A 57,671-nucleotide genomic window follows, 5' to 3' on the forward strand; every position below is an offset into this window, starting at 1 on the left:
CTTGACTATGATTGATCAAAAGTTTAGCTTTATGGAACGCCAAATGCGTAATGCTATCTTAAATAAAGCTGAGGCAAAAAACAATTTTGATAAACTATCGAAAATACACAATAGTTATTGGGTAAATCAGGGAAAAGATGTTTTTGAATGGAATAATAGTTTTAAAAATAATTTTTTACCTCACTGCACTTTTATTTATAAAATTGTTAAAGAAAAGTTTTTTAAAGATGAAATACAATTTACCACCCTTGTCGAAATCGGAACTGGCAATGGTGATGTACTCAATTATTTAGAATCCAATTTTCCTGAAATTGATAAATTCATCGGTATTGACCTGAGTTCGGAGCAAATCAAAATAAACAAAGAAAAATACAAAGAAAATTTACGGCTGGAATTTATAGCTGCAGATGTTATAGAATGGGTAAAAAAAGAAGGCCATAAAAATACAATTTTTGCGACCTCAAACGGTGTATTTGAATATTTTACGGAACACCAACTACGAGAATTTATTAAATATACACACAGCTTGGGCAAAGTGCTTTTTATTATTATTGAACCTACTGTAATAAATCACAATTTTGACCTCAATCCGAATTCGATTGTGTATGGTATTGAAAAATCTTTTTCGCATAATTATTGCAAAATTTTTCACGATTTTGGATTTAAAATTTTTCACCATTCCAAAAAACAAATTTTAGGTATTGGTAGTAATTGTGAAATGAATTACATTTTGGCGGGAAATTAAAATGGTTATATTTATTTATTAAATTTTGATTACAAATCTCAAATTTCACTGCAGCCAATCTTCCGCTATTCCGCCTTTATAGGCATTTTTTTCTTCGCCTTACAAAAATATAAAAACCAAAAGCTGGCAATTGAACCTACCAATTACTCAAGTTATTCTTCTCGGCAATACTATGTCACCATATATTGTTTCCAATGGTTATATTTGTTAATCACTTTAAACAAAAAACATGAGTTCGATATATGACAAAGCAGATAATGAGACTATGATTGCCAGAATTAATTCACTTACGCCAGACAGCAAAGCGCTGTGGGGCAAGATGACGGTTGACCAAATGTGCAAGCATTGTAACGCCGCCATACAAGTTGCTTTTGGTAAACAGGATCTTAAAATCAGTTTCCCGATGCGACTTTTGGGCAGAATGCTAAAAAACAAGGCTTTTAATACTGACTTTGGAAAAAACAGTCCAACTGCAAAAGAATTTAAATTTGACGAATCGTATGATTTTGAAGCCAGCCGAAAAGAATTTGCCGAAAGTATTGCTCAATTTGCGCAGGGAACTCAAGTTATCAAAGTTATGGATCATCCCTTTTGGGGCAAAATGACATATGAAGATTGGAACAAATTGATGTGGAGGCATACAGATCATCATTTGAGACAGTTTGGCGTTTAGTTTACAAACCTTAGAAAAACAAATTCGTCTATGACTATAATTAGACATAAACATTTTTTTCTTTCGTATTCCGAAGAACACGAACAAGCAGAATGGACTGCCTATTATTTGACTGCTCAGAATCAAAATCAGCATCATTTTGAAAGACCATATTTTTCGCAAGATCCTTTGATTGATACAGATTCGGCGCATTGGAACAACTACAAAGACACTGGTTACGACAAAGGACATTTGGTGCCTGCCGCTGATATGAAATTCTCTGAAGAAGCCTACAACGAAACCTTTTTTACTTCGAATGTTGCACCTCAAAACAGGGCTTTCAACGCTGGCATCTGGAATCGTTTGGAGCAAAAAATTAGGTATTGGGCTGATAAATACACGGCTCTTTTTATAGTGACGGGAAGTATTTTGCATGATAATTTGGTCACTATTGGTACAGAAGAAGTTTCGGTTCCCGATTATTTTTTTAAAATTGTGGTTCGGGTTCAAGACAACGGTTTGGTTATGATTCCGTTTTTGGTTCCTAATGAAAAATCGGATGCGCCACTTTACACTTTTGCCACGACCATTGATGCCATTGAACAAATTACCGGAATTGATTTCAACGAAAAGCTATCTGAAAAAATAGCCGAAAAAATTGAAAAAGAGTTGAGTTATAAGGAATGGAGTTTTGGTTAGAAAAATTAACCGCAAAGTCCGCAAAGAATACCGCAATGTTCGCTAAGCTTTGCGGTATTCTTTGCGGACTTTGCGGTTAAAAAATTTGTACCTTTGCAGTTCCTAAAAAAGCAACATGAGAATTGATATTATCACCGTATTACCTGAATTATTAAGAAGTCCGTTTGAAGCTTCGATTATGAAACGCGCCATAGACAAAGGATTGGTAGAAGTTCATTTTCATAATTTACGGGATTATACGACCAACAAACAAAAAAGCGTTGACGATTATCCTTTTGGAGGTGGTGCCGGAATGGTGATGACCGTTCAACCTATAGATGCCTGCATCACTCACCTGAAAAGCGAAAGAACCTACGACGAAATCATCTATATGTCTCCTGATGGTGAAACGTTAAACCAGAAAATGGCCAACACAATGTCTATGTATCAAAACATTATCATTTTATGTGGACATTATAAAGGTGTTGATCAACGTGTTCGCGATCATTTTATCACCAAAGAAATTTCGATAGGAGATTATGTTTTATCGGGAGGAGAATTGGGTGCTTTGGTTTTATCCGACGCTTTAATTCGATTAATCCCAGGCGTATTGAGTGACGAAACCTCGGCATTGACAGATAGCTTTCAAGATGGATTACTTTCAGGTCCAATTTACACAAGACCTGCCGACTATAAAGGATGGAAAGTTCCCGATGTTTTATTGAGTGGCCATTTTGCCAAAATTGACAAATGGAGAGAAGACACGGCTTATGAACATACTAAGAATAGAAGACCGGATTTACTAAACGAATAGTTTAATGTGGTTTAAATTGTTTAAGGCTCAAATAACTTTAAACAATTTAAATATTTTTAAACATTTTTAAACATTTTTTTTTACATTTGCACCCAAATTTAGACCAACCTCTGGCGAAGTCCGCGAATGTTGCTCTTTTTAAAACCATAATAAAAAAACATCATGGCAGATTTAATGAAATTCGTTCAAGACGAATTTGTAACAAGAAAAGATTTCCCTGTATTCGGAGCTGGAGACACAATCACAGTTTACTACGAAATTAGAGAGGGTGAAAAAACAAGAACACAGTTTTTTAAAGGTGTTGTTATTCAAAGAAGAGGTTCTGCAAACACAGAAACTTTTACTATTCGTAAAATGTCAGGAGCAATTGGAGTTGAGCGTATCTTCCCAGTAAACTTGCCAGCTTTGCAAAAAATTGAAATCAACAAGAAAGGTGCTGTACGTAGAGCTAGAATTTTCTACTTCAGAGAACTTACTGGTAAAAAAGCTAAAATTAGAGATAAAAGAAGATAGTTTACTCTATTTCTTACTAATAAAAATGTCCCAACCGATGAAAATCGAGATTGGGATTTTTTTTTGATATTTTTTTAGGGCTAAAAATCATAATTTAGAAATCAAATGGCACTTAAAATATCAAATTATAAATATCACAGAATATGTATTTAAATTTATTTTTTTATATCCAAATAAAACCGCTATTACAACTTCATTTCATATCTTTGCCCGCCTTAACTCAAACGATGTAATTCTACAAAAGGCCTTAAATAAATTGTGATTTAGATTAAAAAAAATAAAAAAAATGACAACAAAAGCTAAAATTTTTTACACACTTACAGACGAGGCTCCTTTATTGGCAACCTACTCTTTTTTACCAATTGTCCAGGCATTTACTGCTACTTCGGATATCGAAATAGAAACCAGAGACATTTCGCTTGCCGGTAGAATCATTGCAAATTTTACTGAATTTTTAAAAGAAGATCAAAAAACAAAAAATGCTTTATTGGAATTAGGTCAATTGGCTACTACTCCTGAAGCAAACATCATAAAATTACCAAATGTATCAGCTTCAATTCCACAATTGAAAGCTGCCATTGCCGAATTGCAATCACACGGTTATGCTTTGCCTGATTTCCCGGAAGATCCACAAAGCGAAGAAGAAAAAGCTGTTAAAGCTAAATATTCTAAAATTTTAGGATCGGCAGTAAATCCAGTTTTACGCGAAGGAAACTCAGACCGTAGAGCTCCAAAAGCGGTAAAAAATTACGCTAAAGCCAATCCACACTCAATGGGTGCTTGGTCTGCTGATTCAAAAACTCATGTTGCATCTATGGAAAGTGGTGACTTTTACGGAAGTGAAAAATCAATCACATTGACAGATGCTACCGATGTAAAAATCGAATTCGTTGCCAAAGATGGTACTGCTACCATTCTTAAAGCAAGTACTCCTTTAAAATCTGGAGAAATCATTGACAGTTCTGTTTTACATCTCAATGCTTTAAAATCTTTTGTTGCCAAAACAATCAAAGAAGCCAAAGAACAAAACATTTTGCTTTCTGTTCACTTGAAAGCTACGATGATGAAAGTTTCTGACCCGCTTATTTTTGGCGCTATTGTAGAAGTATATTTTGCAGATGTATTCAAAAAATACGCTGCTTTATTTACAGAATTAAACATCAACACCAGTAATGGTTTGGGTGATGTTTATGCAAAAATCGCAGGGAACCCAATGCAAGCCGAAGTAGAAGCAGCAATTGCGCAAGCTATCGAGAACGGACCTGCTTTGGCCATGGTAAATTCAGATAAAGGAATTACCAATCTTCACGTCCCTTCAGATGTGATTGTAGATGCTTCAATGCCTGCAATGATCCGTACTTCTGGACAAATGTTCAACAAAGACGGAAAACAACAAGATACTGTAGCTATTATTCCAGACAGATGTTATGCTGGAGTTTATACCGCTACAATCGATTTTTGTAAAAAAAACGGTGCTTTTGTCCCTACTACTATGGGAAGTGTTCCAAACGTAGGATTGATGGCACAACAAGCAGAAGAATATGGTTCTCACGATAAAACATTCCAATTGAAAGCAGATGGTGTTGTTCGTGTAGTCGATACAAACGGAAACGTTTTGATGGAGCAAGATGTAGAAGCAAATGATATTTTCAGAATGTGTCAGGCGAAAGACGCTCCTATCCAAGACTGGGTAAAACTAGCGGTAAACAGAGCCCGTTTGTCTAACACTCCTGCCGTTTTTTGGTTGGATAACAACAGAGCACACGACAGAGAAATCATCGTAAAAGTTCAGAAATACTTAAAAGATTATGATACAACAGGTTTAGACATTCAAATCTTGAATCCTATTGAAGCTACCAACTTTACTTTGGAGCGCATCATCAAAGGATTGGATACCATCTCGGTAACCGGAAATGTATTGCGTGATTATTTGACTGATTTATTTCCAATTCTGGAAGTAGGAACTTCGGCCAAAATGCTTTCTATTGTTCCGTTGATGAATGGTGGAGGTTTATTCGAAACTGGTGCTGGTGGATCGGCACCAAAACACGTAGAGCAATTCATTCAAGAAGGATACTTGCGTTGGGATTCATTGGGAGAGTTTTTGGCTCTTGGAGCTTCATTAGAACATTTAGGACAAACTTTACGCAATTCAAAAGCAATTGTTTTGGCTGAAACTTTAGATACTGCTACAGAGAAATTCTTGGCTACTGATAAATCGCCTTCTCGTAAAGTGGGTGGAATTGACAACCGTGGATCTCATTTTTATTTGGCAATGTATTGGGCAGAGGCTTTGGCAGCTCAAGACAAAGACAGTGAATTGAAAGCTATCTTCACTCCTATCGCTGCTGATTTTTTCGCAAATGAATCTAAAATCAATGGCGAGTTAATTGGTTCGCAAGGTAAACATCAAAACATTGGCGGATATTACCAACCAAATCCAACGTTGACAGAAAAAGCAATGCGTCCAAGCGAAACTTTCAACAGTATTTTGGCTAAAATAGCATAATACAAATAGTTTACTCTATTTTATATATTCAAAGGACAACTGGAAACGGTTGTCTTTTTTTTATAACACCATTTAGATTTAAAAAGTAGCTTGATTAATTTTAATTTATTTTTTAAATCTAAATAGCATAAACTGGTAAAAAAGAAAGCGAAACAATAAGGAGAAGAGCTATATGTTGCTCAGGAAATATAACTACAAAAATCCTATTTGTAAATTAAACCATTTGCAAATAGGATTATCTAATGGCTAACTACAAAAAACCTAGCTTATGAAAACTACTTTACCACTACTTTTAGTTCTAACCACACTTTTTTTTATCTCTTGTTCACAAAACGATTCCGAACCAACAACTCCTCCTTATGTCGATGATGATTTAGCAGGTCCTATTTCGAGACCACAAAGCGGCTATGGCTCAGACGGAACGTATACCGTAGCCAAAATAGCATTCCCAAGCCCATTATATAGCGGAAAAAATGTTGAAATATTTTATCCAAAAGGGATAACCTCACCAAGACCTACTATTTTTTATTCCCATCCATTTGGCGGAGAAGATAGTGCTTACAATATTGGCCTATATGAATTTATTGCCAAAAAAGGGTATGTGGTTGTTTTTGCGCCCTATCCAACAATTGGAGTTACTGTAGACGAAAGATACAGTACTTTGTGGGAAAGTTTCAAGAAAGCAGTTGCCGATTATCCGAATATCATTGATACAAAAAAAGTGGGTTTTATGGGACATTCTTTTGGTGGCGGAGCTTCATTTGCATTGGCTCACAAAGGATTTATTGACGAAGGATGGGGTCAGGATGGCCGTTTTATTTTTGCTATGGCACAATGGTATACACACCAGATTACTCCAGAAAATTTGCAAAGCTTCCCTGCCAACACAAAACTGATTACCCAAGTCTATGACGATGATGTAACCAATGACCATCGATTGGCGATAGATATTTTTAAAAATATTAATATTGTGAACTCAGAGAAAGACTTCATCTTAATCAAAAAAAGTGTTCTTCCAACGTACACTTATACTGCCGAACACACTTTACCCAATACCCAAACAGCCTATGATGCTTATGATTATTATGGTGTTTACCGGCTTTTGGACGCTTTGATTGATTATAGTTTTAATGGAAGCGCTGCAGGCAAAAACGTAGCATTGGGAAATGGCTCAGCAGATCAAATTACAATGCCAAGTTATAACGGACAAGCATTGTCACCATTGGAAGTAACCGATAATCCTACACCAGCTTACCCGCAAAGCAAATACCAGTTTCAGTGCAGTTCGGTTAACAATCCGAGAATTATAAATTGTAATTAAAAATTAATCCGACCAAGCAAAACAATAGCCATTCTACTGAAAATAAAAAATCCAGCTGAATGGCTTTATGTTTTTCTGAAGTAATCCAACAAGCGTTATCCAATTACCCAAATCCGTTGTAGCAACTGTTAGCCATAGTATTTTCGAAATATTAATCAATCAAAATATTACCATTTGAGTCATACAAAAATACCCAACTTGCCTCATTAGTTGAAATTAACATATCATTAAGGTAATATATTTCAGTGTATTTTCTGAAATTATTTTTTGAGATTGAACGATAGAAATCGTCATCTATTAAATATAATCTTTTCCAAGGATTTATAGAGTTATCATAATCTCCAAATATTCGAACAATTTTTTCACCTTTATTTATCCCATATTCTTGCTGAAAAGATTCTGTTCTAGCTAAATTACCATTAGAATCATAATAAAATTTTTCTATAAAGCTTAAAAATTCATTTGGACCTGTTGCACCGTAAGCATTATCTGGAAGAGTAGTTTTTATCTCTACAAGTTTATTATTGGAATATTTGTAAAAGAGCGTTTTACAATAATGGTTATTGGTGATATACGTTATTTCTTTTTTCTCAATTTGCATTGAGTTATTTAAAGTAATATAAATAGTATTTTTAGGAATCGTAAATAAATTGGAGTCAGTGAAGTTTTCGATAGTAACTCTATTATTATCATATACTAATGAAGTATATATGTCAGAGAAAAAACGCAACCCTTTTGGGGGAACTTCCACAAACTCTCCTGTTCTTTTAATTAATCGTTTACTATTATCATATTCAAAATAAGTGTATGATTCCGTCGGTAATCCTAGCTGAAAACCCTGACTCATTTTAGTTATCAAAGGGTCATTATCTTGATTGTTTTCACTTTCTTCTTCATTGTTAGAACAAGAAAAAAGTAAAATTCCTAGAGTTAAAAATGTTAAAATGTGTTTCATTAGTTTCATTAGTTTCTGGTTAGTATTACGGCTAACATTCTGGCGCTTGGCATGGTTGGGGAATAAAGATGCGAGATTTTTTGGTTAAACACAAATTTTGATTTAGTTTATATTCGTTGTCATAGTTTTCAATTCTCTGAATGAATTGTTTATTTTCAAATTCATATTTGAAAATTGCATAATCAGTTTTACTTCTTCTATAATGTTCTATTTCAAAACCTGTAACTTTTCCAATTCTATTTATTCCATTTTTATTTAATTCTCCTTCTAAATAATTTTCCCTTTTTATACTTATTCCAATTATGATAATAATACTTATGACTACCATCGACATATAAATACTTTTTCAATTTTGAATTTTCAGCAATATTTAACCAAAGCATTGGAAAAAGGCTTATAGAAATCATCATCATTACATTTCCAATTGTATCATTATTTGATTTATAACTAAATGATTTACAAATCGCTAAATAATACCCAACAAATATCAGAATTGTTGCGATTATTGACACTATAATCTTATTCCTTATTGAAATTTTTATTAAACTCATAATTTAATTTTAAACGAACAAATTAATCAATTTCAGAATCAATGACACTATTCCAAGAATTACTAAAATTTTCCACCACTTTTTTACATTTTGGTAGTTTGCGTTTTCAGTTTTTTTTATGAATATTCCAAAACCAATCAATATTATTGGCGCTAATAAACTTTTTACAATTTCAAATTTCATATTCTTTATTTTTTGATTTTTTTTCGGGCAAAATTACTGCCAACGTTCCCGCGCTACAAGTAGTTTGGGACTAAATTAAGCCCTATTTTCGGATTTGCCAAATCTTCCCAAATACAAACCAATTTTTCCATTAAGCCAAATCCCCAAATTGCTTGTAGCGTGTGTTGGTGGCAGTTTTTATTTTTTAACGGGATATTTCCCAACTGATTTAATTCCATTTTCTGTAAACTTCAATATTTCTGTTGTTATTGGATATCCGGAATTTTTATATTCTTCAACAACAACTTCTCCAATTCTATTTGAGAAAAATTCAAAATCTTTTTCAGAGAAAATATAACAAAAATCTCGAACTGGAATTACAGCATAAAATGGAAAACCAAAATCTTTGTTTAATTTTTCTTTCATTTTAGGTGCAAATAGAAGTGAACCTTTTAGAGATGTTCTTTCAACTTCTATTACGCCTAACTTTCTATTTTCTATTATTTCAAAGTTTATTTTTGTTTCCGCTAAAAGTTTATCAGCATTAATATTTGCTTGTTTTGTTAATTCACTTTCTGATATTTTCCATCCTTTTATATCTTCTTTTGAAATCCAAGATAACTTTTCATTCTCGCTTACTACATAAACTTTACTAAATTCATCTGTTACTTTTTCATTTATAAAGTTTTTAAATTCAATGTCGTTTGGGAATAATTGAATATAAACTTTATTTTTAGAAATTTCCCAATTTGGAATTCTAGACCAATATGAAGTTATTAGATTAACTAAATCAGTAATATGACTTTCATCAGAATCTCTTTCGTAATTCCGTCGTACATTTTCTAAACTTATTTTCAAGTCATTACCGTCAATATTAATATGAACAAAATCCTCTTTGTCGATTGAATCAATTTTCAAACCACTTTTTCCAAGTTCAGTTTTAAATTTTTCAAAAACAAAATCTTTTTTTTGACCGTTACATCCAAAAAGTCCAAACATAAATATCAGAAGTATTATTATTTCAATTTTTCTCATTTTTTCAGGTAAAATTGCCACCAACTAGTATATATGCGCTATAAACCTTCGTGTATACACTGTTTTTTGGGGTGATAGGCGAAGGTTTACTTCGCTTTATTTTTTTTCAAATATAGAGAATAATAGTCACAACCCTACAAATTATACTTTTTGTAACGATTAAAATATTTCTATACTCTGCTCAGCAAAATAACACATCCTAATAACAACAATTAGTTGGCTCGCCTTCATTCCTGTTAGCCGAACCTAGCATAAAGCTACGCTACCAACGCATAAGGGTACGCTGCCTTAGCATAAAGCTATGTGAGCGTAGCATAAAGACAAGCACGCTTAGCATAAAGACAAGTAGACTTAGCATTAAGACAAGCAGACTTAGCATAAAGACAAGCAGGCTTAGTATAAAGACAAGAAGGCTTAGCATAAAGCTACGTGAGCGTAGCATAAAGACAAGTAAACTTAGCATAAAGACAAGTAGGCTTAGCATAAAGACAAGCTCTCTTAGCATAAAGCTAAGATATCATATGCACAATTAAGGATTGCTACTCAAAAAACAAGGCAAATTCTTTCAAATTATAATTTAATTGCTATTTTTGAAAAGAGAAGAGGACTATCATTTATACGCAACAACAAATTTTACTTTTTTTACAACAACTATAAAAACATAGGGTATGAAATCAATGGCGAAAAAATATCAAACTCAGGGTGCTGTTTCGTATCCGCATATTGGTCAGTTTTTAAGGCAGTATTTTGCCAACAATAACATCAACAGGGCCGATGTTTCGCGGCAATTGGGTGTTGCCGATAGTACCTCAACCCGCTATCTGGTGCAGGAATCACTGCAATTTGGGATCCTCTGGAAAATTTCGGTGGCCGTAAACCACAATCTCCTTGCCGACCTCGCTTCGCGATTGCCAATCGTCTTTGTGTCGCCGAGAGAAAAAGAGCTGGAAACCCAGTTGAAAGCAGCGCAGGAAGAACTAAACACGCTGAAGCTGGAGAACAAACTATACAAAGGCCTACTGCAGAAACAATAAAATACTGCCTAAAACATTGGCAATAGCAAGAAAGCCTTTTATTCTAACTTTCTTAACGATACATTAACATTTGTTATGTATGAATTGAACCTCAATTTAGGACATTTGTATTTTAAACCCAAAACTGATGATTTCGAAGAAAATTATTTGCCTTTTTATACTGTTTTCCTCCCTATATTCCGTTGCCCAAGATGCGGTTAGTAGCGAAAGTACCAAACAAAAATTTACGATTAGCGGTATTATTTCAGATACCAACAGCAATGAGACTTTGATTGGGGTCAATGTGTTGATTCCCGAATCAAAAACGGGGGTTATTACCAATGAGTACGGATTTTATTCGATCACGTTGCCCAAGGGTGTTTATAAAATCGAGATCACTTCGTTGGGTTTTCAGACTATTGAAGAGACCGTCGACTTAAACAAAAATATCAAAAAGAATTTTAAGCTTTCGGGTTCCGAAAATGTGCTGCAGGAGGTTATCATCAATTCCAACGACAGCAAAACCGAAAACCGAAAACCCGAAATGAGTGTCAACAAGCTTTCGGTATCCACCATCAAAAAAATGCCCGTTGTTCTTGGCGAAGTTGATATCATCAAATCAATATTGTTGCTGCCTGGGGTTACCAATGCTGGTGAAGCGGCTTCAGGATTCAATGTTCGAGGTGGTGGAGCAGATCAGAATTTGATTTTAATGGACGAAGCTTCTATCTTCAACTCCTCTCACGTTTTTGGTTTTTTTTCGATTTTTAATCCCGATGCCATCAAGGATTTAAAACTCTACAAAGGCGGTATTCCTGCCCGATATGGAGGAAGGGCTTCGTCGGTTTTGGATATATATCAAAAAGACGGAAACAGTAATGGCTTTCACATGAATGGAGGAATTGGTTTAATTACCAGCCGTCTTTTGGCCGAAGGGCCGATTGTAAAAGACAAAGGTTCGTTTCTTATAGCTGGGCGAGCATCTTATGCCCATTTATTCCTAAAACTATCCAAAGACCAAAAAGACAATGCAGCCTATTTTTATGATTTGAATGCCAAATTGAGTTACAAATTAGACCAGAACAACAGCTTATACATGTCTGGTTATTTTGGTAGAGATGTTTTTGTACTGAACAAAAGTTTTACCAATATTTACGGAAACACAACATTCAACACCCGTTGGAATCATTTATTTTCCGATAAATTATTCTCCAATTTATCGCTAATTTACAGTGATTACTATTATGGATTAGATCTTGATTTTGTAGGCTTTGAATGGGGTTCTGGCATTAAAAACTACAATATAAAATACGATTTCAAAAGCTACCTTTCTGATAAATTAAAATTAAATTATGGAGTGAATGGCATTTATTACGAGTTCAATCCCGGAACAATAAAACCTTCCCAACCCGATTCGGGCATTAATTACGATCAACTCGAGCGAAAATATGCGTTTGAGCCCGCCATTTATATCAATGCAGAGCAAAAAATATCGGACAGAATAGACATTAATTACGGATTGCGATACAGTTTGTTTTATAATGTAGGCGCATCGACCGTCAATTTGTATGCAAATGATAATCCTGTAGTTTTTAATTCCCAGTTTCAAATCTATGAAAAAGGAGTTCCGATAGGAACTAAATATTACAGCAAAAACGAAGTGATCAAAAGCTTTGATTACCTGGAACCCAGATTAAGTGTCAATTACCAACTCAACGAAAATCAGTCTTTCCAGGCGAGTTACAACCGCATGGTGCAATATTTACAATTAATTTCGAATACCTCGTCCCCTACACCATTGGATGTCTGGACACCGAGTGGCACTTATATCAAACCCCAAATAGCCGATCAGGTTGCGGTTGGTTATTTTAGAAAATTCAAAGAGGGAGCCTATTCTGCCGAAGTGAGCACCTACTACAAAGAAGTACAAAACAGATTGGATTATATAGACGGAGCCAATTTGATTGCAAATGACGCCATCGAACAAGTTTTACTGAACGGGCATTTGCGTTCGTATGGTTTAGAATTCATGTTCAAAAAAAATGAAGGAAACTTAACGGGCTGGATTGCATACACGCTCTCCAAATCAGAACAGCAAACTCCCGGAAGAACACCTCAGGAAACAGGAATAAATGACGGGCAATGGTACAACACGGTTTACGATAAAGTAAATAACCTGGCGGTAACAGGCTCGTATTATCTGAATCCAAAATGGACCTTTGGAGCCAATTTTATATACCAAACGGGGCAACCTACTACCTATCCGAACGGGCAATATGAATACCTTGGCATAAAAATCCCAATTTATGGTTTGCGAAATGAAAACCGACTCCCGTCATTCAATCACCTTGACATTTCGGCAACATTGACACCAAAACCCAATTACAACAAAAATTGGAGAGGCGAATGGGTTTTCAGTATTTACAATGTGTATAACCGAAAAAATGCAGCTTCTGTAAGCTTTAGAGAAAATCAGGATACCGGAGCCAACGAGGCGGTAAAGACCTCCATTTTTGGAATAGTTCCAGCAGTAAGCTATAATTTTAAATTTTAAAGAAACAGACTTGTCCATACAAGTAATTAAAACATATAAAAGATGAAAAAATTAATCACAATCCTACTTATTCTAACTTCTGTTGTATTTACTGGTTGCGAAGAGGTGATCAGTGTAGATGTCAACACAGCTCCACCCCGATTGGCTGTAGAAGCCGCTTTGAATTGGCAAAAAGGAACATCGGGAAACCAGCAAACCATAAAACTTACGACTACAACTGGATATTTTGAGAGTGTTATTCCCCCAGTTTCGGGAGCTGTAGTGTTTGTTACCAACAGTTCCAATACGGTTTTTAACTTTATAGAAAACCCAAACACCGGACTCTACATTTGTTCTAATTTTGTTCCGGTATTAAACGAAACATACAAACTCACTATAATTGTAGATGGCCAGACCTATACCGCAACCGAAACCATGTATTCAGTTGCACCCATCACCAAATTGGTCCAAAACGATCAAGGCGGTTTTACCGGAAAAGATATTGATGTAAAAGCCTATTTTAACGATCCTGCCAACGAAACAAACTATTATTTGTACCGTTATGATTATAAAGATGAAAAAAAATCAAATCTTTATGCCGATGAAGATACTTTTTTTAATGGCAATGAATTCTATAGTATTTCCCAAAATGATTCTATAAAAAAGGGTGAAAAAGTGGTGATTACCCATTACGGAATTTCAAAAAGTTATTACAATTACATCAGTATTGTAGTCAGTTTGGCAGGCCAAAGTGGTGGCGGACCATTCCAATCACCGCCATCAACCATCAGAGGAAACGTAGTCAATACAACAAATGCCGCCAACTATCCTTTGGGCTATTTTTCGGTAAGCGAAATTGATTCGAAAGAATACACTATTGAATAAGTGGTCAGAGGTCCGTTTTCAGTCGCAGTCAAAAAAACTTTATATCTTTACATGATAAATCTAAAATCTGCATTCTAAAATCCAAACTCTAAATGTCTTCACACCATATCGTACGCGATGACCAAGAACCCGCCTTAATAATTGCAAACGGCGCAGCTTGCCATCCAGAATTATTGGGCCAGCTACTCGAATGGTCTCCGTTGGTTATTGTACTGGATTCGGCAATGGAACGCGTCATGGAGTTGGACATTAAAGTCGATGTGTTATTGGGTGATTTTGACCGGGGTTTTGATCCCGAAAAATACCAGACCTTGCAATACCCACTAGAAATAATTCATACACCGGATCAAAATAAAACCGACTTAGAAAAAGCTTTTGATTATTTAATTGATCGAAAAATTCCTGCTGTAAATGTCGTTTGGGCAACAGGGCGACGTGCAGATCACACCATTACCAATCTTACCAACATTGTCCGGTACCGTAATTTAATCAAAATTGTCATTCTCGACGATCATTCCAAAATATTTTTATTACCCAATACATTCGAAAAATGGTATACTGCAGGAACTCCAATTTCGCTAATACCCATTGGAATTGTAAACGGAATCAGTTCTGAAAATCTAGTGTATCCATTAGAAAACGACACCCTAACCATGGGCTACAGGACAGGAAGCAGCAATGCTGTTGCCCATGACGGGATTGTTACCATCAATCACACCGATGGTGATTTATTGCTAATGGAATGTATCGATTAGCAAAAGCACTAACCTTCAAGGCAATAAAAACCAGATTAAATAATTTAAATTTTCAAGAAATCATCCCCCAAATTTATTGCTTTCTTAAATTCGAACCTTTTTTCTTTAATTCAAATTAGCTATTATTTTGTAAATCAAGTGTTTTGGCGTGGTTATTGTTATAAAGACAACAAAAATAGTTGCTGGCAGTTCTTGTTCCTTTACAAAAAAGGAATTACTATCTTTGCACCGAAATTTAGAAAATGAAATCAACAAAGGTTACCGAAAAAACAAATTTACATCCAAGAAATCTTCACCGATTTGGATATAACTTTGAACAATTAATAAAAAACCATCCTGATTTGGGAAATTTTGTTTTTATTAATGAACACAATATTGACTCGAGCGATAACAAACTGGCGAAGCATACAATCGATTTTAGCAATCCAGATGCTGTAAAAGCGCTCAATAAAGCATTATTAATTACCTACTACGGCATTCAAAATTGGGACATCCCAGCGGATTTTCTATGCCCCCCCATTCCGGGAAGAGCTGATTACATTCACAATTTAGCCGATTTATTGGCCTCAACAAATAACGGCACTATTCCCGAAGGTGAAACCGTACAAGGGTTAGACATTGGAGTTGGTGCCAATTGCATCTATCCGATTTTGGGAAATGCTATTTACGGATGGTCCTTTGTAGCAACTGATATTGATGAAAATGCGATTCAAAATTGCAAAAAAATAATCGAGCAAAATCCACAATTAATAGAAGCGGTAAGCCTTCAATTGCAGGTAAACCCGCGTTTTATTTTTAAAAATATTATAGAACCCGAAGACAAATTTACTTTTACGATCTGCAATCCTCCTTTTCATTCCTCTGCCGAAGAAGCAATGAAAAGTACGATTCGAAAAATAAACAATTTAGCACCCGAAAGTCTGAATGTTAAAACTGCAAAACCCGTGCTAAATTTTGGCGGTCAAAATGCAGAATTGTGGTGCGAAGGCGGCGAATTGGGTTTTATCAAACAGATGATTTACGAAAGTGCAAAGTATCCGATGCAATGTCTTTGGTTTACCACGTTAGTATCCAAACAATCCAATCTGAATACCATCTACAAAACCTTAAACAATGTAGCGGCCATCCACAAAACGATTGATATGGCTCAAGGCCAAAAAACAAGCCGTATTGTGGCCTGGACTTTTATGACCGAAGCACAACAAAAAGCATGGAAATTTAGTGAGTAAATAAATTGTCAACATCATGGATTTTTTTAAAGTAATTCGAAAAGTTATGAAAAACCATTTGCTTTTATTACTTTTAAAATCAATTCAACCCAATCGTTTACTATGCAGAAATCAGTATCACTCATTTTCCTCTTCTTGCTATTCATAAACTGCAGCACTTCCAAAGAAAAGAAAATTGACGAATACGTTTTTAAAACCAAAAAAGAAAAAACACTATATCTTACTTCCTATAACAAAGCATTGCAACTTTGGCAAGTCCCTTACAAGGAAGAAAATATTGCAACGAGCTTTGGTACTGCCCATATCATCATTAGCGGACCAAAAGACGCAAAACCAGTAGTACTGCTTCATGGCATGGATGCGAGCTCTACAATGTGGTTCCCAAACAGTGCAGCATTGTCAAAAAATCATCGCGTATATGCCATTGACTTCCTGATGGAAGCAGGCAAATCTGAACTAAAAGGAAAGTCACTCACCAGCGATGAAATCGTAAATTGGTACGAAGAAATCTTCAACTATTATAATTTAAAAAATTTTGATATCATCGGAGCCTCCAGGGGTGGATGGTTTGCCACATTACTGACCATTCAAAAAAACAAAAACATAAACAAACTGGTGTTGATAAGTCCGGCGCAAACATTTAATAATGTAGATCAAAAAGGAAAAGCATCGACGGCCATGTTCCTGAAATTTTTTCCAAACAAAAAGAAATTAAACAAAACATTGGATGCGTTTTCCTATTACCCTAACAAAATTAATTCGGTTTATAAAAACCAATTTTACTTGGCCAATAAATATTCCAAATCGAATGCCAGTTTTTTGCAGATGCGCCCTTTTTCGGATGATGAACTCAAAGGAATTACCATTCCCGTTTTGGTACTTATTGGCGGCCACGATGTAATCAATTCCGAGAAAAGCCTGTTGCGTGCCAACGAATATATAAGTAATTGCAAAACGGCAACCATTAAAAATTCGGGCCATTTCGTGAGTATGGATCAATCCAAAGAGGTTGATAAAATGATTGTTGATTTCCTCAAATAGACCAAAATCCTAATTGTTTTTTATTCAAGTCAAACCATTGTTAAAGCCAATATAAAAATTGGAAGTTCTTCTGTTCCTAAGACACTTTTGACTAAATTTGTATAAATTCATATCTTATGAGCACAATCGAATTAAAAAAAATATTGATTTCTAAAATATCTGAAATTGATGACGAAGTTTTTTTGTCTGCAATAAACACAATTTTAGACAGTAAATCAGAAAGTATTGAAAACAAAAATTTGGATTTGCAAAAAATAATAATTCTTGCTGAACAACAAAAAAAGGAAATTCAAAACTCTCAAAAAGAATATTCAGAAGGGAATTATATTGACAATGATGCTGTAAATGAAGAAATGGAAAGATGGTTGCGAGAAGAATAGTTTGGACATCATCTGCAAAACTTCAATCAAAAGCTATTATAAACACTACTCCAACACCCAAATATTGAAAAAAAAACCGATCCCTTAAATGTTCGCGGTTTATTAATTGAAAACTATTATGTTTTCTATGAAACAAATGAAAACCACATTATAATTCTATCCGTTTGGGATACAAGACAAAACCCTAAACGATTGAAAAACCAAAGCAAATGAATTTCCAAGTCATATCCGAATACCAACCCAAAGGCGATCAGCCACAAGCCATCGAAAAATTAGTACAGGGCATTGAGTCTGGCGAGCAATTCCAAACTTTGCTTGGAGTTACCGGTTCCGGAAAAACATTTACGGTGGCCAATGTCATTCAGGAAATTCAGCGCCCTACATTGGTTTTGGCACACAACAAAACCTTGGCCGCTCAGTTGTATTCCGAGTTCAAACAGTTTTTTCCCAACAATGCCGTCGAGTATTTCGTATCCTATTACGATTATTACCAACCTGAAGCTTTTATGCCCGTTACCGGAGTTTTCATCGAAAAGGATTTATCCATCAACGAAGAACTGGAAAAAATGCGATTGAGCACCACCTCATCGCTGCTTTCGGGTCGAAGAGACATTCTGGTCGTTGCCTCTGTTTCTTGCATTTATGGTATCGGAAACCCGGTAGAATTCCAAAAAAATGTTATTGCCATCGAGAAAAACCAAATGATTTCCCGAACCAAATTATTGCACAGTCTCGTTCAGAGTTTATATTCCAGAACCGAGGCCGATTTTACCCCCGGGAATTTCAGGATAAAAGGCGACACTATCGAAGTCTATCCGAGTTATGCCGATGATGCGTTTCGAATTCACTTTTTTGGTGACGAAATCGAAGAAATGGAAAGCTTCGATATAAAAACATCCAAAGTCATTGAGCGATTCGAAAAACTCACCATTTATCCCGCTAATATGTTTGTGACTTCGCCCGATGTGTTGCAAAACGCCATTTGGGAAATCCAGCAGGATCTGGTCAAGCAAGTCGATTATTTCAAAGAAATAGGCAAACACCTCGAAGCCAAACGCCTCGAAGAACGCACCAATTTTGATCTCGAAATGATCCGCGAATTGGGCTATTGTTCCGGAATCGAAAACTATTCGCGCTACCTCGACGGCAGGGAAGCCGGGTCAAGACCTTTCTGCTTACTCGATTATTTCCCAAAAGATTACCTGATGGTCGTAGACGAGAGTCACGTAACCCTTTCACAGGTACACGCCATGTACGGAGGCGATCGAAGCCGAAAAGAAAATCTGGTCGAGTATGGTTTCCGTCTGCCGGCAGCCATGGACAACCGACCGCTAAAATTCGAGGAGTTCGAGGCCATGCAAAATCAGGTTATCTATGTCTCTGCCACCCCTGCCGACTACGAATTGCAAAAATGCGACGGCGTCTATGTCGAACAGGTGATTCGACCAACAGGTTTACTGGACCCTATTATTGAAATTCGCCCGAGCCTGAACCAGATCGACGATTTGATTGAAGAAATCCAACAGCGTTGCGAACTCGACGAACGCGTTTTGGTCACCACACTCACCAAAAGAATGGCCGAAGAACTCGCCAAATACCTAACCAAAGTGTCTATTCGTTGCCGCTACATCCACTCCGATGTCGATACATTGGAGCGCATCGAAATCATGCAGGACCTTCGAAAAGGAATTTTTGATGTATTGATAGGCGTCAACCTACTGCGCGAAGGACTCGATTTGCCCGAGGTTTCATTGGTCGCAATTCTCGATGCCGACAAGGAAGGATTCCTCCGAAGCCACCGCTCGCTCACCCAGACCATCGGTCGTGCCGCCAGAAACCTAAACGGAAAAGCCATCATGTATGCCGACAAAATCACCAACAGCATGCAAAAAACCATAGACGAAACCAATTACCGACGCACCAAGCAAATCAATTTCAATACAGCCAACAATGTAGTGCCTCAGGCATTGAATAAAAAGATCGAAAGCGCCTTTACCAACAACAAATTGGTCGAATACGAATTGGGACACATCATGAATGTAGCGGCCGAACCCGAAACCGCCTACATGTCCAAACCCGATCGCGAAAAACTGATACGCGAAAAACGAAAAGCAATGGAAAAAGCAGCCAAAGACCTCGACTTTATGCAGGCTGCAAAACTCAGGGACCAGATCAAGGCATTGCAGGCAAAGGACTAAACCGCCAAAAGGCATACTGCCGTACGTACGAAAAAGTATCCACTAAAATATATGATTTTTTACCGACTTGTAATCTTTTTTTTCTTATTTTTGAGAAACCAGAAAGCAAAACAAACCTTCGTTTATCCACCTTTTGGGAGTGATTGACGAAGGTTTGTTTGTTTATACAGTATTTATATGCAATTATGAAAAGACACTTCTATTTTTTAGCAACACTACTTCTATTTTTGTCGTGTACTGATGGAAATAAAAATTTGATTACACCAGAAATTAAATCAAATACTGCTAAATCAGATCAAAAGAAAGAGGAAGTAAAACCTGTAATTGATACTATATTAAATGAAGGTAGCGTAATCATTTATGGAGATACAACTATTCAGAAAGATAAAATTAGAGAAGTTCTAGTAAAATTTGAACCATATATAACTTTTGATGATTTTAAAGTTAACATCGAAAATGTCAAAGCTAAACTTGACTTAAATTCTCACGAATTAGGAAGGCGATTCAGAACTGCAATTAGAGAAAGTTATAATGATCCTGAAAATCTTTTTGCAGGGCATTATACCTTTGCTACTTGGGGTTGTGGAAGTCCTTGTCAGATGAATGTACTAATCGATAGAAGAACTGGGAAAATATATGATGCTCCAGATTCATCAGTCGGCTCAGAATTTAAAAAAGACAGTAGAATGTTAATTATTAATCCACCTGAAGAAACAAATTATTTTTACAATAATTGCTCATACTGTAAACCAGAAATATATATTTTAAATGAAATAACAAAAACGTTTGAAAAGAAAGAACCTTATAAAAAATAACTGCATATAACAGCCGTTTGGCGAGATTCAGGTTTTTGGCTTAATTTGAAATTAGTTTTGTATTTGTGATGATATGGCAAATTCGAAAATAGGGCTTAATTTAGTCACATACCGCTGCAGTACCAGAACGATATCAGTAATACACAAAATTATGCGTAAAATCACAACCGAAATAGTAATCGTAATATTACTTTGGATATTCGTTATAAGCTCACTGATTTACAATCCTCAATTTGGAGTTCAATTTATATTTGGAATTGTAAGCCTTACATTTGCCTCAGCAGCGCTGCTATTTGGACACAAAGATTTAGGCCTTGGAATACTAACATTCGCCTTGATTCTTTCAACTTTTAATGCAATTAAATTTAGTGAAGCTTTTGAAGCACATATTGGATTTGTTATGCTAATTCCTTTAATTTTATTAATAATATTGATTTTCTCAAGATTACGTGAGTTAATAAACTTAAGAGAAAAATGGTTTGGAGCTGAGCCAGCAGAAGTTGAAAAAGCACAAGAAAACAGAGTTAATTTTTTCAGGCGTGAATTTCAAAACCTCTCTTCGGAGGAATTAGTTAGAAGAGGAAATAATGATAAATTAGTTGATGAAGCCAGAATTGCCATTGACCAAATTTTGAATGAAAGAAATGTGACACTGAATAAATAATAAGGACTGCTAGTAAAAGCTATTACAACATATTTAGAAAACTAACTAAATCCCAAACCTACTGCAATACCCTAACATTATAACCTATTAAAACAAAAAAAAATATTACCTATGAAAAAAATTACTACTACAATTATTCTAATGTTTTGCTCAATTATTTACTCCCAAAATAAAATAAATGTTTTCACTGGAGTAAATTATTCCTATTTTACAGATGGTATTGCACAACAGATTCTTGCAGAAGAATCCTTCGGTTTGCATATTGGTGCCTCTTACGAGATTCCGTTCAATGAAAAAATAGCATTTCGACCGGCAATTGTTTTTGACCAAGTAGGAGACCGTACACAGACCGACTACAATTATTACAGTAACGAAATTGATCAATTAGATTTAAAACTTACGTACCTAAACATTCCAATGAACTTTAAATTTTGGAACAAAATATACCTTATAGCCGGCCCACAAATTGGTTTTCTGATAAATAAAGAGTCGACTAATGGAAGTGCACAAATTGTTGATTCAGATATCGATTTTGGCTTTAATTTAGGAACAGGATTTACTGTAAATCGATTATTTTTCGAATTTGGAATATATCAAGGCTTTACTTCAATAGGTAAATATCAATATTCTGCAACTGGAAGCACAAAAGACCTTCACAATGGTTATGGTCAATTTACAATTGGATATAATATCAAATAAGAGAAACAGCTTCTAAGTACTACAGTAGATTTGGACAATTGGCTTAATTTAGTCTCGAACACGCTATATTACCAGAAAGTTTTAGGGCATTTTTACTGACCAGCAAAAAAACAATTAAAAAACAATGCGAGCAATTTTAATATTTACACCTTACATTTTAATACCACTTATTGTTACGCTTCTTTTTAGACGATTTACTCATTCATCGAAAAGTCTAACTTATACATTAACAGGGTTAATTATTTTCTTTTATCCTTTTGGACTATTTTGGATTGAAAACTATTTGAATCCACCATCAGGACCGAGATGCGGTAATCCTCAATTCTTTTTTTTTGTCGGACACCTAATTATACTTTTGCCGATTTCATTGTTGATTCAGTATATTTTTAATGTAATGCTATTGACTAATAAAAGCAACCCGCTCTAGTACCAGAAAGTTAACTGTTATTTTATGAAAAAACACTACGGAATATTTTTAGTTATTTTATTTTTTGCAATTAGTTGTAAAAAAAACTCGAATAAAAAAGTGGACGAAAAAAAAACTGAAACTAGAACAATCGTTTTTAATAATAGTAACCCAAAGTATTTATTAAACCCGCCCAAATCTGACACACTTTGTATCAATGATATTGAAAGAGCTAAAAGAGACATTAATAAATATCAAAAATTGTTTATTGAAACTATTTGTTTTGGATGTCGTTCAAAACCGTTCGAAACAGAAATTGAAGAAGTATTAAAGAAACGGAAAATTAAAAAAGTAATAGAAGACATTGGATGTGTTGGTTATGAAGGACAAACTCAAGGATGTTATAGTGGTTACATTAGTTTAAAAATGAAAGAACAATATGGAGAGAATTATTTTTCGGAAATTGAAAAAGAAGCTGAAAGTATTTTTATCAAAAACATCATCGAAAATAATAAAGTTGTAAGCATTTACGATTTAGAGGATAAAGAAAAACCAAAAATAATAAGTCGAGAAGTTTACATAGAAGGCGATTATTATACTAACATAAAAGTAAATTTACCTGTTAAAATTGATAGTTATAAATCTTTGTTTGCTGACATAACTTTTACAATAGAAAAAAACGGAACAATAGGTAATTTAAAAGTTAGTAATTGGGTAAATGATGCAGTAGATGAAAAATTCAAAAAAGATTTAATTACTCAAGCGATAAAAACTTTAAAAGAAAACTATAATCATTGGAATCCTGGAAAATATAAAGGTAACATAGCACGAACCCAAAACACATTGAGAGTAAACTTTGTGTAAAAAACTACCGGTAACAGGTTCACAACTGATTTGGGCAATTGCCTTAATTCCAAACGATACAAAGAACATCAAAAAAGTCGCTAAACAGCGACTTTTTTTTTAAGAAAACTTTCATTTGCGAAAAGAAAACTCGCAACTGCGGCGAGAAAAATCGCAACTTCATTTAGAAAACTCGTAACTGCGGAGAGAAAACTCGCAACTGCGACGAGAAAACTCGTAACTGCGACGAGAAAACTCGTAACTGCGGAAAGAAAACTTGTAACTGCAGGGAGAAAACTCCCAACTGCGGGAAGAAAACTCGTAACTGCGACGAGAAAACTCCCAACTGCGGAGAGAAAACTCGTAACTGCGACGAGAAAACTCGCAACTGCGGAGAGAAAACTCGCAACTGCGGGAAGAAAACTTGTAACTGCAGGGAGAAAACTCGCAACTGCGGGAAGAAAACTCGCAACTGCGGAAAGAAAACTCGTAACTGCGACGAGAAAACTCCCAACTGCGGAGAGAAAACTCGCAACTGCGGAGAGAAAACTCGCAACTGCGGGAAGAAAACTCGTAACTGCGGGGAGAAAACTCGCAACTGCGGAGAGAAAACTTGCTACTGCGGAAAGAAAACTCGTAACTGCGGGAAGAAAACTCGTAACTGCGGAAAGAAAACTCACAACTGTGTTCCAGACAATAGCACTCAACCCGCTGTTAAAGGAATAGTACTAACGTGCTGTAAACGAAACCCGCATATAACTTAATTCAGCTGCTCCTGAAAATGATTCAACAACACCTCTGCCGGAATCATGGCACTTGGAGACGCTTTCATCAATTTCAAAATACGGTTGGTAGCCCCCGGATTCAGCCCCATATTGATGGCAATTTGACGTATGGCCTCTTCCTCTTTCTGATGCAAAACACCATCAATATGCATCAACAATGCTAAACGATAAAACTGCTGTATCCTTTCAAATTCCGATTTTATAACACCAGCGGGCAATTCCTGATGAAACAAATCCTTAAATTCTTTTTTGCTGATGCCTAACTCTTGGGCAACAATCCAAACAAATTGGTATTCTCTTTCATGCAATCTCCCATCAACAACCGAGAATGCAATCATCTCCGACAATAAATTGATTTTTTTTATGTGTGTGTCCATCAAATTAGTATTTTTAGCTAAAATATTCTTTTTTTCTAAATCTAAAAATTAAATCGTCTTGAAATTAATTTACTTCATTCCGCTACTCTTATTGCTGCACAAAACCAGTGCACAGGAGAGCACGGCTTCCAAACAGGTTTCTACTTTTACCATCGAAGCCCCTCAACTGAAAACAAGCCGAAAAATTTGGTTGTACTTACCCAAAAACTACGAGACTACAACCAAAAAATACCCAGTCATTTACATGCACGACGCACAAAATTTATTTGATGCCAAAACTTCTTTTGCAGGCGAATGGAATGTAGACGAAAAATTAGACAGCCTCAATGCACAAGTAATTGTGGTAGGGATAGAAAACGGCGGCGAAAAACGATTGGAAGAGTTAACACCCTACAAAAATGAAAAATACGGTGGAGGCAACGCCGATAAGTACTTAGAATTTATCGTAAATACGTTAAAACCCGAAATCGACAAAAAATACCGAACAAAAACCAATGCCAAAAACACCACCATTATGGGAAGTTCTTTGGGCGGTTTGACTTCTTTTTATGCCGTTATAAAATATCCAAAAGTTTTTGGTAAAGCCGGCGTATTCTCCCCCGCCTTTTGGATCAATCGAAAAGACATCAACGAATATATGGCAAGCAGCAAGAAAGTAACAGCCAAAATTTACTTTCTCTGTGGCGACTCAGAAGGCGATGACGACGACATGGTAAACGACCTCAACCACATGGAAGTGTTACTGAATAAAAACCGCTGCTATTGCTTGAATCTAAACAAAAAAGTAATTGTAAAAGGCGGGCATCACAATGAAAAATTGTGGAGAGATGGTTTTGTAGATGCCATTATTTGGTTAGGGCATTAACTTTTACTAATAATTACAACCGCTATTTCACAAAAAGCCACAAGGTAAACACAAAGATTCACTAGAATAAGCTTTAAAATTCTCGGTGAATCTCTGTCTTTTTTTTCTTTGCGAATCGCTGTGAAACTTTTAGTTTTATATCAAAGCTATCTACTTTTTAGAATACTCTTTTTCCATTTGTGTGATAATGCTTTTTATCGCCTCAGAACCAATTCCTTTGGCCTTGATGACTTTGTTTCTGTCCAGAATATAAATCACTGGCGTGGTCACCACATCGTATTTATCTTTGAGATTGTTGATATGGACGCCATCATAAACATTGATCCAATCGATTTTATTGTCAATAATGTACTTTTTGTATTTGTCAAAATCATTTTGTGTGTACACCCCAAAAACTTTCACATCTTTGTTTTCTTTCAGTAAATCATGGTAAAGATCAAGGATTTTTGGCACTTCTTTTTGGCAATGGCCACAATCGACATCCCAAAAAATTAGAATCAAATAATCAGCTTTTATATTCGATAGTGTCACATAATATTTTTCGATTTCCGACTTATTGTCGTAATAGATTTTGGTGATTTCTTCGCTAGTTTTGGCGGTATCAAAACCCATTTTCGCAATTTTATCATGAGTGGGAATGTCAATCATATAAAGATCGGGAGCCGTTTTCCCGAGTTGCAATGGAGCCAGAACATTGCCGCGGTTTATAATGAGTTTGATCACGCTATCGTCATAAACTCCGTTGGCTTTTCCAGTTTTAAAATAATTATCAACCATATAGACAAACACTTTGTCCATTCCCATGATTTTCGGAATCTCATATGTAGAGGTAAAATAGGCCAACAAAAGCATATTCATCTTGGTACCTTGCTTGGTTTTGCTCATCATTCGATCAATCTCTACACAAATAGAATCCGGATGTTGCACCACAACGGTATTGAAATATTGTTTTATTTTATTGGCAAAAAACGGATTGCGCAACATAGCATCATCCTGAAAATTGACACCATCCCAAAAATGTTTTTTATAATATTTGTAGGCAAAAATACTGTCGGGTCTCCCATTAGAAACATTCGGTATATCCTTGGCTGTTTTCTCTGTCTTCAAATTGATTATTTCAGCAAGGTAATTTCCTTTGTTTTGAGCAATAGTACTCAAGTCCTTTTCCTGAATCGTGGCGTTCAGAACTTTAAATTCTTTGGTTAAAAGCGCTACGGAATCAGGCTTTTTCTGCTCTTTTATCGCCTTTTTGAAGTTGTCGAATTCTTTGTTTTTGGCACTGACAAAGCGTATATAATCGAAGAAATTCTTGTTTTGATTGGAATTGACCGCTTTTAAATTCTCCAGTAAATTGGTTTTATCCGAAGTGATTTGTTGCTTTTGGGACTGTTCGTCTACAATAAAATCAAAATAATTCCCTTTTTCCTGACTCAATAAAAAGTAAACACCTTTGTCTAAATTCTTCTTCCCTTTGAAAACAATATTTCCGTTCACCACTTTCTTGCAGGTGTCTGAAACGTACAATTTGTCAAACTGATAAAAAGCCAGATAAGCAACGGTATCTTTACAATGCTGCAAATTAATTTTGATTTCATGACCCGTTTGAGCATGCACGAACATTAAACCAAAAAAGAGAACGAAACTCAGTATAATTTTCTTCATAATTAGTAATAATCTTTGGAGCACTTTAGTCTTAAAATATTTTTTATAGAATAAATCTCATTTTATCATTCAAAAATAATTGAATTTAAATCGAATTTCAAATTTCACAGAGTGTTTTTAATGTCAGAAAAACAATAAGCAGAAATTGATTTGTTAAATGCTTATCTTTGCACTTTAAATACATAAAAATGACAAATAACGATATATTCAAAAAACTTCGGGTAGCCTTGATGTTGCGCGATGATCAAATAGTAGAAATTCTAGAATTAGTAGATTTTAGAATTACAAAATCAGAATTGGGTGCTTTTTTCCGTGATGAAAAACACGAAAACTATATGGAATGCGGCGATCAGGTATTGCGCAATTTCCTAAACGGATTGGTAATTCATTTGAGAGGAACGAAAGAAAATCCTAAAAACCCAAATGACGTTTTGGCTAAGCACAAAGCGCAGATTCCGGCAAAAGAAAGCGACTCAAAAAGAGCAGAATTCAAGCCAAAAGCAAAAGATGAAGAAAGAGCAAGAGGTGATCAAGCTCCCGGAAAATCGAATGCAGCCAAAAAACCATCAAAAAAACAATTCCCAAAAGGAAATGACAAAATACAGGTTGTAGAAAAAGTCAAATACAATTTTGGTAAAAACAAAAAATCCTAATCCATCTTGAAAACAGCTTTAATTATAGGCAGCACAGGCCTTATTGGTTCGCAATTACTGCAGCTTCTTTTGGAGAGTGACCAATATTCTCGGGTTATCACTTTCGTGAAAAGAGACTCCGGTATTCAACATCCTAAATTAAAGCAACACATTATTGATTTTGACAATCCAGAAAGTTATCGTGATTTGGTTGAAGGAGATGATTTCTTTTGCACCATCGGCACAACCATAAACAAAGCCGGAAGCAAAGAAGTTTTCAGGAAAGTAGATTTTGAATATCCTGAACAATTTGCAAAAATAGCGACCCAAAATAAAATCAAACAATTCCTTATCATTTCTTCCCTCGGTGCCGACGCTGCATCCTCTAATTTTTATTTGAAAACAAAAGGCGAAATTGAAAATTTACTCAAAACCTTAGCATTAGAACAAATAAGCATTTTGAGACCTTCCCTCCTTTTGGGCAATAGAACCGAATTTAGATTAGGAGAAAAAATAGGTGCTTTTTTTATGAAAGCATTCTCATTTATGTTTGTTGGAAATTTAAGAAAATACAAACCTATAGAAAGTGCAACGGTTGCCAAGGCTCTTTTTGCAATAGCACAACAAAACAACAAAGGATTTACAATTTATGAATCGGACTCGATTCAAGAAATTGGAAAGCAATAAACATCAAAGCCTGAATTTTCATTCAGGCTTTTCTATATTTCTAAAACTATTATTAAGAACTACAGCTTAACATAGAACATCCTACTTTGTCTCTTGCCCAATCGGGTCTTTTGGCAAACCATTTTTGGCTTTCAGGTTGTTCATCATAAGGTTTTTTGAGCAATTCAAACAGTTCATTCAGCAAAGAATAATCACCTTTATCGGCAGCATCAATACAAAGTTGCGCCATATAATTACGCAATACATATTTGGGATTTACACCATTCATAAATTGTTTTCTTTCGCCGTCCGTAATTGTCTCTTGATTGATTCGGTCAATATATTGTTGCAACCAATTATGCCAGTTATTCAAAACAGATTCACTACCATCATTTTCATTATAGAAAGCTTCTTTAATTCTATCCAAAGCAATTTCTAAAGCATCTTCTTTTTGAACATCACTTAGATTTCTAAAGAAAATAGTCATATCCGTTTCTATCAACTGAAGCAGTTCGGTAAGATTTTCGATCAAAACTGGATCTTCGTCCTTATTTATTTTGAGACCAAGTTTATTTCGCATCATATTCAAATACTTCTTTTGATAATCAGTACTAAAAGCATTTAAAATAGTCTCAAGCGGTTTGGCATCATTAATCAGGGGATACAAAGCATTGGCCAGTTGGTACAAATTCCACAAAGCAATATCGGGCTGATTGCCAAATCGGTATCTTTTATGCTGATTGTCGGTTGTATTGGGAGTCCAATCGGGATTGTAATCTTCCAGCCATCCGTAAGGACCATAATCAATAGTAATGCCGTGAATCGACATATTATCGGTATTCATAACACCGTGAACAAAACCTACTCGCTGCCAATTCACAATCATATCAAGAGTAGTCTGAGTTACCGTTTGAAAAAAGTCTAGATATTTTTCAACACCTTCACTTTTAATATCCGGAAAATGATGTTTGATGGTATAATTCGTTAATAATTGCAGTGTATCATGATCTTTTCTGGAAGCAAACAATTCAAAATTTCCAAAACGGATGAACGAAGGTGCCACTCTACTTACAATAGCTCCTTTTTCATAAGCGGGATTTCCATTATACATTACATCTCTTAATACTTTATCTCCAGAAAGTATTAGCGAAAGCGAACGTGTTGTCGGAACTCCCAAATAATGCATGGCTTCGGCACACAAATGTTCCCGTATGGATGAACGCAAAACCGCAAAACCATCGGCTGTTCGGGAATACGGCGTAGGTCCAGCGCCTTTTAATTGTAAAGTGTACGAAGCATTATTATGAAGCACTTCAGTCAAATTAATGGCACGTCCGTCACCTAATTGCCCGGCCCAATTCCCAAATTGATGCCCTGCATAAGGCATAGCATACGGTTTGGTTCCGGGATAAATGACATTACCAGAAAAAGTGTTCAAAAAATCTTCTGAATGAATATCATCTTCTGATAACCCTAAAAAACAAGCCACCTCAACCGAAGCGTGAATTAAAGACGGATTTGAAGGCTTTTTTGGTTCTACATAAGAGAAACAAGCTTCTTGTACCTGTCTCGGAATATTAATTTCACTTGGATCAGCAGGCAATTCGGCAGTAAAATTATTTTGGATATGAAGTTTCATTTTTTTACTAAATTAATATCACGTAAAGGTATTTCATATTGCAGACATAATTAGACCCTCACGATAACTTTATCTTATATCCAAAATCATTATACTTATAAAATACATTCCGAAGATAATTTTGAAGATTTCAAATTATTAATTTAGTTTTACTAGAAAAACATATGAAATCATTCGACGTAGCGATCATTGGCAGTGGTCCCGCAGGTGCTTCAGCGGCATTTGAATTATCCAAATCAGGAATTTCAGCTGTAATTATTGAAAAAGAAACCCTGCCAAGGTATAAAACTTGTGGAGGCGGTATAGTTTTTAGAGGTCTAAAAATGATGCCCTTTGATATTTCATCTGTAGTTGAAAAAAAGTTCTATTCAATAGATACTTATTTTTCAAAAAAATATCCCTGTATTACCACCAGAAGAGAAAAACCTATCGTTAGCATGGTGATGCGTGATGTTTTTGATAATTTAATCGTTGAAAAAGCCAAAGATAATGGTGTTACTTTACTGCAAAATCATAAAGTTTTGGATATTACATTTGGAGAAATTCAAACGATTCACACAACTGAAGGAGATGTTACCGCTAAATTTATTATAGCTGCAGATGGTGCTTTAAGCCCGATAGCAAAAATAGCTGGTTGGAAAGAAACGAGAACACTAATTCCAGCATTGGAATATGAAGTTGAAGTTCCAGCGGCAGATTTTGAGCGATTGTCTCAAAATGCCCGTTTTGACATTGATGCCATTCCTTACGGATATGGATGGTGTTTCCCTAAAAATAATCATCTTTCGATTGGGGTTGCAGTTGTTATAAAAACCAATAAAAAGATCAATCTTAAACAATATTATACAGACTATTTAGATACACTAGGAATTACTGAAATTCTCAATGACCAAGCTCACGGTTTCGTAATTCCAGTATCTCCAAGAACGGATTTTTTTGTTCAAAAAAATGTTTTTCTAACAGGAGACGCTGCGGGTTTGGCAGATCCATTAGTAGCCGAAGGAATTTCTAATTCCATTTTGAGTGGTGTGCAAGCTGCTGAAGCAATTATCGAAAGTAATTTAAATCCCGAAAAAGCAGCCGCTTTATATATTGAAAAATTAGAAGCGACAATTTTGCTTGAAATCGAAAAAGCAAGAGTGTTGGCAAACCATTTCTATCATAAAAAAAGCTTTAGAAATATTATTTTAAAAAAGTACGGTCAATATGCGGCCGAAGCATTGACAGACTTGTTTATGGGAGAAAGAACGTATCCTAAAGATTACCTTAAAAGTATCAGCAGAAAAATTAAAGAGGCTGTTTTTTAAAATACTCTTGACATAACTTTTGAATTAAAAATAAAAAATCCTGAACTTTAACTCAGGATTTTTAATATATGAATTTTTCGTGTCAAATTAAGAAAGCGCCGCTTTAACTTGATCAGCTGCTTCTTGGAATTCAACAGCAGATAAAATTGGCATTCCAGAATTATCAATTAATTCTTTTGCGATAGCAGCATTAGTACCTTGCAAACGAACAATAATTGGCACTTTTATAGCATCTCCCATATTTTTGTATGCATCAACAACTCCTTGTGCCACACGGTCACAACGAACGATTCCACCAAAAATATTGATTAAGATTGCTTTTACGTTTGGATCTTTCAAGATAATACGAAAAGCAGTTTCCACACGTTTTGCATCAGCAGTTCCACCTACGTCAAGGAAGTTTGCAGGTTCAAAACCAGCATACTTAATTAAATCCATAGTTGCCATTGCAAGACCTGCACCATTCACCATACATCCTACTGTACCGTCAAGATCTACATAGTTCAATCCTACTTCTTTTGCTTCAACTTCGATTGGATTTTCCTCACGAACGTCACGCATATCAGCATATTTCTTTTGTCTGTATAAAGCATTATCATCGATATTTACTTTAGCATCTACAGCTAAAATTTTATCATCCGAAGTTTTCAAAACTGGGTTGATTTCAAACATAGAAGCATCAGAACCAATATAAGCATTGTATAATGAATCGATGAATTTTACCATTTCTTTGAAAGCATTTCCTGAAAGGCCTAAGTTAAAAGCAATTCTTCTTGCTTGAAAACCTTGTAATCCAACTGATGGATCAATTTCTTCAGTAAAAATTAAGTGTGGCGTATGTTCTGCCACTTCTTCAATATCCATTCCACCTTCTGTAGAATACATAATCATGTTGCGTCCTGTTGCTCTATTCAAAAGAACAGAAACATAAAACTCAGAAGTTTCACTTTCACCAGGATAATAAACATCCTCAGCAATTAAAACTTTGTGTACTTTTTTACCTTCAGCAGAAGTTTGAGGTGTAATTAATTGCATTCCGATTATTTCTTCTGCAATTCCTTCTACTTTGTCTATTCCTTTGGCAAGCTTTACTCCACCGCCTTTTCCACGACCACCTGCGTGAATTTGAGCTTTTACAACATACCAACTTGTACCAGTTTCGGCAGTTAATTGTTTTGCAGCAGCTACAGCTTCTACTGGACTATTGGCTACAATTCCGCGTTGAATGCGAACTCCATAGCTAGCTAAAATTTCTTTTCCTTGATATTCGTGTATGTTCATAATATAGAATTTGTCTGGATTCTGAATCTATTTCAGAATAAAAGTGGCACAAAAATAGCAAAATTTAATTTAATTGAAATTTTTTTTATTTATAATAACATATAAAAGTAAAAAACAGCGAATCTTTTATCTCAATCGTTATAGTCTAATAAATTTAAAAATTCTCAGCATTTTTGTTAAAATAATTAACCACAAAAAGTATAATCATCTATTTATTACAAAAATTGATCAATTTAAAAAATATAAAAATTATTCTTTGACGATATGTCAATTCCGAAGTAAAAAATGAGCATTATTATCATTTATTCACATCTTTTTTAATTTTATAGCAAAAATATAACCTAAGCACTGGATTCATTTATTATATGTTATGAAATCTTTAATTTTGTAAAAAAAATATCAAGCATGAGAGTTAAAGAACAAGGCCTTTATTTACCCGAATTTGAACACGACAATTGTGGCGCAGGATTTATATGTAATTTGAACGGAATTAAGTCTAATGACATTATTCATAAGGCTCTAGACATCCTTATAAAGTTGGAACATCGTGGAGCAGTAAGCTCTGATGGTAGAACTGGAGATGGTGCTGGAATCTTATTTGATATCCCACATGCGTTCTTTAAGAAAGTTTGTGATTTTGAAATCCCAGAAGTTAGAGAATATGCAGTAGGAATGGTTTTTATGCCTAAAAGCCCTAATCAGGTTACCTTTTGCAAAACCACATTTGAAGCAGCCATAACAGAACAAAACCTTTCCGTGTTAGGATGGAGAGATGTTCCTGTTGATGTTTCCAATTTAGGGCAAATTGCCGCAGAAAAAGAACCAACCGTTAAACAAGTATTTGTTGGTAAAAACGGATTAGATATTACAGAACAACAATTCAACGCCAAATTATTCTTGGCTAGAAAAATTGCTGAGCATAAAATACGTAATTCAAGAACTTCGGAAAGTCATATGTTCTACTTTTCAAGTTGTTCTACTACTACTATTATATATAAAGGACTATTGATGCCGGAAGACATCAGCAGATATTATACCGATCTATTGGATGACGATTTGGTAACCCGTTTGGCTTTGGTTCACCAACGTTTCTCTACAAACACCTTTCCTTCTTGGGATTTGGCACAACCATTCAGATACATGTGTCACAATGGAGAAATCAATACTTTAAGAGGAAACGTAAGCAGAATGCGTGCTCGTGAAGAATTGATGAAAAGTGATGTTTTCGGAGAAGATCTAAAAAAATTATTCCCAATCATTTTAGAAGGAAAATCAGATTCAGCTTCGATGGATATGGTTGTTGAGTTATTATTAATGACTGGACGTTCTTTACCGGAAGTTATGATGATGGTTGTTCCTGAAGCTTGGGAAAAACACAAAACCATGTCGGATGAAAAGAAAGCATTCTACGAATATAACGCTTGCATCATGGAGCCTTGGGATGGTCCTGCCTCTATTCCATTTACTGATGGAAATGTAATTGGAGCATTATTAGACAGAAATGGATTGCGTCCTTCTCGTTATACCTTGACCAAAAGCGGATTTGTAATCATGTCATCAGAAATTGGTGTTCTTGACATCAAACCAGAAGATGTAGTACAACACGGAAGATTGGAACCAGGAAAAATGTTCCTTGTTGATATGAATGAAGGTCGTATCATTGAAGACGAAGAAATCAAACATTCTGTGGTGACGAAACGTCCTTATAGAGAATGGTTGGACAAAAACTTGTTGCAGTTGGCAAAAATTCCATATACGAATAATCCAATTCCAACCGAAAAAATTGATTTTGAAACAAGACAACGTTTGTTTGGCTACACTATAGAGGATTTAAAAACAATCATTAATCCGATGGGTGCTCAAGGCAATGAAGCATTGAGTTCTATGGGTAATGACACTCCTCTTGCAGTATTATCAGACCAACCTCAATTATTATACAACTATTTCAAACAATTATTTGCACAAGTAACCAATCCTCCATTGGATGGTATTCGTGAAGAAATAATTACAGACACCAGTTTAGCAATTGGAGGGGATTATAATATCTTTGACATTACCGATATTCACTGTAAAAAAATTAAAATTCAAAATCCTGTTATTTCTAATGAGGATTTAGATAAAATAAGAAACATTGACCATTCCGATTTTAAATCGGTTACTATTTCCACTTTATATAAAATAGAAAAAGGAGTAAATGGTTTAGAGCGTGCTTTAGAAAAATGTGTACAAGCGACTTTCAAAGCAGTTACTGAAGGATGTAATATTGTAATACTTTCAGACAGAGGTGTTAGCAAAGAATTGGCACCGATACCAATGCTATTGGCTACTTCTTATATTCACCACTCTTTGAACATTCTAAAAGTCCGTTCTAAATTTGGTATTATAATTGAGTCTGCAGAGCCACGCGAACCGCACCATTTTGCTTTATTATTTGGATACGGAGCAAGTGCCATCAACCCTTACATGGTAAATGAAATCATTCACAACCAAGTAAACGAAGGATTTATTACTGGTGTAAAAGCAGATTATGCAATTACCAACTATAATAAAGCGATTGCAAAAGGGATTCTAAAAATCATGAACAAAATTGGTATCTCTACTTTACATTCGTACAGAGCGGCACAAATTTTTGAAATTTTAGGTTTAAACAAAGTGTTCACTTCAAAATATTTCCCATATACCCCATCAAGAATTGAAGGTATTGGACTAATGGAAATTGAAAGAGAAGTTAAGAAAAGATACCAAAATGCATTTCCAAAATCAGAAATTGCAAACTTACTGCCTTTAGAAATTGGAGGAATTTACAGATGGAGAAGAAACGGTGAAAAACACATGTTTAACCCAACTACTATTTCAAAATTACAACAAGCTGTTCGATTGAATAGTCCAGAGAGTTATAAAGAATACTCCAAAATGGTCAATGATCAAAGTGAAAACTTGATGACTATTAGAGGTTTATTCGAATTTAACAATCTTGATCCAATTTCAATTGACGAAGTAGAACCATGGACCGAAATTGTAAAAAAATTCAAAACCGGTGCGATGTCTTACGGATCAATCAGTCAAGAAGCACATGAGAATCTAGCGATTGCCATGAACAGAATTGGCGGAAAAAGTAATTCTGGCGAAGGAGGAGAAGACGCAAAACGTTTTCAAAAAGACTTGAATGGAGATTCTAGAAATAGTGCTATCAAACAAGTAGCGTCAGGTAGATTTGGGGTTTCGATAAACTATTTGACAAATGCCAAAGAGATTCAGATAAAAATGGCTCAAGGTGCAAAACCTGGAGAAGGTGGACAATTACCAGGTGAAAAAGTAGTGCCTTGGATTGCCGAAACAAGAAATTCAACGCCTTATGTTGGTCTTATTTCTCCTCCGCCACACCACGATATTTACTCAATCGAAGATTTATCTCAATTGATATTCGATTTAAAAAATGCCAATCGTGATGCAAGAATCAACGTCAAGTTGGTTGCCGAAGTTGGTGTTGGAACAATTGCTGCCGGTGTTGCCAAAGCAAAAGCTGACGTTATCCTGATTTCAGGATATGATGGAGGAACTGGTGCTGCACCATTAACATCCTTACAACATACTGGCATTCCATGGGAATTGGGTCTTGCCGAAGCTCAACAAACTTTAATATTAAATGACCTAAGAAGTCGCGTGGTTTTAGAATGTGACGGTCAATTGAAAACAGGTCGTGATGTTGCTATTGCTGCATTACTGGGAGCTGAAGAATTTGGATTTGCAACTGCTCCTCTTGTAGCTTCTGGTTGTATCATGATGAGAGCTTGTCACTTGAATACTTGCCCTGTAGGTATTGCAACACAAGATCCTGAATTGAGAAAAAATTTCAAAGGAACACCAGAACACGTTATCAACTTCATGTACTTTATTGCCGAAGAGTTAAGAGAAATCATGGCTCAACTTGGTTTTAGAACATTGAAAGAAATGGTGGGGCAATCGCAAAAATTAAATGTCAACAAAGCGATTAAACATTATAAAGCAAATGGATTGGATTTATCTACCATTCTTTATAAACCAGAAAAAGCAAAAACAGTTCCAAATCACAATACTTCAAATCAAGACCACGCATTAGAACATGTACTTGATTTTGACATTATAAAAGCAGCTATTCCTTCTATTTATAGAAAAGAAAGAACCAGAGTTACTTTTGACATCAAAAACACAGACCGTTCTGTTGGTGCGATTTTGAGTAATGAGATTTCAAAAATATATGGTGCTCAAGGATTACCAGAAGACACTATTCTTGTTGACTTTACAGGATCTGCCGGACAAAGCTTTGGAGCATTTGCCACTAACGGTTTATCATTCAAAATACACGGAAACTGTAATGACTATTTAGGAAAAGGACTTTCTGGAGGAAAATTAATTATTAAAGTCCCTCCTACTGCTACTTTTAGTCCAGAAGACAACATTATCATTGGTAATGTGGCTCTTTATGGTGCGATTACTGGAGAAGCCTACATCAATGGTATGGCTGGAGAGCGTTTTGCTGTTAGAAATTCTGGAGCGACTGCTGTTGTTGAAGGAATTGGAGACCATGGTTGTGAGTACATGACTGGAGGAACTGTAGTTGTCCTTGGAAAAACAGGTAGAAACTTCGCAGCAGGTATGAGCGGTGGTATTGCTTATGTATATGACGCCAAAAAGAAATTTGAAGATGGATTGTGCAATATGGAAATGGTTGCCCTAGAAACATTGGAAGAAGAAGATTTAGCCAAATTAAGACGCTTAATCAGAAATCATTCGATGTACACCAATAGCCCTTTGGCAAAACGCCTTTTAGGAGATTGGGAAAACGAAAGCAAACATTTCATTAAAGTGATGCCAACTGATTACAAAAAAGCATTACAAAGATTGGCAGAAGAAAAGCAAATTGAAGAATTAATAGCACAATAGTCATGGGTAAAATAGGTGGATTTAAAGAATATAATAGAGCCGACGAAAGTAACGTTGCTGTTCTAGAAAGAGTATCTAATTATAATGAGTTTACGATTCCGTTAACAAAAGATAAAATCAAAGAACAAGGTTCTCGATGTATGGATTGCGGAATTCCTTTTTGCCATAGTTCCTGTCCATTAGGAAATTTAATTCCTGATTTTAATGACATGGTACACCAGGAAGAATGGGAAAGTGCTTTGAAGATTTTACAATCTACAAATAATTTTCCTGAATTTACAGGTCGTTTGTGCCCTGCTCCATGTGAGAAATCATGTGTACTAGGAATAATCAGCGAACCGGTTGCTATTGAAAATATTGAAAAAAATATAATCGAAAGAGGTTTTGCAGAAGGTTGGATTAAACCTCAAACACCTGAAGTAAGAACTGGAAAAACGGTTGCTGTTATTGGATCTGGCCCTGCTGGATTAGCGGCGGCTCAACAATTAAATCGCGCGGGACATACCGTTACCGTTTTTGAAAGAGACAATGCAATTGGTGGTTTATTACGTTATGGGATTCCAAATTTCAAACTGGAAAAGGGAATTATCGATAGACGTGTTAAAGTATTAGAAGCTGAAGGAATTACTTTTAAAACCAACGTTAACGTAGGAGTTAACTACAGTGTAGAAGAATTAAAAGCTTTCGATTCTATCGTATTATGCGGTGGAGCAACTGAAAGAAGAGGATTGCCTACAAAAGGTGCCGATAGTAAAGGTGTTGTTCAGGCAATGGATTTCTTGACCCAACAAACCAAAGTGTTGTACGGAGAAAAAATTGAAAACCAAGTAATGGCTACTGGAAAAGATGTAATCGTTATTGGTGGTGGAGATACGGGATCGGATTGTGTGGGAACTTCAAACAGACACGGAGCAAAATCAGTGACTAATTTTGAAATCATGCCAAAACCTCCAGTTGGAAGAAGCGAAACTACTCCATGGCCTTTTTGGCCGTTGCAATTAAAAACATCTTCATCACATGAAGAAGGTTGCAACAGAAACTGGTTGATTAATACCAAAGAATTCCTTGCAAACGAAAAAGGAGAACTAGTCGGATTAAAAACCGTTGAAGTAGCATGGAAAATGGTTCCTGGACAAAGACCCGAACTTATTGAAAAAGAAGGTTCTGAGAAAATTTGGCCTTGTGACTTGGCATTATTAGCTCTTGGATTTACAGGTCCTGAAAAAACATTAGCTGAGCAATTAGGTCTGGAAATTGATATGAGAACCAATTATAAAGCGACTAATTATCAAACGAATGTACCACACATTTTTACAGCCGGCGATATGCGAAGAGGCCAATCTTTAATTGTTTGGGCCATCTCAGAAGGTCGTGAAGCCGCCAGAGAAGTTGATTTATACTTAATGGGTTATACCAATTTACCAACAAAAGGTAATGGTGATTTACCCGCTTTATAGCATTTGAAATAAAAAATAAAATCCCTTGATACCATTTTATCAAGGGATTTGTTTTTTGAAGCCATCAGATTTTAAAATTCGTTAATAATATAATTATTCAACAAAAATTTTGTTAACGATGTAAATGTTTATCGCACTAAATTGACCACCCATTAGATTTATATCACAAAATTTAAATTATAAGCAAAGTTATAAAAAACAACAAACGACAACTATTTGTTACAATTAAAACAATTTGTTACAATTTGTTAAATAATAGTAAATTGTTTGGTCGTATTACTAAAGAATAATAAATTTGTAAAAAATAATAAGCAAAATCAAGATGCAAGCAAACGATTTACTACACTTAGCAGAACAATTTGGAAGTCCACTTTATGTGTATGATGCCGAAAAAATACAATCCCAGTATAATCGATTAACGAAGGCTTTTTCAAAAGTGCCAAATTTACGCATCAATTATGCAATGAAAGCATTGTCCAATATAGCAATACTTCAATTATTGAGAGATATGGGATCTGGATTGGATACTGTTTCTATTCAAGAAGTACAACTAGGATTACATGCTGGTTATGCACCCGAAAAAATATTTTATACTCCAAACGGGGTTTCATTAGAAGAAATTGAAGAAGTTCATGCCTTGGGAGTTCAAATTAATATAGACAACTTGTCTATTTTAGAACAATTTGGCGCCAAACACCCTCATGTTCCAGTTTGTATTCGTATCAATCCACACGTAATGGCGGGTGGAAATGCCAATATTTCGGTTGGACATATCGACAGTAAATTTGGAATTTCAGTACATCAATTACCTCATTTGGTTCGAATTGTCGAAAATACCAATATGAATATTGTTGGAATTCACATGCACACAGGTTCTGATATTTTAGATATTGAAGTATTTTTGTATGCTGCCGAAATATTATTCGACGCCGCCAGAAACTTTAAGAATTTAGAATTTTTAGACTTTGGAAGCGGATTTAAAGTGCCTTATAAAAAAGACGATATAGAAACGGACATCGATGAATTGGGGAGAAAACTGTCCAAAAGATTCAACGCTTTCTGTACAGAATATGGTAAAGATTTGACTTTAATTTTTGAACCAGGTAAATTCTTGGTAAGTGAAGCTGGATTCTTTTTGGCCAAAGTAAATGTCGTAAAACAAACAACTTCAACAGTATTTGCAGGTATTGACAGTGGATTCAATCACTTGATCCGACCAATGCTTTATGGTTCACAACATTTTATCGAAAACATATCTAATCCAAAAGGAAAAGAGCGTTTTTACTCTGTTGTTGGATACATTTGCGAAACAGATACATTTGCCACCAACAGAAGAATTTCTGAAATAAAAGAAGGAGACATTTTGTGTTTCCGAAATGCGGGAGCCTATTGTTTCTCGATGTCTTCCAATTACAATTCAAGATACAAACCAGCAGAAGTTTTATGGATGAATGGACAAGGTTATCTAATCCGGGCTCATGAAAAATTTGAAGACTTACTTCAAAATCAAATTCCGTTGCCAATAGAATCAGCTGCAATAGTTTAATTAACAAAAATAATCCCGAAACTTTCATATTTTGGGATTTTTAATTTTAAATTAGAACATATAACTCTATGGGTTCACGAACTTCTCAACACTATTATGAATTGGCTTAACCGTTTTCAAATATGCATAAATTGCTTTCAAATCTTGTTCTTTCATCCCACCGTACATTGTCCAAGGCATAACCGTATTAAAAAGTCCTTTTGAAATTTTATTAGGAACATAAGTGCTGTCTGTATACGTTTTAAAACGTTTAACAAAATCATTTTCAGACCACTTACCAATACCTGTAATTTTATCTTGTGTAATATTAGCTGATCTAACTATTCCTCCCGTCACCATTGGAAACTCAAACCCTCCAGCTAATTCCATTCCTTCAATAGGTTTTCCATTTTCTTGTTTTGAATGACATTCTGAACAAGAAGCCGCATTAAATAAATAACCTCCATAGGCGACCACTTCGGTTTCATTTGGTTTATCCGAAAAATGAGGCTCTTTCGGAATTGTATTAATAATAAAACTCATTGGAAAATCAGCTTTGGATCCTGGAACAACATTTTCAATGGGTTCTAATGTTCGCAAATACACAATTATAGATTCTAAATCCTCTTTATCCATTTGTCCAAAATGAGGATGTGGCATAACTGGAAACAACGCATTGCCGTTTTTAGAAACACCACTTGCAATCGCTCTCATAACCTCGGCATCTGTCCAATCTCCGATACCGGAAGGTGTAATATTTTTTGAATAAAAACTACCTGGAAAACCAAACCTTTGATCAAAAACTTCACCTCCTTTACCAATAGTTCCTTCAACCAAAGGTCCAGAAAACTCGCTCCAATTTCGAGTTGAATGGCAATCAACACAAACACAAACATGATTAGCCAAATACTTACCGCGTTCCAATTTACTTACTGTGGGCTTAATGCTTAGATATTCCATTTTTCCAACATTTGGCAATGCCAACTTTACATACAATAAAAGCACAACTATACCTATTACAAGAAACAACAAAACTCCTTTGACAATTTTCTTCATAGTTAAAATCAACAAATTAATTAAACATTTCAAATTTAACCGTGTTTAATTCAAAAACACTATTTCAAAAATAAGAAAAAAAGTAATAAAAATAAAAAAATCCCATTTGCCTCAACAAATGGGATTTTGTTTCCGTAAAAAAAATTTATTTTTTTACAAACAATTCTTCCAAAACTTCACCCTCAGTGCCATTTGGTGTAGTAATTTTTAGCATTTTAGAAAGTGTCGGAGCTATTTCTGTAATATATTCTTTTTTATTAGATTCTCCTTTTGGAACATGCCAACCATAAAAAAGCAAAGGCACATTGGTATCATAACTATTTGGCGTTCCATGTGTAGTTCCAGTTTCTATGCTTTCCAAATACCCAGCACCTTGAAGAATAACAAGATCGCCACTTTGTTTAGGATCATATCCTTTAAAAATAAAATTCAAATAATAATCTTGGCCAGTAGCTCCCAAAATTTCTTCTTGGGTATATACTCTTTTTACAAACTCTTGTGTCATCAAAAAGTCTTTGAAGCTTTGTGCAACTTTATTCAGTTCCAAACCTTTTTCCTTTATAAGATCTCTGTTCAGGTAAACATTAAAATTAGAATAATTCAAAACCAAATTAACTCCATAAGTATCCATCGAAAATTTATTCATCGAATTAAAAGTTTCCTTTGAAGGTACGTTGGTTACATTGTATTTATGATCTTTCAAATAAATCGGGTTTTCGGCAACAGCATGATCTGCTGTCAAGAAAACCAAGTAATTATCCTTGCCGATAGTTTTATCCAAATACTCCAAAAATGTTGCAATGGTAAGATCCAAACGCAAATAGGTATCCTGAATTTCCATTGATCTAGGACCAAAAGTATGCCCCACATAATCAGTTGACGAAAAACTTACCGCCAAGAAATCAGTAACATTATCTTTTCCTAATTCTTCTTTATCGATCGCTCTCATGGCCAATTCTGCCAAGAAATCATTTCCGAAAGGAGTCGATTTTAAAACTTCCATTCCGGTTTCTTTATAAATTTTTACCAAATCATAAGGAAATACTGGCGGTAACGATTTATCTAATCTTCCTTCATACGGGTTATTATCAGGCAAACTTTCGTTATACGTTTCAATAGGTTTCAACAAACCCCATCCTTTATTTAAGTATTTCATGTAATTCTTTTCGTCATTGAATTGAGTTACCCAATCCGGCATTTTTTCGCCATAAAAACTGCTCGAAATAAACGCACCCGATTTGGTACACCAAAAAGCCCAGTTGGCAAAATGTCCCGCTGGCAAAATAGCACCGCGGTCCTTAATGCTCAAGCCAATCACTTTTCCTTGAAAGTTTGTTGCCATTCGCAATTCATCCGTAATTGTAGTACTCAAAAGATTTTTTGGAGACATTGCCCCCTCTTTTTCAGTACCTTCCACAAGCGTTTTTACACTGGCATCATCTGTACAATACATACTTTTTCCGATAGATCGAATGTACCAATCATTGCCAATAATCCCATGAGTTGAAGGAGTTGTACCTGAATAAATAGAAGCATGCCCCGGAGCAGTAAATGTAGGTACGTAATTATAATTCATATTATAAAAAGTAAAACCCTTATTCATTAATCGCTTAAAACCTTTGTCTGAAAAATCATCTGAAAATCGGTACAAATACTCCATTTTCATTTGATCGACAACAATACCAACAACCAATTTAGGACGCTGTTGTGCTTGACTTTGAATAGCAAAAACACATACTAAAAACAAAATAATTTTTTTCATACTATATTTTAAAAAGTATACAAAAATACACTTTATCCTTTACATAAATTAAAATGCACAACAACTAAAGCAATAAATTAATCAATACTTAACCTAAAATTATTAAATATTGAAATCTTTCAAGTATTACCATACAAGAAAAAGCAACCAAATTTATTTTACTCATATTCGTCTTCTAAGCACTAATTTAATTCAGAATCCTAATTACAAAGAACATTATATTTTAGTCCCATATTTTGAACCGATTTTCAGAAACCACCTTTTTTTATCAAATACAGAACTTGCTAAACAAAAAATCCATCAAGAAATTAAAGCTTAATTTCTTGATGGACAAAAAAATTATAAATTGAATTAATATTTTGAATGAGGCATTATAAAAAAAATACTTTAATCTAAATTGACTATGTTATAAGCCAGCACCCTGTCCTCATATTTTACATAAAGTTGCTTTCTATTGTCTTGATTTTTTCTGGTTATAAAAGAAAGGGTACAATCTTCTCCGCTATTGTCTTTACAAACAAAAGAATAAACAATATCAGTATTGTTTTCTTCGGCAGGAAGGTATTCAACTATTTCAAACAGCTGAATTACTTCTGAATAAATAACAATTCTATTTTTCTTGGTATCCAAATTAATAATTATATTAACCGGAACTAATTCAGACCATTTCCCAAATTTATCCTTCTCTTTTTGAGAAATACTCAATCCTGTTGTTTTGAATTTATAGGCTTGACTAAACCCTTGATTCAAACCAAAAAATAGAAATAATAATAAAAAACATATTTTTAACTTATTCATTGTTTATAGAATTAGTGCAATAACAAATGTAAGAAATTTAAAAATCAAATAATACTACTTCGCTTTTTGCTTTTTCAAAATCGGTAATCATCTCGTTAATAATATCTTTAACTGGCAATATTTGCTTTATTAATCCAGCAATTTGACCTATTTCCAATTCTCCTTCAATCAAATCTCCTTCAAACATTCCGCGCTTGGCCCTTGCTCTGCCTAATAATGCTATTAATTCTTCTTTTGTCGGGCACGTTTCATATAATTGCTGTATGTCTTGGTAAAACTTATTTTTGATTAATCGAACTGGTGCCAGTTCTTTTAAAGTCAGTTGGGTCCCCCCTTCTTGAAGATCAACAATCAATTGTTTGAAATTTTGATGACAAGATGACTCCAACGAAGCCGCAAAACGACTCCCAACCTGAACACCATCGGCCCCAAGAACCATTGCTGCAAGCATTCCACGACCGGTTGCAATTCCCCCAGCGGCAATCAGAGGAATCGAAATTTTATCTTTCACCATCGGAATCAAAGTAAGCGTTGTGGTTTCCTCTCTTCCATTGTGTCCACCCGCTTCAAAACCTTCAGCTACAACCGCATCTACTCCTGCATCTTGCGCCTTTAATGCAAATACAGAACTACTTACTACATGCACAACCGTTATACCATTTTCTTTCAAAAAAGGAGTCCACGTTTTAGGATTTCCTGCCGATGTGAAAACTATTTTTACTCCTTCATCAACAATAATTTTCATTATTTCGTCAATATTAGGATACAACATCGGAACGTTTACTCCAAAAGGCTTGCTCGTTACTTTTTTACACTTTTGAATGTGTTCTCTCAATACATCCGGATACATAGAACCCGCACCAATCAAACCTAACCCTCCTGCATTACTCACGGCACTTGCTAGTTTGTAACCACTATTCCAAATCATTCCTCCTTGAATTATTGGGTATTTAATATTGAAAAGGCTTGTAATTTTGTTCATATAAAAAAACGGCTTTATTGTTTGATAATTTTTCCTGTTTTCAAGGTTCCATTCAAATTCAACCGATAGAAATAAATTCCTGTATCTATAGATTTTAAAGAAATAGACTTAGTATTCTTGTCGATTGTTTGGTCTAAAATAGTTTTTCCTAAAATATTAAAAACACAAATCCTCCCGGTATCACTATCAGAAGAAAGAGTAATACTTACAACATCAGTTGTTGGATTGGGATATATAATAATGTCTGTTTGTGAGTAATCATTTACTCCTAATCCATTGGACAAAGCCGAACTAAAATCAGGAATTCCATACCCATAATGATTATTTGGACTAGAATATGTATCGGCAGATTTTACAATTAAATCTTTAATTTCTTGATTGGTTTTATCGGGAAACGCTTGCCATAAACAAGCCACCATTCCCGCCATAATTGGACTCGAAAAAGACGTTCCATCTTTCGTTATAATATTTCCAGAAGGATTAGACAAAACAGCTGCTTGCCCTTGTGCCATAACATCCGGTTTTACTCTTCCATCAAACGAAGGACCAATCGAGCTAAAACTCGTTTTCGTTTTCGTGGCATTTACTGCTCCAACCGTAAGCACCGAAATTCCATCTGCTGGAACTGCTATATGCGGATTTACGGCCGTTCCTTCATTCCCCGCAGATGCTACCACAATCATTCCACGAGAAAAAGCGATTTCGGCTCCTCGCGTCATAAAAGCAGTCTTGCCATCCATTTCATTATAGGTATGATTGTAAGTTGTATTATCAAACTCAAAATAGCCCAATGAAGTATTGATAACATCTACTCCCAAACTATCTGCTTTCTCAGCTGCTTCGACCCAATACGATTCTTCGACAGGGTTTTCAGCATTATTATCTTCTGTAATAAACAAATAATATGAGGCGTCTGGAGCTGTCCCTACAAGCGCATTATCTTTATAGCCGCCCATACAAGATAACACCATAGCTCCATGTGAATCTCCTGAATAAAAATTAGTGTTTCTATTCACAAAATCATAACCACCCAAAATTTGATTATTGTCTCTTAATCGTTGAAAAGGCTGAGCAGTATCTACACCGGGAAAACCCGCATCCATAACCGCAATTATTTTTTCCGAACCCGTATAATTTTGTTGGTGTAATAAATCTCCTTTAAGCATCTGAATTTGATTGGCAGAGCTACCATAAGCGTAATCAATCTTAGTTTCCAGTACTTTATTGACGGCTTTCATTTTGGCAGAAAGTACTTTTTTCCCAGTTGAATTGAGCGCTTTATTGGCAAAATCGACCTTTTCAACAAAAGAAAAAGATTTTAAAGAATTAATTTGTGCTTGTGTTCCTCGAATATGCAAAGCATTCAACCATTTGGATTTTGCCATGACGGTAATTCCCGAAACTGCTTTAATTTTACTAATAAAACTGAGGTCGATAGGAATATCTTTAGAATCCAAAGGAATATTTTGTTTGGTTCTTCGATCTAAAGCTCTTTGCGAAAGCATTCCCAAAGGATTGTCATAATACATTTGAGCATTATTTTTAACATTAAAATAGACCCAGGCATCTTCTTGGGAAAACCCAGAGAAACAAGAAAATAACAAAATAAAAAACAAAATTTTTTTCATGCTTTGTTACATTAATAATTTGATTTAAGAAATAACTCCAGAACCTATTAACTCATCATCCATATACCATGCAGCAAACTGCCCTTCGGTAATTGCAGATTGTGGTTCTTCAAATGAGATATACATACCACTTTCAAATTGATGCAAAGTCGCTTTTTGTAAAGGTTGTCTGTATCGGATTCGGGCCATAATATTCATCGTTTCGCCATTGGTCAAAGCCAAATCTTTCCTAATCCAATGCACTTCAGATTTTTCTATAAACAAAGCGCTTTTAAATAATCCCGGATGCATACTCGACAAACCAGTATAAATAGTATTTGTTTCAACATCTGTAGCTATAACAAACAAAGGATCTGTAGTTCCTCCTACATTCAGTCCTTTACGTTGTCCAACCGTAAAATAATGTGCTCCTTGATGTTTCCCCATTAGCTTTCCCATTTTTGGTGCGTAAGGCAATTTTCTGGAAGCAAAAAGCAATTGTTCCTCTACAGTCAATTCATTCTGCATTTCATATGAATAGATAGGGTCATTTTTGAAGATTTGAATAATTTCTCCTTCTTTGGGTTGCAATTTTTGTTGCAAAAATTCGGGTAAACGTACTTTTCCAATAAAACAAAGCCCCTGAGAATCTTTCTTTTCGGCAGTAACCAATTCCATTTGAGCAGCAATTTCGCGTACTTCTGGTTTGGTCAATTCTCCAATTGGAAATAAAGATTTCGCCAATTGCTCTTGGGATAATTGACATAAAAAATAAGATTGATCCTTATTCGTATCGACACCGGCAAGAAGTTGGTACACTTTTTCTCCATTCACTTCAATTTCACCTTTACGACAATAATGACCTGTAGCCACATAATCGGCACCAAGACTCAAAGCGATTTTCATAAAAACGTCAAATTTTATTTCGCGGTTACAAAGCACATCAGGATTTGGAGTTCTTCCTTTTTCGTATTCGCTAAACATATAATCAACTATTTTTTCTTGATATTGTTCACTTAAATCGACCGTTTGAAAAGGAATCCCTAATTTTTCTGCAACCAACAAAGCATCGTTACTGTCTTCCAACCATGGGCATTCATTAGAAATTGTCACCGAATCATCGTGCCAGTTTTTCATAAAAAGACCTATTACTTCATATCCTTGCTGTTGCAACAAATAAGCAGCAACACTCGAATCTACCCCACCTGAAAGACCTACAACTACACGCTTCATCCTTATTAATTTGAAAATTTTAAAACTTAATCTTTTGCAAAAGTACAAATAATATGACTAGTTATGGGCAATTGAAATTGATGAAAACAATAACGCGATAATCCAAACTAATGCTTTTTTATTTACCTTTAATACATTATAAAAACCAAAATGAAAAAATTAATCCTCCTTTTATTTGTAACTTTCTACAGCATTGCGGCACTTGGGCAAAATTATGTGGCGACCATACCTACTTATGAAGTCTATAAATCTTTGAAAGGAAAACCTTTATCCGATAAATTCTCCAACATAGAATCAGTAAAAATAGTATACGACATCAAAAATGAGAAATTATATTATTTCAACAGTTCCTTAATTTCACACCACTTTCAATTTGTAACCGAATATTTAGGTTATGATAAAGAATTAGAACAATTTAACTCTGCCAATTACAGCAATAAAGAAGCAGGTCGCGAATACTTATTGGGGAATCTAAATCATGTCAAAGGAACAGATAAATGGATTTTTGAATTGGCAGTTTCCGATCACATGCCGGTTTATTTCATCGAAAAATTTTTTAAACTTATTCAGCAGACTACCTTTATAAATCAATCCTTAAAATTTTACTTGAATGATCGAGAAAAAGTGGATTTTTACAATCAAGGTCAATTTAAAATTCCTTGCATTACCTCCGAATATATTTTCAACGAATTACAATATCAGGAAGTGGCAAATGGAAATTGTGTCGGTTTCTTAAAGAAATATAAAATCGAAGATTTAAATACTGTCAAACCCAAAGACAATGAAATCGTTATTCTGGACGGAACACCCGAAATTTTACCCAATGTAAAAGGAATTATTGTAACCGAATTGCAGACGCCTTTAAGTCATTTGGTCATTCTTGGCAAAAACAGAAAAATACCTATAATGGCATATACTTTGGCAATAACCGATCCTAAAATAAAATCACTACTCAACAAAAAAGTAGAATTAAAAATTGCTGTCGATACCTTTTTCATAGAAGAAACCAATAAAAAAATAAAAGATAACTCAAGCTTAAAAAAAAGAATTTTAGTGGCAGACACAACCGTTACCGGAATTGTTGACTTATCAAAAATAAACAAAAAAGGAGTTGAATTCATAGGTTCAAAAGCTCAAAATTTATCTTATTTGATTGCTATTGCAAAAGACTCAACATTCAAAGTTCCGGAAAATGCCTATGCCATCCCGTTCTATTATTACAACAGACACATTCATGATAAGTCTGTTATGCCTTTGATTACAGAACTTTTGAATAATCCGCATAAAGATTCTGTTCAATGGGTTAACATTCAATTGGAAAAAATCAGGAAAGCTATCAAGAAAGAAACGGTTGATCCCAATTTGATTGCATTATTAAATCAAAAATTAGGAACCCAAAAAAAATTCAAAAATTTTAGATTCCGTTCTTCTACCAATGCAGAAGATATTGAAGGATTTAATGGTGCCGGTTTATACGAATCTAAAACTGGGATACTCGGAGATTCCATAAAATCTTTCGAAAAAGCTATCAAGCAAGTTTGGACCAGTGTGTGGAATGAAAGTTCGTATTGGGAACGAGAAATTTTCGGAATAGATCAAAAAAACATTGCTATGGGCGTTTTAGTTCATCGCTCCTTTCCAGATGAATTGGCAAATGGCGTCGTCATTACTAAAAATTTATTTCGAAAAGATTTTAGTGGTATAACGGTCAATATTCAAAAAGGAGAAAACTCGGTTGTAAAACCCAACAAAGGAGAAGTCTGCGAACAATTTACGGCTTACGATTTGGATTTATTCGGAACCAAAAACAACAATTTGGATGTAGATTACATTTCTAACTCTTCCTTAAATGAAAACAAACCATTATTAACCACAACCGAAATTAATAATCTGTACCATACCAGTAAAAAAATTGAAACAAAAATGAATCAATATTGGAATAAATTCAATAAAAAACCAGTCGATCTCGAGTTTAAAATTGTCGGGAAAAAAAGAGAACTTTATGTAAAGCAGGTTCGGGTTTTCAACGATTAGATTCAATAAAAAATCAATATTTCAACCTCGTTTGAAAGCATGTCTATTGAAATTATCTCATAATCGAAAGAATTAAACGGAAGGCATTTTTCAATTTTCAGCCTCCTGTTTACATCGTCAAGAATATAGAAATCATCGTATTTTAAAATAAGTTTACAGCTTTTATTGAATTTATCTGCATTATTAAAAAGCATAAAATAGCTCAAAATATAAAAAGCAATAATTACAATCTGGAAAAAAACCAGCACTTCATATTTTTCAACCGGATACATTATATCCAAAATTGAAAGGGTAATTATGGCAAAAAGAAAAATAATAGCATTGAGTGAAAAAGTTTGAGCCCGGAATCGTAATATCGAAAAAATAGCGAAAAGTCCAAACCCAATTCCGATGCCGATTTCAACTTTTGTAAACAAATAACACAAAGAAAAAGTACAAAATCCAACAACAATAATAAGAGGATTTATCGTTTCTTTATTCTTTCTATTGGAAAAAAAATACAATAAAAGAACCGAAAAAGTAAGAAGAAGAAAACGTGCTATTAGTTCGGATAGATTCATAAAATTTGAATAGTTTTCAATAATTGTTACAGTTTAATCTATTTTTACTCTGTCACTTTTAAGTAACGGTTTTTTGGGTTTATCCATATTCTCTTCACTTGTCAATTTTCCATTTATAAAAAATTGCCACTTCCCAACTTTTTGTCCATTTTTGAAAAGCCCTTTTGCAATGACCAAATCATTCGGATCTTTATAAATAGCCTGACCATCATACTCCCCATTTTTAAAAAATGTGCTTTCTAAAACAATTCCTTTTTCAGAATATTTTTTGTAAGCTCCTTCTTTTATACCATTTTTATAAATAGTTTCATCAACGATTTTCCCACTGGGATAATAAACAGTTCGAGTTCCTTCGAGTTTTCCGTTTTTATAATTTTCTAATGTCATAATCGCTTTTGAAGCTTTGTGATAGTATTTCCATTGTCCTTCACGCAACTTATTGACTTCTTTGCCTTCGCTGACTACATTCTTCTTTTGATCATAAAAAATAGTATAACACGAATTATCTTTTGAGCTGAACGTTCTCGTTGCGATTATTGATTTTGCTTGTGTATCATCAAAAAAGTTAAAAACTCCAACTTCTTTTCCATGTTCAAAAGTACCTTCATACCGCGGTCTGCCAGATTCTTCATAGACTCCAGACCAAACACCATGCTTTCTACCTTTATCATCAACAGGGTTAGTGTCTGATTGACAAAAAACAGTTTGACAACATAAAAAAAAGATTAAAACCCTAAAAATATAAAACATACAATTCCAATTAAATTATCATAAGCCAATAGTATAACCTTAAAAAGTAGTTATTATTATAAGGCAACATTATTTTATAAAAGTACATAAAACTTAATTATTCAAAATGATAAAAACTATATAATTGATTGTATCATATTCTAAAATACTTAAAAAAAACTTCATAAATTTAAAAAATTAAACATTATATTTTGTTTAACTTATTAAAATATATTTTAATCAAAAAAAATAATTTTACCTAAAAAAAATGCAAATAAATATTGTACGATTAATCGAAAAACATAGAATAAATTCAATATTAAAGCATTAAACAAATTTAAAAAAAATTATAAATTTTATTTATTTGTTTAAATTTTTTAATTATATATTAAACAAAATAAAAATTTATCATTAGCTTTGTTAAGGATCAAACCATTAATATTCAACACTTAACAATTTATAATTATGAAAAATCTATTAAAAATCAAAAAAGTATTGACTTTATCGCTATTAATAATAATTGGCACTTCATGCAATAATGATGACGACACACCAGTAACTCCAGTAGTGGACAATACAATTACTGGTATTGCTTCAAGTAATCCTGATTTCAGTATTCTAGTCGAAGCATTGACAAAAGCAGATTTGGCAACAACGCTAAAAGGAGCAGGTCCTTATACAGTATTTGCACCAACAAATGCCGCTTTTACAGCATTTTTAAAAACAACACCTTATGCCACAATTAAGGATGTACCAACAACCGCTCTAACTCAAATTTTATTGAATCATGTTGTAAGCGGAAGTGTAAAATCAACCGATTTAACAACTGGATACATTAAAACACTGGCAAAAGGAACTGCATCATCTACAAACACTTTAAGTATGTTTGTCAATACTGCGTCTGGGGTAAAATTAAACGGAATTTCGACCGTTACTAAAGCCGATATTATGGCTTCAAACGGTGTAATACATATTGTAGACGCAGTGATAGGACTGCCAACGATTGTAGATCATGCCGCAGCAAATCCTAACTTCACCACTTTGGTAGCCGCCTTAACATACAATCCTGCTTCTGGATTTGCTGGAATATTATCTGGAACAGCAAGCTCTCCTTTTACAGTTTTCGCTCCAACAAATGATGCATTTGGAGCTTTCTTAACAGAAACAGGCTATTCTGGATTGTCAGCAATTCCAGCCAATGTTTTAGAAAAAACATTAAAATACCATGTTGTTGCCGGCGCCAATGTACAATCAAGTCAATTGACAAATGATCAAGTTGTAACCACTTTTTCCGGGCAAAATGTTACCGTAAAATTTACACCTACTCGATTACTGGATGTAAGCGGAAGAAATTGCAATATCATTGCAGTAGACGTTCAATGCTCTAATGGAATCATACACGTACTAGATAAAGTACTACTCCCTACTTTTTAATGAATATAATTAATTGGTTGTTAATGTAATTTGTTAAAAACGAAAAAGCTCCTGTTTTACCAGGAGCTTTTCAATTTATATTTAATTTTATTTCTTTTTGTCTTTTGCTTTTTGAGCTTCGGCTTGTTCCATCGCTTGTTGCAATTTTTGTTGAAATTTACCTGGTTTTTTAGGTTCTTTCAACTTATTCTCTTGTATTTGAGCATGAATCTTATCTGGGTCTACAATGTGATTTTTGATCACAAACATAATACCAATAGTGATTAAATTCGACATAAAGTTATACAAACTCAATCCTGCACCATAGCTATTGAAGAAAATCAACATCATAAGTGGCGAAATATAAATCATGTATTTCATCATCTTAGCCATATCCGGCATTCCTTCTTGTTGCGGAGCTGCCATTTGCTGGTCACCAGATGTCATTTTCATATAAAAGAAAATTGCAATTGCTGCCATCAAAGGAAATAACCCAATATGATCTCCGTATAATGGAATGTGGAACGGTAATTTGTAAATAGAGTCAAATGAAGACAAATCATCTGCCCAAAGGAAACTTTTCTGCCTCAACTCAAAAGCGGATGGGAAAAATTGAAATGATGCATACATAAATGGAATCTGAATCAAAGCCGGAATGCAACCCGCCATTGGATTTACACCCGCTTTATTGTACAATTTCATCGTTTCCTGCTGTTTTTTCATTGGGTCTTTTTTGAATTTCTCACCCAATTCTGTAATCTCTGGTCGCAATACTTTCATTTTGGCCTGAGACAAGAATGACTTATAAGTAACTGGAGACATTGCAATTTTTATGATTATTGTAAAAACAATAATGGCAATACCATAAGAAATATAACTACTTAAAAATCCAAACAAAGGAATAAATATAAACATATTAATCCAACCAAATATACCCCATCCTAATGGAATAATTTTCTCAATATGCTTGTCATACGATTTCAATAATTTGTAATCTGCCGGTCCAAAATACCAATTCATTTTATAATCTACTTCTCCATTTGAAAATGCCAATGGCACATTTGCATTAAATTGCTTAACAAAAGTTGTATCTTTTTTTTCATCCAAAACCAAATTATTCGATTTCAAACTTGATTTCTCAAAAGGAGTATTAGTCAATAATATTGAAGTAAAAAAGTGCTGCTTAAAAGCTACGAATGCTACTTTTTCGGGGGTATCTTCTTTAACTTCTTTTCCGTTCCCAGAAACACTGCTGAATTTTTCATTCTCATACTCATAATTCAAAAGTGTAAAACGATTTTCGTATGAAATACTTTTCTCTGTTCTGAACGTTTTTAAATTCCATTGCAGATCCAGTGGTTTAGCTGTATTCAAAATTTTGTTCAAACCTTGAGAACGAATATCAAAACCAACCATATAATCGTTTGGTTTCAAAATGTATTTGTATTCTAAATATTCATTGGCTCCAGCTTTCAATTTCATCGAAAGAACTTGATCAGCACCCACTTTAGTTAATGTAGGTTCAAAATACAAATCTTTTGTATTCAAAACTCTATTATCACTTGTTTGCAATTGAATATTCAAATCGGAATTGTTGTTCTTGATCAAAGAAACCAATTGCCCTGAATTTTTCTTGAATTTTTCAAAATTCTTTAAAGTAGCTTCTACAATGTAACCTCCTTTGTTGGCAATTTTCAATACTACAAAATCATTTTCGATTGTTGTAACATCATTTTTTGCTGAGGGTAAAGTTGCAGAATAAGCAAAACCTCCTAATGTTTTTTGCAACGCGGCCAATTGAGTAGAATCACCTGCTACTATTGCCGTTGGGGCAACAACTGTATTTACAACTGCTGCTTTCGCTTGCGCTTCTTTGGCAACCAATTCTTTTTTAGCCTTTTCTGCAGCAAGAGTTGCCTCCGAAGGTTTGTTTTGGTACATCATCCAAAGAAAAATACCAATAATTAACACAATACCTATAACCGAGTTAAGGTCTAATTTTTTTTCTTCCATTTTATTTATTGTTATTTCGTCTTTTTAATTTAGACAAACTAGAAACCGATGGTGTTAGTTATCAAAACATATTTAATGTTACATTTTAACAGCAATCAATTCTAGAAAATTCAAATTATAAATTTTATTTCTTTTTAGCTTTAACGGCAGCAGCAACAAAACTCACAAAAATTGGATGCGGGTTTGCTACTGTACTCTTATATTCCGGGTGGTATTGAACACCGATAAAGAAAGGATGATCTGTTAATTCAACAATCTCTACAAGACCTGTGTCAGGATTTACACCAGAAGAAATCAATCCCGCTTTTTGCAATTGATCAACATATTTACTGTTGTATTCGTAACGGTGACGGTGACGTTCTGAAATAGATGTTTTTCCGTAAATTTTATAAGCTAATGAATCTGGAGTGATATCACATTTCCAAGCTCCAAGACGCATGGTTCCTCCTTTATCTGTCACAGTTTTTTGATCTTCCATCAAATTAACAACTGGATTCGTAGTTTTATCATTCATTTCGGTTGAATTTGCATCAGCCAATCCTAATATATTTCTTGAATATTCGATAATCGCCATTTGCATTCCCAAACAAATTCCGAAAAACGGAACTTTATTTTCACGTGCATAACGAATCGCTTCAATTTTTCCTTCTATTCCTCTTTCTCCAAAACCTGGAGCCACTAGAATAGCATCCAAACCGGATAATTTTTCTTTAATATTCTCTGTGTCGATGAACTCAGAATGTATCGAAATCACATTTACTTTGGTTTCATTCGCAGCACCTGCATGAATAAAAGCTTCCAAAATCGATTTGTAACAATCCTGCATTTCTACATATTTCCCAATCAAACCGATGTTTACGGTATGTTTTGGAAATTTTAATCTGCGTAAAAACGTGTTCCAGTTTTTCAAATCGGGAGCTGCCTTTTTGGGTAAATCCAATTTTTTCAAAGCCACTACATCCAATCCTTCTTCCAACATTAAATTAGGCACTTCATAAATAGTGGAAGCATCGATAGATTGAATAACCGCTTCTCTTTTTACATTACAAAACAGGGCCAATTTATTACGAATTTCATCTGAAATTTCATGTTCTGTTCTACAAACTAGGATATCTGCTTTTATTCCGCTTTCCATCAAAGTTTTTACGGAGTGTTGTGTTGGTTTGGTTTTTAATTCGCCAGCAGCAGCCAAATAAGGCACCAAAGTTAAATGAATAACAATTGCATTGTGCTCGCCTAAATCCCAAACCAATTGTCGAACTGACTCAATATACGGTAACGATTCTATATCCCCAACAGTACCACCGATTTCGGTAATAACAATATCATAATCGCCTGATTTACCAAGCAATTGCATTCTTTCCTTAATTTCATTTGTGATATGAGGAACAACCTGAACTGTTTTTCCTAGGAATTCTCCTCTACGTTCTTTTTCTATTACCGAAAGATATATTCTGCCTGTAGTTACATTGTTGGCTTGAGAAGTTGGCACATTCAAGAAACGTTCGTAATGCCCTAAATCCAAATCTGTTTCTGCACCATCGTCGGTTACATAACATTCCCCGTGCTCATAAGGGTTTAAAGTTCCTGGATCGACATTGATATAAGGATCAAATTTTTGAATAGTCGTTCTGTATCCTCTTGCTTGTAACAATTTTGCCAAAGATGCCGCTATAATTCCTTTTCCTAGAGAAGAAGTCACACCGCCAGTAACAAAAATATATTTCGTTTGATTCATTCTGTTGTTGTTTGTATTGTAGTTGTGTAAAAAACGTGGCAAAAGTACAAATTTAATTGGATAATATAGAATATTAGACTTCTTAGATTTATAGATTTTTAGACTTCTTACTTTTTAATTAACTCTTTTAACAACTCTTTGTAAAAAATGAAAATTTTATAGAATTTTAAACAAAAAAAATGTAACTAATACTCTAAAAATCCAATAATCTAAAAATCTATTTTATTGGTTTTGGATACTTCTTTTTTATGTTTCGAATTAATTCTTCGAGTCCGTTAAGTTTTAACTCATAAATTAATTTCAATTGTTCGCCTAGTTCTCCTTTTGGAAAACCTTTATTACTGTACCAAACAATATAATATTCGGGAATATCAATAAGAAACCAGCCTTCATATTTACCAAAGGGCATTTTGGTATGGGCCAGTTTTATAAGTTGCTTTTGGTTTTGATCCAAAGTATGAGTTTTGGGTTATGATTTATTAAAAAACCAATTACTGCTTTCTATTTCCAATTAAAAGTAATTCGCTTTTCAATTTCTGTATTCAAACTCAAGAAAACAGGGCAAGTCATCGCCGCTCTTTCCAGAATGGTTTTGTCTTTTTGTTCGAAAACTCCAGTCATTTCAAAAACAATTTCGATAGCACCAATGCGTCTTGGTTCGGCATTCATGATCTTGGTAACTGCGGCTGTCGAACCTTTAAAATCAACATTCAAATCTCTCGCTTTTATCCCCATAATCGTCATCATACAGGTAGCCAAAGCATTTGCAACTGAATCCGTCGGAGAAAAAGCTTCTCCTTTTCCATTATTATCAACTGGAGCATCTGATATGATCTCAGTTCCCGATTGTATGTGTACCGAAGACGTTCTTAAATCTCCTAAATAAGTTACTTTTGAAGTCATTGTATTGAATTATGAGTTGTAAATTATGAGTTATGAGTTTTGGGTTATCAGTAATTTGTTTTCTGATTACTAAACATCAAACTGAATACTGATACTAAAAACTGCTACTCTACTTTGCCTCTTTAATCGTAAGATCGGTATCATAATACAGAATATAAGTTCCTTTATTGGCGTACCCACCATCCTCTTTTTTATAATATTCGAATTTATTTTCTATTTGTTCGGTGATCATGGTTTCGGCAGTTTCCTGATAAGTCTTATCTTGCGACAAGCGCATCATGGTATCAAAAGTGATATCAAAACCGCGAATAGCAAAAGTACTTGGATT

The 57,671-nt window shown here is 34.6% G+C and carries 50 protein-coding genes (2 of these 50 only partly in view); 29 read left to right on the forward strand and 21 right to left on the reverse strand.

All coding sequences use genetic code 11. The features are described from left to right. The 7 genes from OLM57_RS17935 to OLM57_RS17965 form a co-directional block, all read left to right on the forward strand. A protein-coding gene (locus OLM57_RS17935) for a class I SAM-dependent methyltransferase (RefSeq protein WP_264565057.1) crosses the window boundary here: on the forward strand, positions 1-745 show its 3' portion. The gene continues 83 nt to the left of window position 1, outside the view; the window shows 745 of its 828 coding nt (coding positions 84-828); its start codon lies beyond the left edge, outside the window; its stop codon occupies positions 743-745. A 229-nt stretch (positions 746-974) separates the two neighbouring features. Further along, the gene (locus OLM57_RS17940) at positions 975-1,418 is read left to right on the forward strand and encodes a DUF1569 domain-containing protein (protein WP_264565058.1); all 444 of its coding nucleotides are present in this window, start codon (positions 975-977) and stop codon (positions 1,416-1,418) included. A 30-nt stretch (positions 1,419-1,448) separates the two neighbouring features. After that, positions 1,449-2,096: a DNA/RNA non-specific endonuclease gene (locus OLM57_RS17945; RefSeq protein WP_264565059.1), complete on the forward strand. Its 648-nt coding sequence runs from the start codon at positions 1,449-1,451 to the stop codon at positions 2,094-2,096. Between the two features lie 115 nt (positions 2,097-2,211). Further along, positions 2,212-2,889, forward strand: a complete 678-nt coding sequence (gene trmD / locus OLM57_RS17950; RefSeq protein WP_264565060.1) for a tRNA (guanosine(37)-N1)-methyltransferase TrmD — start codon at positions 2,212-2,214, stop codon at positions 2,887-2,889. A gap of 162 nt (positions 2,890-3,051) precedes the next feature. Beyond that, positions 3,052-3,402: a 50S ribosomal protein L19 gene (rplS, locus tag OLM57_RS17955; protein ID WP_264565061.1), complete on the forward strand. Its 351-nt coding sequence runs from the start codon at positions 3,052-3,054 to the stop codon at positions 3,400-3,402. 286 nt (positions 3,403-3,688) lie between these two features. Further along, the gene (locus OLM57_RS17960; RefSeq protein WP_264565062.1) at positions 3,689-5,911 is read left to right on the forward strand and encodes an NADP-dependent isocitrate dehydrogenase; all 2,223 of its coding nucleotides are present in this window, start codon (positions 3,689-3,691) and stop codon (positions 5,909-5,911) included. Between the two features lie 268 nt (positions 5,912-6,179). After that, a complete protein-coding gene (locus tag OLM57_RS17965) occupies positions 6,180-7,232 on the forward strand; it encodes an alpha/beta hydrolase (RefSeq protein WP_264565063.1) in 1,053 nt (350 codons plus the stop codon). 151 nt (positions 7,233-7,383) lie between these two features. On the opposite strand, the gene OLM57_RS17970 is transcribed toward OLM57_RS17965, so the two are convergent. From OLM57_RS17970 to OLM57_RS17980, 3 genes are all read right to left on the reverse strand, one after another. Further along, positions 7,384-8,187, reverse strand: a complete 804-nt coding sequence (locus tag OLM57_RS17970) for a hypothetical protein (protein ID WP_264565064.1) — start codon at positions 8,185-8,187, stop codon at positions 7,384-7,386. 31 nt (positions 8,188-8,218) lie between these two features. Next, positions 8,219-8,515, reverse strand: a complete 297-nt coding sequence (locus OLM57_RS17975; RefSeq protein WP_264565065.1) for a hypothetical protein — start codon at positions 8,513-8,515, stop codon at positions 8,219-8,221. A 583-nt stretch (positions 8,516-9,098) separates the two neighbouring features. Beyond that, complete coding sequence (locus OLM57_RS17980; protein WP_264565066.1) at positions 9,099-9,935, reverse strand: hypothetical protein; 837 nt, start codon at positions 9,933-9,935, stop codon at positions 9,099-9,101. A gap of 668 nt (positions 9,936-10,603) precedes the next feature. Between OLM57_RS17980 and OLM57_RS17985 the strand changes: the two genes are divergently transcribed. The 13 genes from OLM57_RS17985 to OLM57_RS18040 all read left to right on the forward strand — a co-directional run bounded on the left by OLM57_RS17985 (position 10,604) and on the right by OLM57_RS18040 (position 23,417). Further along, positions 10,604-10,969 carry a hypothetical protein gene (locus tag OLM57_RS17985; RefSeq protein ID WP_264565067.1) on the forward strand — a complete coding sequence of 122 codons (366 nt, stop codon included), beginning with the start codon at positions 10,604-10,606 and terminating at the stop codon, positions 10,967-10,969. Between the two features lie 127 nt (positions 10,970-11,096). Continuing rightward, the gene (locus tag OLM57_RS17990) at positions 11,097-13,502 is read left to right on the forward strand and encodes a TonB-dependent receptor (RefSeq protein WP_264565068.1); all 2,406 of its coding nucleotides are present in this window, start codon (positions 11,097-11,099) and stop codon (positions 13,500-13,502) included. Between the two features lie 42 nt (positions 13,503-13,544). Beyond that, positions 13,545-14,366: a DUF4249 domain-containing protein gene (locus OLM57_RS17995; RefSeq protein WP_264565069.1), complete on the forward strand. Its 822-nt coding sequence runs from the start codon at positions 13,545-13,547 to the stop codon at positions 14,364-14,366. A 92-nt stretch (positions 14,367-14,458) separates the two neighbouring features. After that, the gene (locus tag OLM57_RS18000) at positions 14,459-15,121 is read left to right on the forward strand and encodes a thiamine diphosphokinase (RefSeq protein ID WP_264565070.1); all 663 of its coding nucleotides are present in this window, start codon (positions 14,459-14,461) and stop codon (positions 15,119-15,121) included. Between the two features lie 242 nt (positions 15,122-15,363). Then, a complete protein-coding gene (rlmF, locus tag OLM57_RS18005) occupies positions 15,364-16,350 on the forward strand; it encodes a 23S rRNA (adenine(1618)-N(6))-methyltransferase RlmF (RefSeq protein ID WP_264565071.1) in 987 nt (328 codons plus the stop codon). Between the two features lie 102 nt (positions 16,351-16,452). Continuing rightward, a complete protein-coding gene (locus OLM57_RS18010; RefSeq protein WP_264565072.1) occupies positions 16,453-17,391 on the forward strand; it encodes an alpha/beta fold hydrolase in 939 nt (312 codons plus the stop codon). A gap of 116 nt (positions 17,392-17,507) precedes the next feature. Further along, positions 17,508-17,771 (forward strand): hypothetical protein, encoded by a 264-nt coding sequence (locus OLM57_RS18015; protein ID WP_264565073.1) that lies wholly within the window; start codon positions 17,508-17,510, stop codon positions 17,769-17,771. 105 nt (positions 17,772-17,876) lie between these two features. Then, positions 17,877-17,984: a hypothetical protein gene (locus tag OLM57_RS18730; RefSeq protein ID WP_413614355.1), complete on the forward strand. Its 108-nt coding sequence runs from the start codon at positions 17,877-17,879 to the stop codon at positions 17,982-17,984. Next, positions 17,981-19,969, forward strand: a complete 1,989-nt coding sequence (uvrB, locus tag OLM57_RS18020) for an excinuclease ABC subunit UvrB (RefSeq protein WP_264565074.1) — start codon at positions 17,981-17,983, stop codon at positions 19,967-19,969. The genes OLM57_RS18730 and uvrB overlap by 4 nt, the downstream gene beginning before the upstream one ends. Before the next feature lie 185 nt (positions 19,970-20,154). Further along, a complete protein-coding gene (locus OLM57_RS18025) occupies positions 20,155-20,784 on the forward strand; it encodes a hypothetical protein (RefSeq protein ID WP_264565075.1) in 630 nt (209 codons plus the stop codon). 151 nt (positions 20,785-20,935) lie between these two features. Further along, entirely contained in the window at positions 20,936-21,448 is a 513-nt protein-coding gene (locus OLM57_RS18030; protein WP_264565076.1) for a hypothetical protein, read from the forward strand. 111 nt (positions 21,449-21,559) lie between these two features. Continuing rightward, positions 21,560-22,147, forward strand: a complete 588-nt coding sequence (locus OLM57_RS18035) for a porin family protein (protein ID WP_264565077.1) — start codon at positions 21,560-21,562, stop codon at positions 22,145-22,147. A gap of 451 nt (positions 22,148-22,598) precedes the next feature. Further along, entirely contained in the window at positions 22,599-23,417 is an 819-nt protein-coding gene (locus tag OLM57_RS18040; protein WP_264565078.1) for a hypothetical protein, read from the forward strand. Positions 23,418-23,497: 80 nt separating this feature from the next. Here the strand turns inward: OLM57_RS18040 and OLM57_RS18045 are convergent, their stop codons facing one another. Further along, complete coding sequence (locus OLM57_RS18045; RefSeq protein WP_264565079.1) at positions 23,498-24,103, reverse strand: hypothetical protein; 606 nt, start codon at positions 24,101-24,103, stop codon at positions 23,498-23,500. Between the two features lie 53 nt (positions 24,104-24,156). Then, entirely contained in the window at positions 24,157-24,558 is a 402-nt protein-coding gene (locus OLM57_RS18050) for a TerB family tellurite resistance protein (protein ID WP_264565080.1), read from the reverse strand. Between the two features lie 58 nt (positions 24,559-24,616). Between OLM57_RS18050 and OLM57_RS18055 the strand changes: the two genes are divergently transcribed. Then, positions 24,617-25,423 (forward strand): alpha/beta hydrolase, encoded by an 807-nt coding sequence (locus OLM57_RS18055; RefSeq protein ID WP_264565081.1) that lies wholly within the window; start codon positions 24,617-24,619, stop codon positions 25,421-25,423. Positions 25,424-25,573: 150 nt separating this feature from the next. Here the strand turns inward: OLM57_RS18055 and OLM57_RS18060 are convergent, their stop codons facing one another. Further along, a complete protein-coding gene (locus OLM57_RS18060; protein WP_264565082.1) occupies positions 25,574-27,085 on the reverse strand; it encodes a thioredoxin-like domain-containing protein in 1,512 nt (503 codons plus the stop codon). Positions 27,086-27,273: 188 nt separating this feature from the next. Here OLM57_RS18060 and OLM57_RS18065 point away from each other — a divergent pair, with 188 nt between their 5' ends. Together OLM57_RS18065 and OLM57_RS18070 are read left to right on the forward strand one after the other, a co-directional pair. Continuing rightward, complete coding sequence (locus OLM57_RS18065; RefSeq protein WP_264565083.1) at positions 27,274-27,738, forward strand: DUF1456 family protein; 465 nt, start codon at positions 27,274-27,276, stop codon at positions 27,736-27,738. A gap of 6 nt (positions 27,739-27,744) precedes the next feature. Further along, complete coding sequence (locus tag OLM57_RS18070; RefSeq protein ID WP_264565084.1) at positions 27,745-28,404, forward strand: NAD(P)H-binding protein; 660 nt, start codon at positions 27,745-27,747, stop codon at positions 28,402-28,404. A gap of 52 nt (positions 28,405-28,456) precedes the next feature. Here the strand turns inward: OLM57_RS18070 and OLM57_RS18075 are convergent, their stop codons facing one another. Next, entirely contained in the window at positions 28,457-30,022 is a 1,566-nt protein-coding gene (locus tag OLM57_RS18075) for a protein adenylyltransferase SelO (RefSeq protein WP_264565085.1), read from the reverse strand. 164 nt (positions 30,023-30,186) lie between these two features. On the opposite strand from OLM57_RS18075, the gene OLM57_RS18080 reads away from it, so the two are divergent. Beyond that, positions 30,187-31,329 (forward strand): geranylgeranyl reductase family protein, encoded by a 1,143-nt coding sequence (locus OLM57_RS18080; RefSeq protein WP_264565086.1) that lies wholly within the window; start codon positions 30,187-30,189, stop codon positions 31,327-31,329. Positions 31,330-31,416: 87 nt separating this feature from the next. Here the strand turns inward: OLM57_RS18080 and sucC are convergent, their stop codons facing one another. Further along, on the reverse strand, positions 31,417-32,610 hold the full coding sequence (gene sucC, locus OLM57_RS18085; RefSeq protein ID WP_219316503.1) for an ADP-forming succinate--CoA ligase subunit beta: 1,194 nt from the start codon (positions 32,608-32,610) through the stop codon (positions 31,417-31,419). Positions 32,611-33,015: 405 nt separating this feature from the next. Here sucC and gltB point away from each other — a divergent pair, with 405 nt between their 5' ends. The 3 genes from gltB (at position 33,016) to lysA (ending at position 40,536) form a co-directional block, all read left to right on the forward strand. After that, positions 33,016-37,533 carry a glutamate synthase large subunit gene (gene gltB, locus OLM57_RS18090; protein ID WP_264565087.1) on the forward strand — a complete coding sequence of 1,506 codons (4,518 nt, stop codon included), beginning with the start codon at positions 33,016-33,018 and terminating at the stop codon, positions 37,531-37,533. A 2-nt stretch (positions 37,534-37,535) separates the two neighbouring features. Further along, positions 37,536-38,990: a glutamate synthase subunit beta gene (locus tag OLM57_RS18095; RefSeq protein WP_264565088.1), complete on the forward strand. Its 1,455-nt coding sequence runs from the start codon at positions 37,536-37,538 to the stop codon at positions 38,988-38,990. A 322-nt stretch (positions 38,991-39,312) separates the two neighbouring features. Then, on the forward strand, positions 39,313-40,536 hold the full coding sequence (lysA, locus tag OLM57_RS18100; RefSeq protein ID WP_264565089.1) for a diaminopimelate decarboxylase: 1,224 nt from the start codon (positions 39,313-39,315) through the stop codon (positions 40,534-40,536). 66 nt (positions 40,537-40,602) lie between these two features. Here the strand turns inward: lysA and OLM57_RS18105 are convergent, their stop codons facing one another. The 6 genes from OLM57_RS18105 to mnmA all read right to left on the reverse strand — a co-directional run bounded on the left by OLM57_RS18105 (position 40,603) and on the right by mnmA (position 47,953). Further along, entirely contained in the window at positions 40,603-41,571 is a 969-nt protein-coding gene (locus tag OLM57_RS18105; protein ID WP_264565090.1) for a cytochrome c, read from the reverse strand. Positions 41,572-41,716: 145 nt separating this feature from the next. Then, positions 41,717-43,333 (reverse strand): alkaline phosphatase PafA, encoded by a 1,617-nt coding sequence (pafA, locus tag OLM57_RS18110; protein ID WP_264565091.1) that lies wholly within the window; start codon positions 43,331-43,333, stop codon positions 41,717-41,719. A 387-nt stretch (positions 43,334-43,720) separates the two neighbouring features. After that, positions 43,721-44,131 carry a hypothetical protein gene (locus OLM57_RS18115; RefSeq protein WP_264565092.1) on the reverse strand — a complete coding sequence of 137 codons (411 nt, stop codon included), beginning with the start codon at positions 44,129-44,131 and terminating at the stop codon, positions 43,721-43,723. A gap of 37 nt (positions 44,132-44,168) precedes the next feature. Beyond that, positions 44,169-45,113: an NAD(P)H-dependent flavin oxidoreductase gene (locus OLM57_RS18120; protein WP_264565093.1), complete on the reverse strand. Its 945-nt coding sequence runs from the start codon at positions 45,111-45,113 to the stop codon at positions 44,169-44,171. A gap of 14 nt (positions 45,114-45,127) precedes the next feature. Continuing rightward, a complete protein-coding gene (locus OLM57_RS18125) occupies positions 45,128-46,741 on the reverse strand; it encodes a S8 family serine peptidase (RefSeq protein ID WP_264565094.1) in 1,614 nt (537 codons plus the stop codon). 24 nt (positions 46,742-46,765) lie between these two features. Next, the gene (mnmA, locus tag OLM57_RS18130) at positions 46,766-47,953 is read right to left on the reverse strand and encodes a tRNA 2-thiouridine(34) synthase MnmA (protein WP_264565095.1); all 1,188 of its coding nucleotides are present in this window, start codon (positions 47,951-47,953) and stop codon (positions 46,766-46,768) included. A gap of 150 nt (positions 47,954-48,103) precedes the next feature. Here mnmA and OLM57_RS18135 point away from each other — a divergent pair, with 150 nt between their 5' ends. Next, on the forward strand, positions 48,104-49,987 hold the full coding sequence (locus OLM57_RS18135; RefSeq protein ID WP_264565096.1) for a PEP/pyruvate-binding domain-containing protein: 1,884 nt from the start codon (positions 48,104-48,106) through the stop codon (positions 49,985-49,987). Positions 49,988-49,989: 2 nt separating this feature from the next. Here the strand turns inward: OLM57_RS18135 and OLM57_RS18140 are convergent, their stop codons facing one another. Together OLM57_RS18140 and OLM57_RS18145 are read right to left on the reverse strand one after the other, a co-directional pair. Further along, positions 49,990-50,547 (reverse strand): DUF4956 domain-containing protein, encoded by a 558-nt coding sequence (locus OLM57_RS18140; RefSeq protein WP_264565097.1) that lies wholly within the window; start codon positions 50,545-50,547, stop codon positions 49,990-49,992. A 33-nt stretch (positions 50,548-50,580) separates the two neighbouring features. Beyond that, complete coding sequence (locus tag OLM57_RS18145; protein WP_264565098.1) at positions 50,581-51,297, reverse strand: toxin-antitoxin system YwqK family antitoxin; 717 nt, start codon at positions 51,295-51,297, stop codon at positions 50,581-50,583. 444 nt (positions 51,298-51,741) lie between these two features. On the opposite strand from OLM57_RS18145, the gene OLM57_RS18150 reads away from it, so the two are divergent. Further along, positions 51,742-52,710: a fasciclin domain-containing protein gene (locus tag OLM57_RS18150; RefSeq protein WP_264565099.1), complete on the forward strand. Its 969-nt coding sequence runs from the start codon at positions 51,742-51,744 to the stop codon at positions 52,708-52,710. An 87-nt stretch (positions 52,711-52,797) separates the two neighbouring features. Here OLM57_RS18150 and yidC read toward each other — a convergent pair whose 3' ends face one another. The 5 genes from yidC to OLM57_RS18175 all read right to left on the reverse strand — a co-directional run. Then, positions 52,798-54,702, reverse strand: coding sequence for a membrane protein insertase YidC (yidC, locus tag OLM57_RS18155; protein ID WP_264565100.1), 1,905 nt, complete (start codon positions 54,700-54,702; stop codon positions 52,798-52,800). A 124-nt stretch (positions 54,703-54,826) separates the two neighbouring features. Beyond that, positions 54,827-56,440 carry a CTP synthase gene (locus OLM57_RS18160; protein ID WP_264565101.1) on the reverse strand — a complete coding sequence of 538 codons (1,614 nt, stop codon included), beginning with the start codon at positions 56,438-56,440 and terminating at the stop codon, positions 54,827-54,829. 217 nt (positions 56,441-56,657) lie between these two features. Next, entirely contained in the window at positions 56,658-56,894 is a 237-nt protein-coding gene (locus OLM57_RS18165) for a DUF3820 family protein (RefSeq protein ID WP_264565102.1), read from the reverse strand. Positions 56,895-56,941: 47 nt separating this feature from the next. Then, positions 56,942-57,343 (reverse strand): OsmC family protein, encoded by a 402-nt coding sequence (locus OLM57_RS18170; protein ID WP_264565103.1) that lies wholly within the window; start codon positions 57,341-57,343, stop codon positions 56,942-56,944. Positions 57,344-57,452: 109 nt separating this feature from the next. Beyond that, on the reverse strand, positions 57,453-57,671 hold the final stretch of the coding sequence (locus tag OLM57_RS18175; RefSeq protein ID WP_264565104.1) for a LysM peptidoglycan-binding domain-containing protein. Its footprint extends 1,725 nt past the window's final position; the window shows 219 of its 1,944 coding nt (coding positions 1,726-1,944); its start codon lies beyond the right edge, outside the window; it ends in the stop codon at positions 57,453-57,455.

The sequence above is a fragment of the Flavobacterium sp. N3904 genome (assembly GCF_025947305.1).
Lineage (GTDB): Bacteria > Bacteroidota > Bacteroidia > Flavobacteriales > Flavobacteriaceae > Flavobacterium.

Bases quoted from the DNA above. Each gene is read 5' to 3' on its own strand.
- OLM57_RS17940 (WP_264565058.1), top strand. From the start codon at position 975: ATGAGTTCGATATATGACAAAGCAGATAATGAGACTATGATTGCCAGA.
- OLM57_RS17945 (WP_264565059.1), top strand. From the start codon at position 1,449: ATGACTATAATTAGACATAAACATTTTTTTCTTTCGTATTCCGAAGAA.
- trmD (WP_264565060.1), top strand. From the start codon at position 2,212: ATGAGAATTGATATTATCACCGTATTACCTGAATTATTAAGAAGTCCG.
- rplS (WP_264565061.1), top strand. From the start codon at position 3,052: ATGGCAGATTTAATGAAATTCGTTCAAGACGAATTTGTAACAAGAAAA.
- OLM57_RS17960 (WP_264565062.1), top strand. From the start codon at position 3,689: ATGACAACAAAAGCTAAAATTTTTTACACACTTACAGACGAGGCTCCT.
- OLM57_RS17965 (WP_264565063.1), top strand. From the start codon at position 6,180: ATGAAAACTACTTTACCACTACTTTTAGTTCTAACCACACTTTTTTTT.
- OLM57_RS17970 (WP_264565064.1), bottom strand. From the start codon at position 8,187: ATGAAACACATTTTAACATTTTTAACTCTAGGAATTTTACTTTTTTCT.
- OLM57_RS17975 (WP_264565065.1), bottom strand. From the start codon at position 8,515: ATGGTAGTCATAAGTATTATTATCATAATTGGAATAAGTATAAAAAGG.
- OLM57_RS17980 (WP_264565066.1), bottom strand. From the start codon at position 9,935: ATGAGAAAAATTGAAATAATAATACTTCTGATATTTATGTTTGGACTT.
- OLM57_RS17985 (WP_264565067.1), top strand. From the start codon at position 10,604: ATGAAATCAATGGCGAAAAAATATCAAACTCAGGGTGCTGTTTCGTAT.
- OLM57_RS17990 (WP_264565068.1), top strand. From the start codon at position 11,097: ATGATTTCGAAGAAAATTATTTGCCTTTTTATACTGTTTTCCTCCCTA.
- OLM57_RS17995 (WP_264565069.1), top strand. From the start codon at position 13,545: ATGAAAAAATTAATCACAATCCTACTTATTCTAACTTCTGTTGTATTT.
- OLM57_RS18000 (WP_264565070.1), top strand. From the start codon at position 14,459: ATGTCTTCACACCATATCGTACGCGATGACCAAGAACCCGCCTTAATA.
- rlmF (WP_264565071.1), top strand. From the start codon at position 15,364: ATGAAATCAACAAAGGTTACCGAAAAAACAAATTTACATCCAAGAAAT.
- OLM57_RS18010 (WP_264565072.1), top strand. From the start codon at position 16,453: ATGCAGAAATCAGTATCACTCATTTTCCTCTTCTTGCTATTCATAAAC.
- OLM57_RS18015 (WP_264565073.1), top strand. From the start codon at position 17,508: ATGAGCACAATCGAATTAAAAAAAATATTGATTTCTAAAATATCTGAA.
- uvrB (WP_264565074.1), top strand. From the start codon at position 17,981: ATGAATTTCCAAGTCATATCCGAATACCAACCCAAAGGCGATCAGCCA.
- OLM57_RS18025 (WP_264565075.1), top strand. From the start codon at position 20,155: ATGAAAAGACACTTCTATTTTTTAGCAACACTACTTCTATTTTTGTCG.
- OLM57_RS18030 (WP_264565076.1), top strand. From the start codon at position 20,936: ATGCGTAAAATCACAACCGAAATAGTAATCGTAATATTACTTTGGATA.
- OLM57_RS18035 (WP_264565077.1), top strand. From the start codon at position 21,560: ATGAAAAAAATTACTACTACAATTATTCTAATGTTTTGCTCAATTATT.
- OLM57_RS18040 (WP_264565078.1), top strand. From the start codon at position 22,599: ATGAAAAAACACTACGGAATATTTTTAGTTATTTTATTTTTTGCAATT.
- OLM57_RS18050 (WP_264565080.1), bottom strand. From the start codon at position 24,558: ATGGACACACACATAAAAAAAATCAATTTATTGTCGGAGATGATTGCA.
- OLM57_RS18060 (WP_264565082.1), bottom strand. From the start codon at position 27,085: ATGAAGAAAATTATACTGAGTTTCGTTCTCTTTTTTGGTTTAATGTTC.
- OLM57_RS18065 (WP_264565083.1), top strand. From the start codon at position 27,274: ATGACAAATAACGATATATTCAAAAAACTTCGGGTAGCCTTGATGTTG.
- OLM57_RS18075 (WP_264565085.1), bottom strand. From the start codon at position 30,022: ATGAAACTTCATATCCAAAATAATTTTACTGCCGAATTGCCTGCTGAT.
- OLM57_RS18080 (WP_264565086.1), top strand. From the start codon at position 30,187: ATGAAATCATTCGACGTAGCGATCATTGGCAGTGGTCCCGCAGGTGCT.
- sucC (WP_219316503.1), bottom strand. From the start codon at position 32,610: ATGAACATACACGAATATCAAGGAAAAGAAATTTTAGCTAGCTATGGA.
- gltB (WP_264565087.1), top strand. From the start codon at position 33,016: ATGAGAGTTAAAGAACAAGGCCTTTATTTACCCGAATTTGAACACGAC.
- OLM57_RS18095 (WP_264565088.1), top strand. From the start codon at position 37,536: ATGGGTAAAATAGGTGGATTTAAAGAATATAATAGAGCCGACGAAAGT.
- lysA (WP_264565089.1), top strand. From the start codon at position 39,313: ATGCAAGCAAACGATTTACTACACTTAGCAGAACAATTTGGAAGTCCA.
- OLM57_RS18105 (WP_264565090.1), bottom strand. From the start codon at position 41,571: ATGAAGAAAATTGTCAAAGGAGTTTTGTTGTTTCTTGTAATAGGTATA.
- pafA (WP_264565091.1), bottom strand. From the start codon at position 43,333: ATGAAAAAAATTATTTTGTTTTTAGTATGTGTTTTTGCTATTCAAAGT.
- OLM57_RS18115 (WP_264565092.1), bottom strand. From the start codon at position 44,131: ATGAATAAGTTAAAAATATGTTTTTTATTATTATTTCTATTTTTTGGT.
- OLM57_RS18120 (WP_264565093.1), bottom strand. From the start codon at position 45,113: ATGAACAAAATTACAAGCCTTTTCAATATTAAATACCCAATAATTCAA.
- OLM57_RS18125 (WP_264565094.1), bottom strand. From the start codon at position 46,741: ATGAAAAAAATTTTGTTTTTTATTTTGTTATTTTCTTGTTTCTCTGGG.
- mnmA (WP_264565095.1), bottom strand. From the start codon at position 47,953: ATGAAGCGTGTAGTTGTAGGTCTTTCAGGTGGGGTAGATTCGAGTGTT.
- OLM57_RS18135 (WP_264565096.1), top strand. From the start codon at position 48,104: ATGAAAAAATTAATCCTCCTTTTATTTGTAACTTTCTACAGCATTGCG.
- OLM57_RS18140 (WP_264565097.1), bottom strand. From the start codon at position 50,547: ATGAATCTATCCGAACTAATAGCACGTTTTCTTCTTCTTACTTTTTCG.
- OLM57_RS18145 (WP_264565098.1), bottom strand. From the start codon at position 51,297: ATGTTTTATATTTTTAGGGTTTTAATCTTTTTTTTATGTTGTCAAACT.
- OLM57_RS18150 (WP_264565099.1), top strand. From the start codon at position 51,742: ATGAAAAATCTATTAAAAATCAAAAAAGTATTGACTTTATCGCTATTA.
- yidC (WP_264565100.1), bottom strand. From the start codon at position 54,702: ATGGAAGAAAAAAAATTAGACCTTAACTCGGTTATAGGTATTGTGTTA.
- OLM57_RS18160 (WP_264565101.1), bottom strand. From the start codon at position 56,440: ATGAATCAAACGAAATATATTTTTGTTACTGGCGGTGTGACTTCTTCT.
- OLM57_RS18170 (WP_264565103.1), bottom strand. From the start codon at position 57,343: ATGACTTCAAAAGTAACTTATTTAGGAGATTTAAGAACGTCTTCGGTA.